Raw genomic sequence first — 56,707 nt, 5'->3', positions numbered from 1 at the left:
TTCGACTCAAGGATATCAATGAATGGGCATCAAAAAAACTATCGCCAAACCTAGTCTCCATGCGGAATCAAACACTAAAAAAAGTATGCTAAAATGAGAACACTTTACTGAACACCCTACCCTACAGGGTGCCTCAAAAAGAAAATGATTCAAGGGAACCCAGGGTTAGAACCCTGGGCTAGTTTGTTACAGGCCTACAGCCTGAAGGCACCGTCACTAATTGGTTCATCCTATAATTAGCGGATAACTCAATTTTTTCTATATTCAAATCTAATCCTTTTAACCTTCCCATACTACTCAGACAACACAGATTTATTAGATTCTGTTCGATAAAATTAAGCCACAAATACAGGAAAAAACTTGTATTGCTATGCAGCAAATAAAGAAATCGCTACCTTTGCTCCGTTAATAAAGAAATAACATATTTATAACAGATATGAGCGATATCAGAACGAACGAAGAAGAAGGCAAAAAAAGCCTGAATTTTATTGAAGCAAATGTTGAAAAAGACCTGGCAGAAGGTAAAAATGGCGGACGTATACAAACCCGTTTCCCACCCGAACCAAACGGCTATCTGCATATAGGACATGCCAAAGCAATCTGTCTGGATTTCGGTATTGCAGAACGTTACAACGGAGTTTGTAACCTTCGTTTCGACGACACGAACCCTGTAAAAGAAGATGTAGAGTATGTCGATGCAATCAAGGAAGATATAGAATGGCTCGGATTCCATTGGGGTAACATCTATTACGCATCCGACTATTTCCAGCAATTGTGGGATTTTGCCATCCGTCTGATCAAAGAAGGAAAAGCCTATATCGACGAACAAAGTTCGGAAGTTATCGCCCAGCAGAAAGGAACCCCTACCCAACCGGGTATCAATAGTCCCTATCGCGACCGTCCCATCGAAGAAAACCTGGCGTTGTTCCAAAAGATGAGCGACGGCGAAGTGGAAGAAGGTGCTATGGTATTGCGTGCCAAAATAGATATGGCAAACTCGAACATGCACTTCCGCGACCCGATCATCTACCGCGTAGTGACATCGGCACACCATCACCGCACCGGCAACACCTGGAAAGTGTATCCGATGTACGACTTTGCCCACGGCCAGAGCGACTTCTTTGAAGGCGTTACACACTCGCTTTGTACACTCGAGTTTGTGGTACACCGTCCGTTATACGACCTGTTCATCGACTGGCTGAAAGAGGGTAAAGACCTCGACGACAACCGTCCGCGCCAGACTGAGTTCAACAAACTGAACCTGAGTTATACACTGATGAGCAAACGTAACCTGCTTACACTGGTAAAAGAAAAGCTGGTCGACGGTTGGGACGATCCCCGTATGCCGACTATCTGTGCATTCCGCCGCCGTGGTTATTCTCCCGAGTCTATCCGCAAGTTCGTCGATAAGATCGGATATACCACTTACGATGCCCTGAACGAATTCGCATTGTTGGAAAGTGCCGTTCGTGAAGACCTGAATGCCCGTGCTACCCGTGTATCGGCCGTTCTCGATCCGGTCAAACTGATCATCACCAATTATCCGGAAGGACAGGTGGAAGAGATGGAAGCTATCAACAACCCGGAAGACCCGGAAGCAGGCAGCCACCTGATCGAATTCAGCCGCGAACTGTGGATGGAAAGAGACGATTTTATGGAAGACGCACCGAAGAAGTTCTTCCGTATGACTCCCGGACAGGAAGTACGTCTGAAGAATGCTTACATCGTGAAATGTACCGGTTGCAAGAAAAACGATGCAGGCGAAGTGGTGGAAGTATATTGCGAGTACGATCCGAATACCAAGAGCGGTATGCCGGACAGCAACCGCAAAGTAAAAGGAACGCTACATTGGCTGAGTTGTGCGCATAGTCTGCCGGCAGAAGTCCGCTTGTACGACCGCCTCTGGAAAGTAGAAAATCCACGTGATGAACTGGCCGCTATCCGCGAAGCCAAGAATTGCTCCGTGCTGGATGCAATGAAAGAGATCATCAATCCGGATTCTCTGAAAATATTGACGAACTGTTACGTTGAGAAATATCTGGCGAACGCCAAGCCGTTAGATTATTTACAATTCCAGCGTATCGGTTATTTCAACGTAGACAAAGACTCTACGCCCGAAAAGCTCGTCTTCAACCGTACCGTATCCCTGAAAGATACGTGGAGCAAGGTGAAGGACAAGGCTTAACAATGTGCCAATTAAATTATTCCCTATGAAAAAAGATGATATTTCACGTCTGCTACAACGTTATCTGTCTGCCCGCGAAATGGGAAAAGAGCCCTATTTCGATGCGGATGAAGTAGATGAATTGTTGGGCAGCTTTGAAGAATCGGATAATTATGACTACTTTGATGAAGTTTTAGCCTTAGGACTAAAACTTCATCCGGGTAATACAGACTTACAGATCAGACAATGCAAACTCTTCGTTTATAATGAAGATTATAACAGTGCACTGGCTCTGATCGATTCAATCGCTGAAACAGACAACCAGGACCTCGACTTATTACGGTTAGAATGCTATTGCATGCTCGACCGGTATGATAAACTGATCGAGTACACAGAAAAATTGATCGAAGAGGATTGCGATTATCTGGAAACCGTGTTCGAATATACCGCTCCCCTTTTAAGTGATATGGAAATGAACAATGAAGCACGCGATTTCATAAACCGCGGCATTGATTTATTCCCTCAGAATCTGGTATTGAAAGATGAGTTATGCTACAACCGGGAAATAGAAGGAGACATCGACGGGGCGATCAGCATCTGCAACGAACTGATCGACAAAAACCCTTACTCTCACGAATACTGGTTCACACTCGGACGGTTATATTCGATCAAACTGGAGTTCGAAAAGGCAATCGAAGCATTCGACTTTGCACTGACCTGCGATGATTCGGACCCGGAGTTGAAGATACTGAAAGCCTACTGCCTCTACATGAACGAAAATTATGAAAAGGCACTGGAAGTATATCAGGACATCAATGGCGACTTTGAGATGGCGGAGCGCATCAAACCGCTCATGGCTGAGTGCTATATCAAACTTGAAAATTTTGAAGGTGCCTATAATCTGCTGAAAGATATTATCGGCAAAAAGGTGACTGACAACGAACCGGCAGCATACATCAACTTCATCCGTTGCTGTGCGGAAACGGAACGTCATCGGGAGGCTTCCAAGACGTTGACAAAGGCGATCGAACTATTCCCCAACAATGTCAGGATACTCTCTCTGCTGGCCTTGACTTACGTGGAAAACGGAGAAGACAAGCAGGCAGTCGAGACCACCGAACGTCTGTTCGAAGTATTGGATAAAGGAGAATACTATCAACCGGAGGATTTTGAAAGCCTTTTCCATGCCGGACAATATCTCTACATGAAAGGCGATATCGACAAGGCGATCAAATATTATAATAAGGTATATGCCGTTAATCCGGATCTGCCTTTTATCCATCTCCATATGGCTATGGCTTATCTGGCTAAAGGAGATATGAAGCATTTCGGCGAACACTTCAGCAAGACTACCCCGAAAGAACTGATCGAGTACCTGGAAAACTCAGGTATCGACTTCAGCGATGTGGAGCAGCAGTTGCTGGGCAAACATATCCCGCCGGAAGATCTGACAAAGGAATTCCTCAATAATAAGGACAATAATAACTAAAAATGTGCCAATTCAAATACAATCAGTTGACATCAGCATTGGCATATTGGCACATTAGCACATTGACAAATTATTCACAATGGACAGAAATCTAAAAGACTACGGTCTCCTACTTTTGAAAGGCATGGGTATGGGCGCAGCCGATGTTGTTCCCGGCGTATCGGGCGGCACAATTGCCTTTATTGTTGGTATTTATGAAGAACTGATCGATTCGATCAAGAGTATTAACGGAGCAAGCCTGAAGCTACTCTTCACCGGTAAGATCGCCGCTTTCTGGAAAGCGATAAATGCCAACTTCCTGCTGGCTATCGTTGCCGGCATCGGGATCAGCATTTTCTCGCTGGCAAAGCTCATTACCTGGCTGTTGGTTACCCATCCGATCCTGGTGTGGGCCTTCTTTTTCGGGTTGGTACTGGCTTCCACCTGGTTCGTATCGAAAGATATCAAGCAATGGAACTGGAAATCGATACTGAGTTTTATCATCGGGGCTATCATTGCTTATTACATTACCGTTGCCACACCGGCGGAGACACCGACAAACCTGTTCTTTATCTTCCTTTGCGGAGCCATTGCGATCTGCGCGATGATCTTGCCGGGTATTTCGGGTAGTTTCATTCTGGTATTGCTCGGAAAATATTTCTATATCATGGAAGCGGTAAAGACACTCAATATCCCGGTCATGCTTGTATTTATCTGTGGCGCGGTACTGGGTATCACTTCGTTTTCACGAGTACTCTCTTATGCCCTGCGCCGGTTCCATGATACGACAATCGCAGTATTGGCCGGTTTTATGCTGGGTTCACTCAACAAAGTATGGCCCTGGAAAGAAACAATCGAGACATATACCGACAGCCACGGAGTGATCAAGCCGTTGGTTGAAGCAAATATTTTGCCGGACCAGTTGTTGTGGGAAGCCGTAGGATTAATGATATTCGGCTTCGCTATCGTATATTTCCTTGAAAAGTTATCCATGAAAGGAGCTAAAGCATAAAAAAAATCTCTTCCCTATGCTCACGCACAAGGAAGAGCTTGTTCTCTCGCCAAAGAGAACCTCATCAATTATGTTAACCTTTTTAGGTTATAAAAGGGAGCAGTTCGCCAGAGTTGCTCCCTTCATGTTGAAAACACACATCTTATTAGTATTGTTTATCTTTTTACCTAATTCATGGCAAATAGCATGCCATAAGTGTATCTATCTGATAACTACCAGTTTTATAAATAATAAACCTGTCCAATAACGGACAGTTGTCCGGTTTTACTTTACAGTATGTCCGGCAACGCCGTTTATAGTGCAAACAGCGTGCCAAAACACACAAACATCTATTTATCAAACATATATATTCACCACTAAATTCCCATTCTGTCCAATAATTAGACAGTGATGTACAAAATTTAGACAATTATTACCGTACATCGTATCTTGTAAAGAAATAAAAGCAAGCCATAAACAAAACAGCAATCATAACTATCATAGCAATCATATAACCGCCGATGAATTCGATGCGTTGCCCGAAAGAGGCGATCTGTTCCTGATATTGAGGAATCTGATCGACGGCTACAGGTTTCTTGCTGGTGGAATAATCTTCATAAGGATTATACCAGTGAGGGCTGCCGTCATCCTTGGCATCGACATCTTTGAACCACTGTAAGAACTGTTCCTGGAAAGCATGCAGGTCATTCCAGTTCTTCTGGAAACGCAGGTAACCACCTCCCAGAAACGCTTCATTCATATAATCGAACTGCGCGATCGGTGACAACAGCGTGAAATTCCGGGTTTGCTCAAACTGACGGAACTGTTGCAGGTAATAGGCATCATTATACTTCTTATCGCTATTCATCAAATTGCTCTGGTTTCGTGCACGCAACTCATGCCGGGGATAAAACGCATCCATACCATTGGACGACCAACTTCCTTCCGGTGCATTCCGGTTAATATCATTGGATGCCTCCTGACGCTTCTGAGCCACTTCGTCCGATGTCGGTATGCTGAACAGCGTCTTTGCCCAGAATACAGACGTATTAGGAATGACTACCGCAGCAAACAACCAGAAACAAAGCGAGATAAGCAAACTGATATTGGAGTAGCGCGTCACCACCGACGACAGCAAACCGAATACGGCAAACGTAGTGATAAACAAAAGGCTGATCAGTATAAACCCGGCAGTCTCTATCAGAAAGCTACTGTTCAACTGCACCTGACCGGAAACAGCCAGGATAATCAGACTGATTATGATACCGACCAACTCCATGACTCCTATCACTGTTATAATACTCAAAAGTTTACTGCACAAGAAGGTGCGCCGGGGTACGGCATTTGAAAAGACCAAAGCCAGCGTCCTCTCCTCTTTTTCCCCTGAAATGGCATCAAAAGCAAAAAGCAACGTAATAAAACTCAGGAACATGGAAACGATAAACGACCAACTCAAACTATCCGTACGGATCAGAAGAGGATTATTGCTATCATGACGTACCGAATAATCAAACACATTATAAGCACTGTAGGTAATACGGTTAGGCAAATAGCTTTCCTTGCAATCCGCAATCACGCTGTTTTCACGCGGAGAGATGATAAAGCTGTTCCTTGCTGTCGCTACTTTTGAGATATTTTCGGCTTGTTTGCCTATTGCTTCCTGCTGTGCTACGCTATATTTGGTATAGTTATCATGCATATCCTTAAAAGAAGAAGCAAATGAAACACTACCCAACGTAAACACCAGCACAACAATTACAAAAGAAACCTGAAAGCGCAGGCTATACAAATAGTTCTGCAATTCACGTATATATAAAGTTGTAAACATAACTGTAATTATTTATTATCTGACATCATATTTCATAAACGACACGATTGTCCCGACCAACAATACGATCACCAATCCCAGCAGGGCACATAAACGTCCCAGTGCAGCACCCAACGTAGCCGAAAGTGTGATCGGTTGAGGAACATAGCGGGGAACACCGCTGGTATCCAGATACGGAAATTCAGAATTACTTCTGTCATATTTCTTCCACACCTCTTCTCCTCCCAAGTCTATTTCTGCCTGTGTAGGGAATTCATCCAAAGATTGGGCAGTAAAGTAAGCAGTAGACTCAAACAGCTTATGATCCTTGAAATAGGTAATGACGTTCTCCCGGTATTTACGCAAACTTTCCATATATTTAAGGAAGCTGCCCGCATCGGTACGGCATAAAGCATCCGTCGTCTGATCGAACAATTCGGAGGGCGACAACCAGGCGATGGCTTGTTGCAACCGTTGCTGACGCACCAGTCCATCCAGATAGTTCCGCTGCAAGGCCCATTTCTTATCCGCATTATTCAGCATGACAGGAGTTGCCCAAATCTGCATCTGCTGATGGAACAAAGGTGTCTCTTTCGGGCCTCCGGCCAATTCCAGATATTCAGGTCCGTCACCGGTACAATTATTATAACTCAAATATTTCATATTGACCCTTTGGGACGCACGCGGCCATTCCTCCATATATTCTTTATGAAAAGCCTCGTCATAATTTCTCATGGTTGCCTGTACATTATCATATAAAGGCGCTTTCGAAATACTTTGTGCCAGATAAGTCGCAATATTAGGCATCAGGAAAAGAAACCATATCCAGCACAGCAGGCTGATAATAATGGACGAAGACGAATGCGTCACCCGGCTGGAAATAAACATTCCCAACAAAAGGAATACCATCATATAAATGACGGAAGTCAGGAAAAGCAGCGACAAGCCGCCCCAGTCGGATACTGAAAGGGAAATCGCCGGATTAACCACAATGATCAGGCAGGCCAGCAGATAACAGAACAGCAAAATAGGCAGTAACGTCAGCAACAATCCCAATAACTTACCCATCAGGAAGGAGATACGGCTCACCTGTCCGGTAAAGGTCAGTTTCATCGTCCCGTCTTCCCGTTCACGGGTAATGGCATCATACGAAAAGACGAGTGCCAGCAACGAAATAAGAATAGCGACCACTTTCGAAAAGTCTATCGAGAAGAAGGCATTCAGCGACGGATTGTCGCGGGTAAGAGTATGCCCTTCGGGAAACAGCGGATATTCCCAGAAAGAAACCTTCACCTTATTGCCGACATCACCGATAATACCCGTACTAAAGATACTCAGCGGCTCCGGCACCTGTATAACAGTAGGACGAACATGTGACCATACGCGGCTCTCTTTCATTTCCTTATCCGCCTTTGCCTGTTCGATCTTAAAGACACGCACCTGGTTCTGATAATTCTCCACACTGACGATTACTGTAAACGGTATCACCAGCAGGCACAGTACAAACCCTATAATAAACCTGACCGACAACAAGTTCAGCAGGAAATCTTTCTTTGCTATTAACCAAATCATATTACTTATTATTAATGGTTTATACTCTTATTCCAAAATAGCTTCCTGCATATAATCCAGATAGATACGCTCGAGGTCGTCCTGGAGGAACTCTTCACGGCTACGGAGCATCACCAGGCGGCCTTCTTTCATGATACCGACACGGTCGGCCACTGCCTTGGCACGGAACAGGTCGTGGGTACACATCAGGATACTCTTCCCGGCGTTACGGAGGTTAATCAGTATCTGCATCAGTTCGGCTGCGCTCTTGGGGTCGAGTCCGGTGGTCGGCTCGTCCATGACGATGTTGTCGGCATCTTTGATGATGGCGATGGCCAGTCCGACCTTCTGGCGCATACCTTTGGAAAAGGTTTTCAGCTTGCGTTCGAAGGCTTCTTCCTGTAGGCCGACACGGCGCATGACGTTGTAGTAATCGTCTTTCGTCAGGTTCGTCTTACCGCCCAGGCGGGCAAAGAAGTCGAGGTTCTGACGGGCGGTGAAGTTGCCGTAGAGCATAACATTCTCGGAAACGAAAGCAACATGCTTTTTGGTTTCCAACGGTTTTTCCATAACGTCGATACCGTCGATCAGGGCATGGCCCGAAGTGGGTTCGATGAAGTTGAGGAAGATATTGATAGAAGTGGTCTTCCCTGCCCCGTTTGCTCCCAGCAGGAAAAATATTTCGCCCGGCTTGATCTCTAGGTTCAAGGCATCAAGGGCCAGATTGCCATCTTCGTATCTCTTTGTCAAATCGATTGCTTGTAACATGGTGTTTATGTTTTAATTTCAATTGTTATTATTCTTATTTTCGTTATTACTTTTCTCTTGAAAGAAAAGTAATCAAAAGTTCAAGGCTACATCTGCCTCGCTACTCCGCATCCTGCGTTCGCTGTCGCCTCCGAACTCGCTTCGCTCAAACAGCGGATGCTCCGGACGCTCACTCCGGCTGCTGCGCTTTACGCTCGCCAGCTGATGCCTTTTTAGGAAGTTTCACTTCCTCCGGGGATGGCCGACACTGCCTGTTATATAGGTGCCGGTGTCGGCAATCCCCAAAGAACGCAACGCGTTCTATGAAAGGCATCAGCGGATGAACGTCCGCGAAGGAAGAAGACGAAGCGTCAGGAGCATCTGCTGTTTGAGCGAAGCGAGTTCAGATGCGACAGCGTAGTCTTCTTCCGTAGCAGTGAAGCCGGTGCAGCCTTGATCTTTTGGTTACTTTTCCATCAAGGGAAAAGTAACTATCTTTTGCTAAGCTTCATTCCGAACCAAACGATTCCTCCGATAAAGCCGACCAGCAACAGGATCAGGAAGATGGTGCCGAAGACAGAAGTCGAAGCATTTACCTGGATGCGGACTGTCTTGTCTTCCGTATCTACCTTGCGGTTGTCGGCCATTGCTTCCGTTTTGATCTTCACTTCCTGGGCACCTACTCCACCGTCCGACGGCGGGATGATGGTTACTTTTACCGTCAATTCCTTTTCCGGTTCAAGACTGCTGATTACATCCGGTTCGATACGGGTATCCCATCCGAGAGGCTTCTCTGTTGTCAGCTTGATGTTATCCAGGCGGCGGGTTCCACCGTTACGGACTGTTACGTCCATAACCACTTCTTTGCCGACGGTCGTTTCGTGGTAGAGGTTGTTTGCACGCACTTCGATCTTTCCTTTTCCGCGAGGGATAATCTCCAGGTTCTCACTTCCGGCCTTCTCGCCGTTCGACGCCGTTACGGTCTGCACCTGGAACTTTATCGGCTTATCGATCACTACCTGCTGGTCGTCGCGATCCGGCAAATAGACCTGCAAAGATAACTTCTTTATGTTTACACCCTGCGCAAATTTGATCTGCGTCACCTTACTTTCTCCGTCGGTAAAGTCGTAACTGATCTGGCGCGGCAGGTCGAGCACTTCCAGGCGGTAGACATCATCCGAAGTGGAGAAGCGCTCAAGTGTCAGATCGTAAGTTGCTTTGCTGCTCAGGTCGGCTTCCTGGCTGAACTGCATGGAGGATATGTCGATCACGTTCACACTGGCATCTTTTTTCAGATAGATATTCTTTTCATCCTTCCGGTTGTTGTAGTTCAGCGAGACGGTCAGGTTCTCCGCATCTTTCAGCAATTCGAAATCGGCCGTCGCCACCTTCCCCAACTCGATGGAAGGGACACGATACTCATACGGCGAACCGATGATCGTTTTCGACTCATTATCCACCAAAGATACATATATATTATATATCTTACCGGAACGCATCTCAGGCGTGAACACATCGAAGTGTTCCTTGAACTGGCTCAGATACTCTTCGTTCCCTTCGAGGGCACTTTTCAGGGTGATCTTCACCTTGCGTTCGCCCCGCTGGTCCTGATATTTCACCGCACGTTCCACCGTTATGTAACTCTGCTGGGAGATCAGCTTCAGGATCAGTTTCTGATAATCGACTTCCTTACTCAGCAACTCATTCTTCGAACGGTTGAAATCGTTGGCTGAGATGGCTTTTTCATTATACAGCTTCGTGTCGTTCTCATACTTCTGTTTGGCCACTTCGTAATCGGCACGGGTCTTTTTCAGGTCGAGCAACAAGGCTGCCTCGCTGTCTTCCTGTGCCCGGACGGTAAAGGGCATCAGAAGGATGGCCAGCAATACCGCAATAAAACTTTTCATGTGTTTGTTCATCTGTTCTTATTTATTATGTTATCATTCTAATTTGCTCCCGAATGCTTTCCGGTTTCCTCAGCAGGAAACTTGCGTTTCCTTAGGAAGAAACTGGAGTTTCCCAGGCAGGGAACTGGCGTTTCCTAAATACGAAACTACGAGGAAACTGTAATCGATTGCATATCATCATACTAAACATTTTTACATTTATCCCTTTTCCGGCAGAAAACTGCGGTTATGTTCGAAGTCATACATGGTCTTCCGGTTCAGGTCGGCCACCGAGAGACGATAGGTGATATAACTGTCGATATAGGCAAGCTGCACCTGCGAAAGGCGCTCCTGTTCGATAGAAAGTTCCTGGCTCGTCATATCGCCGTTCTCAAAACGCATCTGGCTGATACGGTAACTCTGTATCGCCACTTCCTGGTTCCGGCGATTGATGCGGTAACGCTTCTCCGCTTCATACACACTACGGACAATCTCGCGAATCTCCTGTTCGATAGTCCGCTTGGTATTGTCGAGATTCAATTCGCGCTGTTTCAGGCGGACTTGCTCGCGGCGTACCTGGTTTTTGGCACGTCCCCAGTCCAGAAGCGGATAAGAGACGGTCAGGGCGATACCCCGGTTAGCCGGACGGTCGCGCATGTTATCAAAGGATGAACCGACCAGTTGACCGACTGTTCCATCTCCGCGTGTACTCAATCCGGTGAAATCATAATAGGCGGAAATGTTTCCTTTAAATTCCCGTTCCCGTTTGGCACGCTTCACTTCGATGGCCTGAAGTTCGATATCGAGGTTGTCTTCCTTTATTTCCATGCGGTTACGCAAAGCTTCGTCGATGGCCAGTTGCATGTCGACGATGAAGGCTTCGAACTCCATATCCGCTTTCAGGTCGATCTCTTCTTTGAGGTCAAGGCCGATAAGTAGCTTGAACTGGTCTTTGGCGGCGGCGAGCTTGCCTTCGCTTTCCATCACACGGGCTTCGTCTTGTGCGACGGTAATCTCGGCGATCAGCATTTCACCTTCGGGAAGGTTGCCCGTCTCCTGTTTCAACTTGGTGATACGGTATGCTTCGCGGGAGTTGACAAGGCGGTCCTGATTGATTTTATGTTCGTAGGCCAGTTTATATACAGTATAGAAACTCTCCGTTACATTATAGACGATATCCATCTGGATACGGGTGAAATAGCAGGTACTCTTCTTATAATCGAGCTCGGCTACTTTCATGTTTTCCTTCAGTTTATTGGCGGTAAAGATGGGTTGGTTGAAAGAGAGGGCAAAACGGCTGTACACCTGGTCGCGTTCCAGTTCTTCATAATCCCGCTGCGAAAGTGTAGTCCGGTAATTCTCCCAGTACATCTTGGAGCTCAGGGCGAAATTACCGCCGGTAGGCAAGACATACGTAAAGTTCAGGTTGCCGCCCACCTGTAACGAACCGGTAGAGTTGTAGACCGGCAGACCGTCGGCCTGCGAAATCTCCGTCAGGCTTTCCGTCCATGAAGGAGTAAAGAAGTCAAAGTTCAGCAACGGCTTGAATTGTGCTTTTGTGTAAAGGTAAGAGTAACGGGTTGCATCCATATCTTCCTTGTAATATTTCACCGTATAGCTTTCCCCCAAAGCAATGTGAATCGCTTCATCATAGGTGATCTGCCGGAGATTCTCCGTCTCCGCATGCCCTGCCAAAGCGAATCCCATCAACAGTGATACCAGTAAATTTCTTTTCATACTATATCGAATTAAGTTCTTTCGGGTAACAGGTTACCCAATTGTCATTATTTATTGTTTTACCTGCCTATAGTAAGGCAAATGGCGTGCCAAAACTGCAACCGGTTGTATTTCCACCGGTTACCCGGATAGGTGATTATTTCCCTCTTGGGTAAAAGGGAAAGCCGTTACCCAAAGTGGGTAATATTTTACCCAATTGCACGCCATCATAAGATAATGCAACCGAATCAGCAGAAAGTTATATACCCGCACAGAAGAAAACACATATCTTTGCCTTACAATAATTAATAGATCAACACCATGAATAGCAGACAAATACGCAGTTACATCTTAATTCTCCTGTCTCTCCCTTTCACCCTCATTTCGGCAAAACCGAAAGAACCCGTCGATTATGTGGATATGTTTATCGGTACTTCCAACTCCCGGTGGATGTTGGGGCCTTACGCACAAGAACCGTTCGGCATGGTACAACTCGGACCGGATAACCAGGGGAATGTCTGGATGGGAGGATACGAATACGCCATCAACAGCGTTTCCGGTTTCAGCCATCTACATGCCTGGACGATGGGTGGCCTGATGATCATGCCGACCACAGCCGACCTGGCCCTGACAAACCCTTCAGCCGATTCTCCTTATAAAGGAGCAAACGCCGGCTATCATTCACGCATACTGAAAGAAACGGAAAAGGCCTCACCCGGTTACTATTCCGTCTATTTATACGACCATGAGGTAAAAGCGGAACTATCGGCCACCACCCGTTGCGGCATTCACCGATACACTTTTCCCGAAAGAAAAGAATCCAGGATACTGATAGACCTCCTATTCCCGACCGAATGGGACTATGGCTTCAATGTGAAAGATGCCTGCATCACCAAAGTCAGCAATACCGAACTCGAAGGATATGCCGACTGCCAGTCCGGTCCGTGGAGTAACTGGAACAACTACAAACTGCATTTCGTCATCCGCTTCAGCAAACCTTTCTCGCAACTGAACGGATGGAACGAAGGGGTAGAAAAAGACGACATACAATCCATTGCCGGCAAGAACGATATCGGAGCCTACGCAATCTATTCCACAACCGAAGGAGAAAGCATAACCGTCTCAACCGGTTTATCGCTGGTAAGTGTCGAACAGGCACGGCTGAATATGGACACGGAACTCGCCCCCTTGCAGTATGACTTCGACCAGGTAGTCGCCCAGACCCGCAACAAATGGAACGAACTGCTCGGCAGAATAGAAATAGAAGGAACGAACGAAGTGGACAAAACGAAATTCTACACCAACCTGTACCGTGCCTATGCCGGCAAACAAACATGGAACGATGTGAACGGCCAATATAGAGACGCTTGTGAAAACATACAACAACTGGATCACGGGAATATGTATGGCGGCGATGCCTTCTGGAACAGTTTCTGGAATCTAAACGGCCTCTGGTCGATCATCTCCCCCCGCATCGTGGACGATTGGGTAACCACCCAGCTGGAAATGTTCAAACATACCGGATGGACAAGCAAAGGGCCGGCCGGACTGGAATATTCCGGCATCATGGAAGGTTCGCACGAAACAGCCCTGATGGTTGCCGCCTATCAAAAAGGCATACGCAAAGACGGCGAAGCGATCTATGAAGCCGTGCTGAAAAACGTCACGGAAACAGGTATCGACCATCCCTGCGGAGGCAGCTGCGGCAACCCTCTGCTGGACGTTTATATCAAACAAGGGTATATGCCGATGGAAAAGGGAGTGGTTTCCAAAACGCTCGATTATGCGTACGACGACTGGTGCGTCTCCCAACTGGCCCTGGCACTTGGAAAGAAAAAAGAAGGAAAAGCGCTGCTGGCACGTTCCATGAATTATAAGAACGTATTCCACCCGGAGAAAAAGTTCGTCATGCGACGTGACAGCCTGGGTAACTGGGACCCGGATTTCGATGTGTTCTCCAATAAGGGATTTATAGAAGGCAACAGCTGGCAATACTCCTGGTACGTGCCGCACGATATTCCCGGACTGGTAGACTTCCTGGGGAAAGACCTCTTCAACAGCCGGCTGGAAGAGGGATTTATCAAGTCGGAAAAGCATAAGTTTGCCGCCCATGTATTCGACCGTACCACAGGACAGTCGGCTGAGTTTTACATCAATCAGGGAAACGAAGTAAATATGTGTACCCCGTTCCTGTTCAACTATTCCGGTAAACCCTGGCTGGCCCAGAAATGGTCGCGTGCCATCCTGGACAGTTTCTACGGCTCAACCCCTTATCATGGTTGGGAAGGCGACGAGGATGAAGGGCAGATGGGCGGTTGGTACGTGATGAGCGCACTGGGTCTGTTTGAAATGAACGGAGGAGTTTCCCTGAAGCCGGAACTGGAACTGAGCAGCCCGCTATTCAACAAAATAACGATCCGTCTGGACCCCGGTTATTATAAAGGGAAGACTTTCACGATCGAAGCCCGCAACAACTCAAAAGAAAACATCTATATCCAAAAGGCTTATCTGAACGGAAAAGAACTGAAACAGCCCCGAATACCATTCGCTGCCATCGTATCCGGAGGGACATTGTTGCTCGAGATGGGAGATAAACCGAAGTTCGATTGTTTCAATTAATACGATTTTGCGTACTTTTGCACAAAGATCAAGAAAAAGTATGCCACTATTCAAGAAGGACGAACAACCCAGGCAACCGAACCTGGAGCAGCTGCTCTCGGAGTTTAACCGGTCGCTCACTCTGATCGTCGACAAGTCACTGCTGATCGGCAATATCGTTGCCAAGGTAAAGCAAATATGCCCGGTAGAAAGTGTTTATATCTTCCTGCTGGATGAAAACACAGGCAAATTCAAACAGCAGAACGAAGCGAAGAACAAGCCTGTGACGCTGACCAACCGCAGCCGGCTGATCAGCTGGCTGTCTGTCAACGAAAAGCACCTGATCATCTCCAGGCATCCGGATATCGTCTCCTATTTCCCTCCCGAAGAACAGGAAATAATCAGGCAACTGGGTGCCGAACTGATCTTCCCCCTCAAGATCATGAACCAGATCAACGGTACGATCTTTTTAGGGATGAAAACCGATGGCGCCCCATTCACCGAACAGGAACTGAACCTGCTTTCCATCCTGATCAACCAGGCTACATTCGCCATCGAACATGCTTCGCTTTACGAGCAGCAGACCGAACGTCTGAAAAAGATGTACCGTACCGACCGCCTGGCAACACTCGGCGAACTGGCAGCCGGGGCGGCCCATGAGATACGTAACCCGCTGACAGCCATCCGGAGCACGATACAATATCTGAGCAAAGACTTCAGCGCCGACCCTGTAAAAAGCGAAATGGTGACGGAGCTGATCTCGGAAGTGGAACGTATCAACAAGATCGTACAAGGTCTGTTGTCTTTCGCCCGTCCGTCCGACCTGAACACGTCCGATATAAATATCGAACAGCTGATCAACCAGACGCTTCTGCTGGTGACCAATACATTACGCAAACAAAACGTAGAGGTGGAGTTTGAATATTTCACCGACAACACGACCATCCAGGGGGATGCGGAACAGCTGAAACAGGTTTTCCTGAATATCATCCTGAATGCCGTCGAAGCGATGGGAAAGAATCCACCGGAACGCTCGCGTACATTAATAATAAGTATAGAAAAGGGAACTCCCATCAATACCCATTCCCGTTACCTGATCATCTCGTTCGAGGATAGCGGCAAGGGGATCGAACAGAAGAACATCGAGAATGTATTCAACCCCTTCTTCACGACCAAGGAAGAAGGAACCGGACTCGGGCTCGCCATCTGCTACGGTATCATCAACCGCCATGAAGGCGAGATCGAAGTAAAAAGCGTGCCGGACAAGGGCACTTGTATGAATATAAAATTACCGCAACGCATATGAAAGCAAAAATAGTAGTAGCCGACGACGAGCCGCGCATCCGCAAGATGATCGCCCGTTTGCTGGCCGATGAAGGATATGATGTAATGCCCGTCGAAAACGGACGGGAGGCGGTAGAGGCTCTCCTCTCCTTCCAGCCCGACGTTATTCTGCTGGACCAGCAGATGCCGGTACTGACCGGTGTGGAAGCATTGGAGGAGATCAGGCATATCTCCCCGACCCAGGTTGTCCTTTTTGTAACCGCCTTCGGTTCCATCTCCCTCGCCGTCGACGCTGTGAAGAAAGGGGCTTACGACTTTATAGAAAAGCCTTTCGACAACGATAAATTATTACTCACCGTCAAACGTGCCGTCGAACACAGCCGCATGAAAGGTGAAATCTCCACCCTGAAAAAGACACTGGGGGAAAAACGAAGTAACGTGATCGGCGAGAACACAGGACTGAAACAAGTGATGGCACAGGTCCTGAGGGTAGCGGAAACCAATGCGACCGTCCTGATCCACGGCGAGAGCGGTACGGGAAAAGAACTGATCGCACGTGCCGTCCACCACAACAGCCTGCGGGCGAACGGCCCTTTCGTTGCGATCAACTGCGGTGCCATTCCCCTGACATTGATGGAAAGCGAACTATTCGGCCATGAACGCGGTGCCTTTACCGATGCCAAAGAAGCAAAGGCTGGCACCTTCGAACGGGCAAACGGCGGGACATTGTTTCTCGACGAAGTGGGAGAACTTCCCCTGGATGCACAGGTTAAATTGCTCCGTGTGCTGGAAGAGCGGAAGATCACCCGAATCGGCGGAAAGAAGGCAATACCGGTAGATGTGCGTATCGTAGCCGCCACCAACCGTAATCTGGACGATGAAGTAAAAGGCGGACATTTCCGTCTCGACCTGTTGTATCGTCTGAATGTATTTACCCTGATCCTTCCCCCGCTCAGGGAAAGGAAAGAAGATATTCCCTTGCTGGCTAATTTCTTTATACGGAAACACAACCAGGCGTTGAGCCTCGATGTGCAATCTATCACTCCCGAAGCGGTAAAGCTACTCTCCTCCTACGACTGGCCCGGCAATGTGCGTGACCTGGAGAATGCCCTGCAAAGCGCGATGATCTTATGCACGGACGGTACGATCCGCCCCGAACATTTGCCCGACCGGGTAAAAGGATATGATTCGACGGAAGAAGCAACCATCGCCGGAAGCGGAGGAAGCATCCGCGAAATCAATGCGCAAATGGAAAAGGAACTGATTCTGGAAGCCCTAAAGAAACACAACTTCAACCGGACACTGACAGCCGAGGCTCTTGCTATCAGCCGGAAAACGTTGTTTAACAAAATGAAGCGTTACGGACTGTCTACAGATGAAATTTGACAGACAGCCATTGCTTATCATTGGCTATCTGTCATCAATAGAGGCTAACGACTATTAAAAAACAAAACAATCCTTGTTTTTACAACATTAGTTCTTAACTTTGCCGACCTACACGACATAAAACATAATTAGTTATACTATGGCAAAAATAAAAGGAGCGGTCGTTGTAAACCAGGAACGCTGCAAAGGGTGCAACTTATGTGTGGTTGCCTGCCCCAGCGATGTTCTGGAATTACACCCGCGTGAAGTGAACAACAAAGGGTACCATTATGTGTACATGAAAAACCCGGATGCTTGCATCGGTTGCGCCAGTTGCGGATTGGTTTGTCCCGACGGCTGTTTAACCATCTACAAAGTAAAAATATAAAACAGATATGGCAGAAGAGATAAAATTAATGAAAGGGAACGAAGCCATCGCCCACGCAGCTATCCGCTACGGTGCCGACGGATACTTCGGATACCCTATCACTCCGCAATCGGAGATCCTGGAAACCCTGATGGCTGAAATGCCTTGGGAAACTACCGGTATGGTAGTACTGCAAGCTGAAAGCGAAGTAGCAGCGATCAATATGGTGTATGGCGGTGCCGGAACAGGTAAACGTGTATTGACTTCATCTTCCAGCCCTGGCGTCAGCCTGAAACAGGAAGGTGTTTCCTATATTGCAGGGGCGGAACTTCCTTGTCTGATTGTAAACGTCATGCGTGGCGGTCCCGGCCTGGGAACAATCCAGCCGAGCCAGGCAGACTATTTCCAGACTGTGAAAGGTGGCGGACACGGCGACTATCGCCTGATTACCCTGGCCCCTTCTTCCGTACAGGAGATGGCAGACTTTGTCGGACTGGGTTTCGACCTTGCCTTCAAATATTGCAATCCGGCTATTATCCTTGCCGACGGTATCATCGGCCAGATGATGGAAAAAGTAGTGATGCCTCCTTTCCGTCCGCGTAAGACAGAAGCTGAAATCATCGCCGAATGTCCGTGGGCCGCACAGGGCAAACTGAAAAGCCGCAAAGCGAACGTGATCACTTCACTGGAGCTCGACCCGGCCAAAATGGAAGAGAACAACCTCCGCTTCCAGGCTAAATACCGTAAGATTGAAGAAAACGAAGTACGCTACGAAGAGTTCCATTGCGACGATGCGGAATATCTGCTGGTTGCCTTCGGTTCTTCCGCACGTATCTGTCAGAAAGTAGTAGAGATCGCACGTGCTGAAGGTATCAAACTCGGCCTGTTGCGCCCGATCACGCTGTGGCCGTTCCCGAAAAAAGCCATTGCCGATTATGCCGAGAAGGTAAAAGGCATGCTTTCCGTCGAACTGAATGCCGGCCAGATGGTGGAAGATATCCGCCTGGCTGTAAACGGAAAAGTAAAAGTTGAACACTTCGGCCGCCTGGGTGGTATCGTGTTCACTCCGGATGAAGTACTGAACGCGCTGAAAGAGAAATTATTCTGATTCGTATGACACGCGGAAGTAAAATAGATAGCATATTGACAATCCTGTTCATGGTATTGGCGGCAGCAGCGATCATCTGCTACTTTGCCGTCGACGACCGTCACGTATTTCTCTATTGCGGCGGAGCAGCCATATGCTTCAGACTTGTTCAATATCTACTGAGATTTATTAGTTAATTTAGTAACAATTATGGAACTCAACGAAATAATTAAACCGGAGAATCTGGTCTATACAAAACCGGAATTGATGAACGACAATCCCATGCACTACTGTCCCGGTTGCAGCCACGGTGTGATACATAAGCTGATCGCCGAAGTGATCGCCGAAATGGGAATGGAAGAAAAAACAATCGGTGTCTCCCCGGTGGGTTGCGCCGTTTTCGCATATAACTATCTGGATATAGACTGGGAAGAAGCAGCTCACGGACGTGCTCCGGCGATTGCAACAGCCATCAAACGTCTGAATCCGGAAAAGATGGTCTTCACCTATCAGGGTGACGGCGACCTGGCCGCTATCGGTACAGCCGAAACCATCCATGCAGCCAACCGCGGTGAGAACATTGTGATCGTATTCGTGAACAATGCCATCTATGGTATGACCGGCGGCCAGATGGCTCCTACCACACTGGAAGGTATGCCGACAGCCACTTGCCCGTACGGACGTAACATCGCCTTGAACGGTTACCCATTGAAGATCGGTGATCTGCTGGCTCAGCTGGAAGGAACCTGCCTGGTTACCCGCCAGAGCGTACAGACAGCCGCCGCCGTTCGTAAAGCCAAGAAAATGCTTCGTAAAGCCTTCGAAAACTCTATGGCAGGCAAAGGCACGTCAGTTGTCGAATTCGTTTCCACCTGTTCATCCGGCTGGAAGATGACACCTGAAAAAGCAAACAAATGGATGGAGGAAAACATGTTCCCGTTCTATCCGCTGGGGGATCTAAAAAATAAAGAATAAGTAAATACAAAAACGACATGAAACAAGAAATAATTATAGCAGGCTTTGGTGGACAAGGTGTTCTGTCGATGGGTAAGATACTTGCTTATTCCGGACTGATGGAAGGCAAAGAGGTTAGCTGGATGCCTTCATACGGGCCTGAACAGCGTGGCGGTACGGCTAACGTGACCGTTATCCTGAGCGACGACCCGATCAGTTCTCCGATCCTGAACGAATACGATATCGCGATCATCCTGAACCAACCTTCCATGGACAAGTTCGAAAGCAAAGTAAAACCGGGTGGTATCCTGATCTATGACGGATATGGAATCCATACTCCGGTGAAACGTACGGATATCAGCGTTTATCGTGTGGATGCTATGGACGCAGCTACCGAAATGAAGAACGAAAAAGCATTCAATATGCTTATCCTGGGTGGTCTGCTGAAGATCGTTCCGATGGTGAAACTTGAAAACGTATTGCTGGGTCTGAAGAAGTCCCTGCCCGAACGTCACCACAAGTTAATCCCGATGAACGAAGCCGCCATTAAGAAGGGGATGGAAATTATACAGAAAATGTAATCTTGCAAAAAGAATATAAAGAAGGGCGTTTCTTTCGTAGAAATGCCCTTTTGTTTTATCTTTGCAACCCATGAAGCATTGCTTATACATATTATTATTGCTGATAGTATCTGCCACAACCGTTCAGGCCCAACGTGGAGCCAGCAGGGCAGATCAGAAAGGTGGAGGAAAACGTGGCGGCTTCTCCTTGTCAAACCTGACTTCTTCTCAGAAAGATATACCGGACAGTCTGCTGGTAGCGGATAGTGCCGCCTTAAATTCAAAGCGTATAACCGCCTATCGGCTTACCCCTTCCCTGGGTGAGGCATATGTGGCGCCACTGGACACGAACAAGCTGAATTTCAGCAACTCGACACTGGTGGAAAGTAAATCGCTCGCCATCGGTTATCTGGCTAACCTGGGAGCACCGGCACAGACGAAAATATTCTCCGAACGGCAGGAAGCACGCGATTTTATCTTCGCCGATGCCTACGATTACTATATCACAACGCCGGAAAACGCCTATTTTTACAACACAAAGATTCCTTATACCAACGTTCTGTACACCACCGCCGGCGGTAGTACGAACAAAGAAGAACAGTTGAAAGGAACCATGACCATGAATTTCGGTAAAAAGATCAATGTGGGTGCCGATATCGACTATATTTATGGCCGCGGACATTATAAAAACAACGGTAATAAACTGTTAAGCTACCGTTTCTTCGGCAGTTACCAGACCGATCGGTACGAAATGCATGCCTACCTGAGCAACTTCAACTTCGTAAACTACGAAAACGGAGGAATGGCAAACGACTCAACCATCAGTCATCCCGACGAATATTTCCCGGAAGGACGTCCCTCCGACACAAAGTCGTACGACATACGTTATCTGACCAATGCCTGGAACCGTGTTCGCGGAAAGCGGTATTTCCTGACCCAGCGTTATAACCTCGGTTTCACACGTGAGTTGGAGGAAGAGGATGAAGAAGGGAATCCGAAAGAAATGTTCGTCCCGGTATCCAGCATTATCCATACGATCGATTATGAAGATAACCGTCGCCGGTTCATCGCCGACAATACGGCGCTGATGGATTCGTCCTATATAGTCGACGACAACGGCCAGCGTTTCCCACGTATTTATGGGTTAGGAGCTACACTCAACGACCAGACATCTTCGTGGAATCTGAAAAATACGATCGGACTTTCCCTGCGTGAAGGTTTCCAGGACTGGGTTAAGTTTGGTTTGACAGCTTTCGTCAGACTCGAAAAACGCCGGTTCAAACTGGAACCTAGAATAGAAGGGCTCGATTATGGCGAATATGGCCGGGGTCCATACTTCTCTGTTGATAATATCGACCTGAAGAACCTGCCTACAGCAAAGCTTTACGACGAGTTTTCTACTTACGTTGGAGCCGAACTTTCCAAACGCCAGGGTAGCATCCTGACCTATAATGCACGCGGAGAACTTTGTATGGTTGGTAGCGATGTCGGTGAGTTCCGTGTTACCGGGGATTTACAAACCCGTTTCAAGTTGTTCAATAAAGATGCTGTGATCAAGGCAGACGCCTATATAAAAAATGTAACGCCAGCCTTTTACATGCGCCATAACCATTCCCGTTATTACTGGTGGGATAACCCCAACTTTAACATGACCCAGCAAATCTATGCGGGCGGTGAAGTGTATCTGGAATCTTCAAAAACAACTTTAAAAGCCGGAGTGGAGAGTATTCAGAATTATATCTATTTCAATAAACAGGGATTCCCGGTACAGCATAGCAGCAACTTACAGGTAGTCAGTGCACGCATCAAACAAGACTTCCGCTTCCGTGCTTTCGGTTGGGAAAATGAAGCATGCTGGCAGTTAAGCAGCGATGAAAGCGTACTCCCGCTTCCGTCATTAAGTGCCTATTCAAACATGTATCTGGCCGTCAAAGTGGCGAAAGTACTGACCGTACAGCTAGGTGCCAATGTATATTATAATACAGCTTATTATGCACCTTACTACGAACCGGCAACACAGCAGTTCCAGGTTCAGGATGAAGTAAAAGTCGGTAATTATCCACTGGTTAACGCCTACGTAAACTTCCACCTGAAACAGGCACGGTTCTTCGTTATGGCTTACAACCTAAGCAGTAAATTTGCCAATCCGGACTATTTCTCCCTGGCACACTATCCGCTGAATCCGATGGTGTTGAAAATGGGTATTGCCGTTACATTCAATAACTAAGCCGTATGAAATCCCGGAAGTTACTGGTAGTCTATATTGTCCTCCTGGCATGCGTACTGATAGCCATGTTCCGTTTATGGCCGTACAAGCAAGAACCTGTCCCACCCAGGGATTATCCGGAAATTAAGTCAGAAGGTATTCTGCGGATGGTTACCGAATATAACCAGTCCGGCTATTATGTAGCCGGCGATACGATCGAAGGTTTCCAATACGAACTGAGCCAGGCCATCGCCGCTTTATCCGGACTGGAAGTACAGACTCAGCTGGAGATGAGTCTGGCCGAAAGTTTCAAACAATTATCCGATAACCAATGCGACGTAATCGCCCGCAATATCCCTATCACCAGCGACATCAAAGAAGACTATCTGTTCACCGATCCGATCGTCTTCAATAAACAAATATTGGTGCAACGCACGGAAGAAGCCAATAACGGCATCAAACCGATCCGTAACCAGCTTGATCTGGCACAAAAGACCTTGTATATTCCGAAAAACTCCCCCGCCTTACTGCGCCTGCAAAATCTGGCACACGAAATAGGAGATACAATCTATGTGAAGGAAGATGAACTTTATTCCAGCGAACAGCTGGCTATCATGGTTGCCAAAGGCGACATCGACTATGCCGTATGCGACCAGCAAATAGCCCGCGTATCTAAAGAAAATTTGCCGGAAATAGATATCGACACGGATATCAGCTTTACCCAACTCCAGTCGTGGGCGGTACGCAAAGACTCCCCTATCCTGCTCGACAGCCTGAACAGCTGGCTGTCACAAATCAAAGAAAGCGGGTTATACGATCAGATTTACAAACGCTACTATAAATAATGTGCCAATTGGCACATTATTCTTCTCGTGAAGGCAGAATAAACGAAAAAGTAGAACCTTCCCCTAGTTGCGATTCTACACAGATCGAGCCTCCCATTTTAGTAACAAGCCCTTTGCATATAGCAAGTCCCAGGCCAATACCTTCCACATAGTCATTGACTTTAACAAAGCGGTTAAAGAGGTTTTGCAGCTGCTCCTCGGCTATCCCCTGTCCGGTATCCTTCACATAAAAATTCAGCCGGCCATCTTCCAGCGCCTTATACCCCATCGTAATACTTCCCTTTTTAGTATTCTTGATCGCATTATTGACCAGGTTATTTACTAATTGGAGTAAGCGGATATAATCGGTTCCAAAGGTGCAGCTATCCAATCCTTTTTCCAGAATCAACTTCACATCTTTCGGCATACGGGGCTTTACGGAAGCATAGGTCGTATCCATCATCTCGTTCAGGTCGATCGGAGCATAACTAATCTTTATCGCATCCGCCTCAATCTTCGACAAGTCCAGAATATCGTTGATAAGCTGCATAAGTAATTGATTATTCGCCTTGATTATCTCGTAATAAGACATACGCTCTTCGTCTGTATCCGCAAACGCCATCATTTCTGAAAAACCGGTTATTGCATTCAACGGCGTACGGATCTCATGACTCATGTCTGCCAGATATTTTGATTTCAGCTTATCAGCCATTTCCGCTTTATCACGCTCATCTTCGAGACGTTTTTCTATTGCACGCTTAACTGTGGCATCACGCCACAAAGCCAGCAACAGAGGTTTCCCGTTACTTAAAGAAATCGGGTATTTTTCTACTTCAAGATATTTCATCTCACCGGAAGCGGCCTTGAGCCATCCATGAAATTCGGCCTCTTTTCCTGAACTGATGACTCTCTTATCTATCCCCAACCGTTCCTCTACCGACATTAAGGCATTATAATGCACTTCAGAGTCATCGTGCCCCTCGATCTGGGAAGTATCGATCCCTGTTATCTCTTCCATAAATTTATTCCAGTAAAGATAATTGAAATGATCTTCCGGATCTTTCACAAACACACCCAAAGGCAAATGATCTAATATCGTATTCAGTAACTCATGAACAGTATCCGGCTCATTTAAGGTTACTTTCTTTTGAGAGCTGTTGCAGCTATCATTTGTTCCCATAATATAACTCGCTATTTTTCCAATGTGGGCAAAGATATTAATTTTTTACGGTACCCCCCTATATAGATATATCAATTTTCAATGCTTACAGAAATTTACAGGACAATTATTACAAGAGCCGGGGTTACTATTGTAGAATTTGACAAATATTATTTACCTTTACGGAGAATTTAATGATAGAAGATGAGATTTGACGAATTGGATTTAGAAGAGGCCGTATTGGACGGACTCGACGCTATGAATTTTCAGGATACAACTCCTGTACAGGAATTAACGATTCCTGTTATTTTAGAAGGGAAGGATATTATTGCCTGCGCACAAACCGGTACAGGGAAAACAGCAGCATACGTGCTGCCATTAATTAATCAATTAAGTAAAGGCAATCATCCTGACAATGCGGTCAATGCAGTTATCATGGCTCCAACCCGCGAGTTGGCCCAGCAGATAGACCAGCAGATCGAAGGTTTTACATATTTTGTTCCGGTATCGGCTGTGGCCGTATACGGTGGTACCGACGGAGTTGCCTGGGAGCAACAGAAGCGTGGTATGGAAATGGGGGCCGATATCGTTATCGCCACTCCGGGACGTTTGTTGTCTCACCTGAAACTGGGAACGGTGGATCTTTCACAGGTTTCCTATTTTGTATTGGATGAAGCAGACCGTATGCTGGATATGGGATTTTACGACGACATCATGCAGGTATATAAACAACTGCCTCCCACTTGTCAGACTATCATGTTCTCGGCTACCATGCCACCCAAAATCCGGACGTTAGCAAAAACAATCCTGAAGAATCCCGAAGAAGTCAAAATTGCCATCTCACGACCTCCCGAAACAATTATGCAGACAGCCTATATCTGCTATGATCCTCAGAAGCTAAAGATACTTGAAGACCTGTTCTTGCAAAGTCGCCCGCAACGTGTCATTATTTTCTCTTCCTCCAAAATGAAAGTGAAAGAGCTCGCCTCCACCCTGAAACGAATGAAGTTCAATGTAGCAGCCATGCACTCCGATCTGGAGCAGTCGCAGCGCGAAGAGGTAATGAAAGAGTTCAAGAACGGACATATCGATATCCTGGTGGCAACCGATGTTGTTTCGCGCGGTATCGACATCAACGACATCAAACTGGTAGTAAACTACGATATCCCCCACGACCCGGAAGATTATGTACACCGCATCGGCCGTACTGCCCGTGGTACCGGAGGCGAAGGATTGGCCATCACATTCATCAGCATTGAAGAGCAGGCACAATTCAAACGTATTGAAGACTTCCTGGAAAAAGAAGTTTATAAAATTCCCATTGACCCGAAGTTCGGCGAAACCCCGCTATACGAACCTGAAAAATACGGAAACATGCGTCGCGGACGTGGACGTCCCCGGAAAGACGGTAGCACCGGAGGAAGATCCTTCGAAAACAAACGTTCGGGAACTCCCTCCAGAAACGGCAACCGCCGCGGAAGACCACGGAAAGAATCTTAATATTTTAATCGAAATGCATACAAACTAATAGAACAGTCTATAGAGACTTTCGAAAGTAACCCCGAGTCAAGCTTGGGGTTTTTATTTATACCCCCTCTACATAAACATAAAAAAACCCGGAGTTAATAAACTCCGGGCCGATTAAAATCCCTACGGGACTTTCTGTATATTTTTTTGATTCCTGACGAATTATCCGTTCATGGAAGCCAGGAACTCCATATTGTCATAAGTCTGTTCCATCCGTTTCTTCACAAACTCCATCGCTTCGATCGAATTCATATCCGACAGATATTTACGAAGAACCCACATACGGTTCAATGTACTTTCATCCTGCAACAAATCGTCGCGGCGAGTACTTGAAGCAGTAATGTCAACAGCCGGATAGATACGCTTATTAGACAGCTTGCGATCCAACTGCAATTCCATATTACCCGTACCCTTGAATTCCTCAAAAATCACATCGTCCATCTTAGAACCAGTCTCAGTCAATGCTGTTGCCAGAATCGTCAGGCTACCACCGTTTTCGATATTACGGGCTGCACCAAAGAAGCGTTTCGGTTTCTGTAATGCGTTCGCATCCACACCGCCGGAAAGAACCTTACCGGAAGCCGGCTGAACTGTGTTATAAGCACGTGCCAGACGAGTAATTGAATCCAACAGGATCACTACATCGTGACCGCATTCAACCATACGTTTAGCCTTGTTCAAGACGATTTCGGCAATCTTCACATGGCGTTCTGCCGGTTCATCGAAAGTAGAAGCGATCACTTCCGCATCGACGCTACGAGCCATATCGGTTACTTCTTCAGGACGTTCATCGATCAACAGAATGATCATATAGACTTCCGGGTGATTTGCTGCAATCGCATTGGCGATATCTTTCAGCAACATAGTTTTACCGGTTTTAGGCTGTGCTACGATCAGACCACGCTGTCCTTTACCGATCGGCGAGAACAGGTCGACTACGCGAACAGCGATATTGTCGTATACTTTCGGAGCCTTGCGTGCTGTAAGCATGAATTTTTCATCCGGGAAAAGCGGTGTCAGATGATCGAAAGGAACGCGGTCGCGCACTTCTTCCGGCGAACGACCGTTGATCTTGTCCACTTTTACCAGCGGGAAATATTTTTCACCTTCCTTCGGCGGACGGATAGCACCTTCCACCACGTCACCAGTCTTCAGTCCGAACAGTTTGATCTGCGACTGCGATACATAAATATCGTCCGGTGAAGTCAGGTAGTTATAATCGGAAGAACGCAGAAAACCATAACCATCCTGCATCATTTCCAATACGCCTGTACCGATCAGGATACCGTCAAACTCATATTGCTTATCCTGCGATGCATTATTATTGTTATTGTTGCGCTGATTATTGTGGTTGTTATTCTGGTTGTTCTGTCTGTTGTTGTTATTCTGACGGGGCGTGTTCTGTTGCTGCGGTTGCGGAGCGGCCTGCGGTTCAGGCTGCTGCGGTGCAGCTTTTTCCTGTTTGGCAGGTGAAGGGGAGAACGGGAAGAGTTGGTCGAGAACCGACTTGGTGTCCGGATGTCTGAACACAACCCTTTTAGGTTCGTTAGCTGCCGGAGCCTCTGCTGCCGGTGCTTCAGGAGCCGTTTCAACGACAGGTTCTGCGGGAGTCGCCGGAGCTACGAGAGCCGCTTCGACTACCGGCAACTCTTCGGGAGCGCCTTCAACTACAACCGGAGGTAATAAGGGCTTTTCTACAGCTACTTCCGTAGTGACAGTCTGAGGAGTTTTCGAAACTTTCACTTCGTCCGTCTGATTAGCCGGAGCAACTGCACCAGCTACTTTTTCCTTCTTTTCAATACGTACTCTTTTCTTACGCTCAGGTTGTTCCTTTTTTTCTGCAACTACAGCTGCCTGCTTTTCTTCAACGGGTTGTGTGGCTTTAGGGGCTACAACCTCGGTTGTTTCTGCTTTTGCAACTTTCGGTTTGCTTTCAGCCTTCGGTGCTTTTGCAGCAGCCGTTTTAGAAGGTTTCTTTGCTTTTGTCTGCTTTTCAGCCTTCTTAGCTTCTTTTTCTTTCTCCTTTTCTGCCTGTAGACCTGCGTATGAGATAGCCTGTTCATCAAGAATGCGATAAACAAGTTCTTCTTTTTTCAAAGAACTTATTTTCTTAATTCCCAACTCTTCCGCTATACTCTGCAATTCAGGAAGGAGTTTTTCATTTAGTTCTAGAATGTTATATTTCTGCATATTGAGAAGTGAGTAATAAAAACGGCGCACGATAAAAGATTGTACAATACGTGCCTTCCGCTATCATTGTATCTTAATAGTTTTTGATAATAAAAATTTCAATGTAAAACCGGATTGTTTAGCTAATTTGAATCATTAGTAACACATCTGCGGAGCAAATCTTTGCAAATGTAAGAACATTTTTAATTATTCTATTATTTTTGTCGAAAAAAAATTCACAACCAGCACACTCTTAGTCGTTTTGTCGATACAATAACGATTGTCAGAGCGCTCTCCCACAATCCAGAGGATGTTTTCACCGCTACAAAGGAGCCATGTCTGCTCTTTGTCCATGCGGCTGAATTTATGATCTGAGAAATAATCGCTCAGTTTCTTACGGCCTTTCATTCCAAAGGGAATAAACCAATCACCTTCTTTCCATTTACGAAGTGTCAGAGGAAACGAGAGTTTGTCGTAATCAAAATAGGCGATATGTTTATCCTTCCGGAAACAGAAGTCAGTAGTAATAACAGATTTAAAGAAAGAAAGTTCAACCGGACCCCGCCAGATCTCTTCTACGATATCATCCGCAGTAAAAGTATATTCCTGCTCTTCTTCTTTCTTTACAGGCGAAAGCAGCAGATATTCACGGTCTTTCAGCAAACGATAGTCGGGTGAGTAAAACATTTTGCCCGATTCTCCCGTTAGCGAACGGAACACATCGTCGGCCACCTGCCGGGTAAAACCGTAAGGTTTCAGCAATTCATACAGGATCGTTGCCGGCGAAGGATACTCCATCAGGCGGGCAATCGGGATACGGAAATCTTCTTCCAACAATTCCCGGCGCGCCTTTTCCACCACATGCAGATAGATTGCCTCTGTTTCGGCCAGATGATCGGCTGTACGCGCAATAGCAGCTTTTACGGAAGGATTCAACTCTTCCAGCAAAGGAAGTACACGCAGACGGATAAAGTTACGTGTATAGGCATCCGACAAGTTCGTGCTGTCGGTTACATAAGATAGCCGCTGTTCAACAAGCCAATCCAGTATCTCGCTACGGCTGACAGCCAGCAAAGGACGCACCACATAACCATTTTTAGGCCGGATCCCTCCCAACCCACGGATTCCTGTGCCACGGACCAGGTTCATCAATACGGTTTCCACACTGTCGTCGCGATGATGGGCCACGGCAATCGCTTGTGCACCCAAACGCAGCCTCATCTCTTCAAACCAGTTATAACGCAGTTCTCGGGCCGCCATCTCGATAGAAAGATGATGTTCGGCTCCATAAGCCGTTGTATCAAAATCTATTTTATAGAAAGGAACATCCAGTGTACATGCCATCTCCCGGGCAAACTGTTCATCGCGGACAGACTCGTCGCCGCGCAGATGAAAATTACAATGCAGGGCGACACAAGGATAATCGAGCTGCACAAGCAAAGCAAGCAAGGCAACCGAATCGGCTCCCCCGCTCAAACCAACCAGCACAGGCCCGTCACCGGACAGCAACTGTTGTTTCTCTATGTATGCACGGACAATATTTCTCATTGGTACAAAAAAATCAGGCACGGATTACACAGATTCCACAGTCTAATCAAATAAGAACCGTGTTAATCCGTGTAATCCGTGCCTTAAAAATTATATATGCAATTTTAATCTTCTATACCTGCCAGTTCCGGGTCGATCATGATACGTCCGCAATATTCGCAAACGATCACTTTCTTACGCAACTTGATATCCATCTGTTTCTGAGGCGGAATCTTGTTGAAGCAACCACCGCAGGCATCACGCTGGATATAAACGACAGCCAAACCGTTGCGGGCACCTTTACGGATACGCTTGAATGCAGTCAGCAAACGGGGTTCGATTGTTGTTTCCAGTTTTTTAGCCTTTTCGCGCAGTCTTTCTTCTTCCTGCTTTGTTTCAGAAATGATTTCTTCCAGTTCGCTTTTTTTCTGAACCAGGTCAGCCTTACGGCCGTCCAATCTTTCGGAAAGCTGGGCAATCTCTTCTTTCTTATGGTTAATCGCTTCGCCGAATTCGCGGATCTTCTTTTCAGAAAATTCGATTTCAAGTCCCTGGAATTCGATTTCCTTTGACAGGTTATCAAATTCGCGGTTGTTGCGCACGTTATCCAGTTGCGATTTATATCTCTCGATCAGTCCGGTAGATTCTGTAATTCTGTGTTTCTGTTCAACAACAGCACTCTCATAATCCTGGATCTCCGACTGATAGTTCTGAAGACGGGTTTCCAATCCTGCAATCTCATCTTCCAGGTCCTGAACTTCCAGGGGAAGCTCTCCACGAAGCGTTTTGATCTTATCAATTTCAGTCATCATCGTCTGAAGTTGATAAAGCGTAGAAAGCTTTTCTTCAACTGTATACTCTTTTTCAGCTGATTGTTTATCTGTAGCCATTCTATAAATATTTTACCGGGTTTGAATTAACATTCGAAAAATGTACGGCAAAGGTAGGGAATTTTTTCGATATTATGTTATAAAAGATATCTTTTGTACATACTTCGGATTCATAATGACCTATTACAGCCAGCAGAATACGATCCTCTACATCATAAAAGTCATTGTATTTGGCCTCACCTGTAATGAACACATCCGCACCGTAGGCTATCGCATCTTTTATCAGGAATGCACCACTGCCGCCACACAAGGCAACTTCACGTATCGGCTTGCCTGTAAAGGCCGAATGCTTCACGCAACCGACCTGAAAGAGGTCTTTTATCCGTTGCAGAAAAACCAACTCGTCCTCTTCTTCGGGCAACTCTCCCACTACCCCCGAACCAACCTGATCCCAGGTATTATTCAAAGGATAGAAATCGAACACTGGTTCTTCGTACGGATGGACCGAAAGTAGGGCGCGGGTAATCGTCGATTTACGAAAAGCGGGTAATATCGTTTCGATGCGAATTTCGCGCTCCACATGCAACTCTCCCACTTCACCACAAAACGGATTTGTACCCTCTCCGGCACGGAAAGTTCCCTTACCTGCCAGATTGAAACTACATGAATCGTAAGCACCAACAGTACCGGCACCGGCATTGAACAAGGTAGTCCGTACCAACTCCGCATACACCTCGGGCACGAAAGTAACCAGTTTCAGCAAGGCTCCCTTCTGAGGACTCAGCACACGTACATTTTCCAGTCCGATCAGTTCCGCCAAACGGAAGTTAACGCCTCCGGCAGCATTATCGAGATTGGTATGGGCTGCATAGATCACCAGATCATATTTGCATGCCTTTATCATACACCGCTCGATATAAGTGGAACCGGTCAACGACTTGAATGCTTTAAAGGCTAAAGGATGATGTGAAATAATCAGGTTACACCCCGTTTCTATCGCCTCGTCGACCACCTCCTCGGTAACGTCCAGGCAAAGAAGCGCACCGGTGGCAAGCTGGTTCACATCACCTACCTGTACACCAGCATTATCAAAGCTTTCCTGCAATGGCAACGGAGCGTATTGCTCCAATTCTTTCAGAACATCCTTTATCCGTATCATAACAATAATTTATCAATTTGCCAAAATGCCAATGTGCCAATTATGAGGTTACCTTCTTCATTGGCACATTGGCACATTTTCATATTTGCTCATTATTTATCTTCAGACACAATTCATCCAGCTGCACGTCGTCGATTACAGACGGAGCATCGAGCATGACATCGCGGCCTGAATTGTTTTTCGGGAAAGCGATACAGTCGCGGATTGAATCGAGACCGGCAAATAAAGACACCCAACGGTCCAGACCATAAGCCAGACCTCCGTGAGGCGGCGCACCATACTTGAAAGCATTCATCAGGAAGCCGAACTGAGACTGTGCTCTTTCTTCGGTGAATCCCAACAACTGGAACATCTTATCCTGCAATTTGCTGTCATGGATACGGATAGAACCTCCACCCACTTCAACACCATTGATAACCATATCGTAAGCATTAGCACGTACGGCACCCGTATCGCTATCCAGCAACGGAATATCTTCCGGCTTCGGAGAGGTGAATGGATGGTGCATAGCATAGAAACGCTGATCTTCTTCGCTCCACTCGAACAGAGGGAAGTCAACCACCCACAGGCAAGCAAACTTGTTCTTATCGCGCAATCCCAACTGACTTGCCACTTCAAGACGCAATTCGCAAAGCTGTTTGCGGGTCTTCATCACATTATCGCCTGAAAGGATCAGGATCAGGTCGCCCGGTTTTGCACCGAAGGCTTCCTTCATCTGTTGCAATGTTTCCTGTGTATAGAATTTGTCTACGCTCGACTTCACGCTGCCATCGGCTTCTACGCGGGCATATACCATACCCTTCGCTCCTACCTGCGGACGTTTAACGAATTCAGTCAGCGCATCCAGTTGTTTACGTGTATAGGTTGCTGCCCCTTCTGCACAGATACCGCCAACATAAGCAGCATCATCGAATACAGAGAAACCATGACCTTTCATAATATCCATCAATTCGACAAACTTCATACCGAAACGCAGGTCGGGTTTGTCGCTACCATAATATTTCATTGCATCGTGCCAGGTCATGCGCTGGAACGGCTCTTTAATTTCGATGCCACGGATTACCTTGAACAGGTGCTTTGCCATACCTTCAAAGATATTCAGTACATCTTCCTGCTCAACGAAACTCATTTCGCAGTCGATCTGTGTAAATTCCGGTTGACGGTCGGCACGCAGGTCTTCGTCGCGGAAACATTTCACGATCTGGAAATAACGGTCGAAACCGGAAACCATCAGCAACTGCTTCAAGGTCTGCGGTGACTGCGGTAATGCATAGAACTGTCCCGGATTCATACGTGAAGGAACAACGAAGTCGCGGGCACCTTCGGGAGTTGAATTTACCAACACCGGAGTTTCCACTTCCAGGAATCCCTGTTTATCCAGATAGTTACGAACTTCGAAAGCCATGCGGTGGCGCAGTTCCAGATTCTTACGAACGGCATTACGGCGCAAATCCAGGTAACGGTATTTCATACGCAGGTCATCTCCGCCATCCGTTTCATCTTCGATCGTGAAAGGAGGAGTTGCTGCTGCATTCAGTACATTCAGTTCCGAAACAATCAGTTCGATATCCCCTGTCGGAATATTTTTGTTCTTGCTGGAACGTTCTCTGACAGTTCCTGTTACCTGAATCACATACTCACGACCCAGCTTGTTTGCTTTTTCACAAAGATCAGCATCTACTTCCTGGTTGAATACCAGCTGGGTTATACCATAACGGTCACGAAGATCGACAAACGTCATACCGCCCATCTTACGAGTTCTCTGCACCCATCCGGCTAAAGTAACCACCAGACCTTCGTCTGCCAGGCGCAAGTTTCCACATGTTCTTGTTCTATACATCTTTTTAAAGATTTATTTGTTTTAATTCCATGAATCAAAAGTATACATACAATGTACCTGTAAAATACTATTGTACTCTACGCGCAGCCGGTCTGCAAAGATAATACTATATTCATTAACTGTAATATTTTCATTGAAATTAAAAGAAAAACAGGATAACCTAACTAAAGATACTTGTAATTACTCAACACAAAACAACTGTCATACTATCATAACACAAACCTCATCAATTGATATTCAAAGCCATGCATCGTATGATAGTTTAGATGATACGGATCGACACAACCATCATACTATCATAAACACACCTATATTTTATCATGCAGTATATTGTTTATTTTCAACAACATAACGACCCATTTACGCTGAGACCCGGGTCTGTTTTCCCTTTACACCCGGGTCTCAGCACAGTTCAAACCCGGGTGTAAAAGGCACTCAAATAGGGGTCTCAGAGAAATAATCCGCTTATTCTTCGCAAAAAAAGCTATAACATCACTAAAAAAAGAAGCATATATAATGTAAAATAGCTCACCGACAATACATTCAGGCACCTTATATTTTCGATAAACAGGAAGATATGATAGTTAAATGAGGATTATGACAGTTGCCATGATAGTTATTTCAAACAACTATCATAGATATACACATTGAGATTCAATCAATATAAAAGAAAAATGAGAGTATGACAGTTTATTTGTAAAAAACTAACCAGGAAAGAAAAGTTTGGATAATATATCATATAGATTAAAAAATAAAAAGAGAACCAACCAATTCGTTGATTCTCTTTCTTGTCGGGGTACCAGGATTCGAACCTGGGACCCCCTGCTCCCAAAGCAGGTGCGCTAACCGGACTGCGCTACACCCCGTTTTGCAACCCCTTTATTGTCGATTGCGGTGCAAAGGTAAGTATTTATTTTTATCCACCAAATATTTCGTGTTCTTTTTTAATTGATTATTTTCGCATCTGTTTAATTACAAGATTTAAAGGAAAGGAGGTGAAACAGCAGAAAGAAGGACAAGCAGACATGAACATATTGCTAGCCAATATGTTATAATATAAACGTATCAACATTAAAAATAGTATGATAATTGCCTATACACGAACATATTCAAACAAGCAACAAAGTGACAATCAAAAAAATGCGATTGAACAGTTTGCCGCGAACAATAACATGACTATAGACAAATGGCATAAAGATACACGAACAACATCCTCACGACATAAGAACAGGCTTGAAGATATTATAAAAAATATGGAGGCCGGCGATACATTAATTGTAGCCGATGTCACACGCCTGAGCCGGAGGTTGATGGAAATTATGCATTTGATATTATTATGTATTGAAAAAAAGATCACTCTTTACTGTCTCAAAGAAGGGTATACTTTTGAAAACAATGTCGACAGCAAAACGTTAGCATTTACTTTTGGGCTCGTCTCGGAAATTGAAAGCAAACTAATTTCGACACGGACAAAAGAATCGCTGGAAATTACCAGAAGCCGGGGCACAACCCTCGGACGCCCGAAAGGTACTCCCAAAATGGACCACCTACTTGCGCAGAAAGAACAGATAGAAAAGGAACTCAACGAAGAAAATGCTACGTACGCCGAACTGGCCGAGTATTACCAGGTATCGCTCAGTAGCTTTAAAAAATTTGTCAGAGACAATATTCCGCCGTCACTTCCCGGACGAAAAAGAAGGGGAAGAAAACAGGCTGAGTAGTACAAATAAACGAAGGGGAATTGAAACAAATCGACAGGCTTACGTTTCAATTCCCCTTTTTATTAATATCTGTCAGAGATATTATTTTTCTATCCGGATACGGGCGTCTACCGCAAATAATCCCCGGTCGGTTGCAACCAGCGGGTTAATATCCATTTCTTTTATTTCAGAAGCAAAACGAAGCAAAGTTGAAAGACGGACTATAATGTCTGCATATTGTTGCTCGTCGATACCTTTCTGCCCGCGTGTTCCTTTAATAATCGGGTAACCACGCAAAGAACGAATCATTGAAAAGGTCTCATCATAGGATAACGGAGCCAGACCGTAAGAAACATCTTTCAGTACCTCAACAAAAATACCTCCCAGACCGCAAAGGATTACATGACCGAAGCCTTCCTCATACTTCGCCCCGAGGAACAACTCCTGCCCTTTCAGCATAGGCTGTACCATAATTGCCGTCACATCCGGCAGGCGCATCATACGTTCAAACTCAAACAACAAGTGCTCCTCACTGCGGATATTCAGGGCAACACCGCCAATATCACTTTTATGTACAGGACCGACTACCTTTGCCACAACAGGGAATTTTACACGTTTTGCAAAAGCAATCAACTCGTCTTTGTCGGTCGATGTAAACTCTTCCACCAATGGGATATTGGCAGCACCCAGCAGTGTACGAACCTGTTCGGGAGCCAGATAACCGTTGGATGGCAACTGGTCGATGATACGACGCACTTCGGGCACATTGACACCATATAATTGTATATCGGTACTCATCGGCTTCGGCGTATTGATCACACGGGAAAGAGCCGTACCCAAAGTCACCTCGTCCGAGAAATTCACATGTCCCTTTTTCACAAAGCTGCGCACTTCCGGGCCGGCAGTTACGATAGAAGGCAATACCGGGAAGATTGGTTTCTTACACTCTTCCATCTTTTTATGAAGCACTTCGTATGTATCATATAGTTTCACCAGACCGGGACTTCCGAAAATAACCATCATCAAATCGACTTCCTCAAACTTATTCTCACAGAAGTCTATTGCCGTAGCCAAATGCTCCGGTGTTCCCGTTCCGATAATATCAATCGGATTGCTAACGGCTGCTCCGGGATATAACTTGGATTTCAACTCGGTCGCTATCGGACCTTCCAGATTGGGAACGTTCAGACGGCCTTTGGAAAGAGCATCCGCCAACATGACAGCAGGGCCTCCGGCATGTGTAATGATTGCACAGTTTTTTCCTTTTACTTCTTTCAGGGTGAAAATACAGGCAACTGTCGTTAGCTCTTCACGGCTGAAACAGCGTACGATACCGGCTTTACGGAACAGAGCCTCCACAGCCGAATCCGAACTGGCAATCGCACCGGTATGCGAGGAAGCAGCACGCTTGCCCGATTCAGTGCTTCCAGCTTTGATGGCTGCGATATGACAGCCTTTGCGAATCAGCGAAGCGGCATGATACAATAATTTATCGGGATTTTTAATCTGTTCGATATAAAGCATCTTGATTTTGGAATCGAGTACAGGATCAAAGTTACGGTCCATATACTCAATCACCTCCTCTACCCCAATCTGCTTGGAGTTGCCAACCGACCATACAGAGGAGAAACGCAAGCCTTTTGTCAATGCCGATTCAATGATGAAAAGCGCCGTACCGCCGGAACTGGAGACGAAGTCGACTCCGTCGGGATGAAATTCGGGGATAGGCTGTGTAAACACTCCATGAAAATTCATATTCATCAGTCCGATACAGTTCGGGCCAATCATGGAAGCACCTGCTTCGTTCACACTATCCAGCATCTGATTTTCGAGTACAGCCCCCTCGTGGGTCTCTTCGCCAAAGCCGGCGGAAACCACGATAAATGCTTTTACATTCTTCTGTTTAGCCAGGATATCAACTGCTTCGGGACACGAAGAACCGGGAATCGATATGATAGCCATTTCCGTATCCGGAATATCCTGCACGGAATGATACGATTTCAGACCTTGCACGTCGTCTTCCCTGGCATTCACGACATACAGTTCTCCTTTATATTTGCCATCAAGGAGATTTCGTACCAAACGCCCGCCCGGCTTGTGTACATTATTTGAGCCGCCTACTACGACTATGCTCTTCGGGTCGATTAATTCTCGGTTAATCATAACATTTTGATTATTTTGATTCAATGAACAGGAACAAATATAGCTTTTTTATCCATTTATCCATCGAAACAGGGGTTATTTATTTACATTTTGCACATTCTGAGCACAACCAGTCGCACCAGGCATCCATGCCGTCCCCTTTCGTTGCCGACACTTCAAACACCTGCAAATGGTGGTTCACCTTTAAAGCATTACTCTTCAAGGTCTCTATATCGGTATTCAGATAGGGTGCCAGGTCTGTCTTATTGATTACGCAAACATCGGCTTCTGCAAAGATGTGCGGGTATTTCAACGGCTTATCGTCACCTTCGGTCGTGCTAACGATAACAACTTTCTTTGCTTCGCCCAGGTCGAACATGGCAGGACAAACAAGGTTGCCGACGTTCTCTATGAAAAGTATCGAATGATCGGCCGGCGCCAGATGTTTGACTGCGTGATTCACCATATCAGCTTCCAGATGGCAACCGGTCCCGGTGTTGACCTGGAAAACGGGGATATCCAGTGCGGCAATGCGGTCGGCATCATTAGAAGTCTGCTGGTCTCCCTCGATGACATACAAAGGGAGTTTGCCTTTCAGGCGGCGCACGGTTTCCTCCAGCAACGTAGTCTTTCCGGAACCGGGCGAACTCATCAGGTTCAGGCAGAAGATTTCCTTTGCCTCAAAATAACCGCGGTTGCGCTCCGCCAGCAGATTGTTCCGCCGGAGTATATCCTGTTCAAGAGTTATTACCTTATCCTCATCGTGATGGTGATGATGATGTTCATGGCCATGTTCATGATGATGGTCGTGTTCGTGATGATGATGGTGTTCTCCACACCCGCAAGTTCCACACATAAGCGTTTTGTATTTATTATTTAATAACAATAGATTTTACACGAAGTTCTTTTCCTTTAATGATTTTAACACAATAGGAACCGCATGCCGGGCAAGGCGTGAATAGAGTCTCCATCGGAAAAGTCAGCCCGCAACCGGTACACATGCCCTCGCCGTCAATGATATGGCGGACAATCGAAGCATGTTCGAGCAGGGAACCTTTCACAGCACTTTCCAGTGCGAAATCAAGCGTATACAATTCCACACCCGCCAAGCGGCCGATTTCCAGTTCCAGTTCCTCGACGGCTTCCGAATGACGGCTGCGTGCCTGCTCTTCGGCCAGTTCTACGATACTTTGTGCAATAGACATTTCGTGCATAATCAGTCTTTTTTATTCCGGGAAGCGGCAATAGCCAGCTGGCCGACGGCAACTCCCCCGTCATTACATGGTATACAGCCCGGAACATACAACGGGATGCCTTTTGCGGCAAATAAACATTGTAACTGTTCCGTCAACCTTTTATTTTGAAAACAGCCGCCGGAGATAACCACGCGGGTCGCTCCGGTCTGTTGCAGATGGCGTGCGGCCTCGTCGAGCAGCAGGAAAGCCATCGTATTATGGAACCGGGCAGCCAAGTCACCGACGGAGACTCCGGAAGCCCAATCGTTCAACAGTCCCTCAAACAAGGGACGGAAGGATATAACACCTTCCTTTATTATAACCGGATAACGCGCCGACTGTTCACTGCCGGCTGCCTGCTCCAGATTTACAGGAGCCTCGGCCTGATGGGTCGACACGTCGCACAACCCCAAGAGGGAGGCGACGGCATCAAACAGCCGGCCGGCACCCGACGTATAGGGCGTATTGACGCCTCTCTCCATCATCGTCATCAGCAGGCGGATTTTATCCGCACCCACCCGTTCAGGAAAGCTTTCCGGGAAACGGGCGGAATCTCCCCAATAATGCCACAGATAAGCGACGGCCATCCGCCAGGGTTCCACAGCCGCCTTATCGCCACCGGGCAGCGGGACATATTCAAAATGCGAGAGACGGCGGTACTCTTTGCGGTCGCAGAGGAAGAACTCACCTCCCCAGACCTTTCCGTCGTCACCCAGCCCCGTCCCGTCCAGGACGATGGCAACCACTTTCTCATGCAAGCCATATTCCAGCATGCAGGCTGCCGCGTGGGCGTGATGATGTTGTATTTTCAGCAAAGGCAATCCGGTACGTGCGGCAATGCGCTCCGCTTCCTGCGATGAGAGATAGTCAGGATGCATATCGCAGACCAGTAGAGAAGGGGTGAAACGGAAAAGATGCCGGAAGCGGTCCAGCGATTCCGTGTAGAAGCTGAATGTCTCCCAGTTCTTCAGGTCGCCGATATACTGGCTTTGCAGAATGGTATCCCCTTTTCCCAGGGCAAACGTATTTACTTTCTCCGCACCGAAAGCCAGGATACCTTCCACGGGAATGTCGGCAAAGAAAGGCTCCGGTACATAGCCGCGCGAACGGCGCACCAGGCAAGGTTGCCCGCCGCAAACCTGAAGGACTGAATCGTCCACCCGGTTATGAATATCCCTGTTATGATGAAGCAGGAGAGCGACCTTTCCGGACAACTGCTCCACGGCTTCGTCCGGAGTTATGGCAATAGGGTAATCGCTCAGGTTACCACTTGTCATCACCAAGGCCGGTGTGTCGAGGGCGGCAAACCAATCCTCATGCAACGGCATATAAGGCAACATACAGCCCAAGGTCCGCATGCCGCGGTTTATATCGTCCGCCAGTGCTTTCTTTTGTTTCAGCAAGACAATCGGGCGACGCCAGGAAGACAGACAGTCTTCTTCGACCGGGCCCGCCTCCGCATAATGCCGTAAATGTCCCATATCGCGGAACATGACGGCAAAAGGCTTGCTGTCGCGCTGCTTTATCGCCCGCAAACGTGCCACCGCTTCCCCGTTCAGGGCATCACATATCAGGTGATAGCCACCAATGCCTTTCGCCGCTATCACTTCTCCTTCACGAAGCAGGCGGACGGACAGGTCCAGCAACTTATCATACTCCTTTATCTTTACATTATTATATATGGCATAATAGAAAGGCCCGCAATGATTACAGGCCACAGGCTGCGCATGGAAACGGCGGTCGCTTACCGTCGTGTATTCCCTCCGGCAGTCGGGACACATGGCAAAGGCGGCCATCGTGGTCTGCTTCCGGTCGTAAGGCAAATCACGGATGATGGAGAAACGGGGGCCGCAATGCGTACAGTTGATAAAAGGATAACGCAGGCGATGCGGCTGCCTCATCCAGTCGGAAAGGCATTCGGGGCAAACAGCGATATCGGGCGCTACCTGCGTCACCTCCTCCGAATCGGAACGGCTGGGTGCAATCATAAAATCCGGATAATCCGTATCTGCAACGTCGGCTTCTTCCCATTGAACACTATGGATCGAAGCAACTGCCGGATGCTCATTTCTGATCCGGGAAATAAACAGTTCCCGCTGCTCCGGAGTCAGGATCGCACGGATCGACACTCCGTTATTTCGGTTACCGACCTCTCCTTTTATCTTCATCTCATTTGCTATACGATAGATAAAAGGACGAAAGCCAACGCCTTGCACTAACCCACGGATTGTCAATATCGATATTCTCACACTGTTTGTTTTACTATGCTCACAAATATAGAGGGTTTAAGTTTAACAAACAACCGAACCCGGCAACAATAGAGATAACTTTTATCTATAAATTAATAGATAATATGTATCATTTAACACACCTTTTCCCAAACATATTGCCTACTTTTGGAGTTGTTAATAAAAAACAAATCAGCTTATGTGTCTGGCAATACCTGGTAAAATTATAAGCATAGACCGTTCCGAGCCTGAGCTGGCCATGGCCAGAGTCGACTTTAGCGGCATCACCAAGAACATTTGCATCCAATGGGTCGATGTGACGGAAGGCGATTATATCCTTGCCCATGCCGGAATGGCGATCTCAGTAGTGAATGCACAAGAGGCAGAGGAAACACTGGAAGATTTAAAGAAACTCCAACGCTTATGAAGTACGTCGATGAATATAGAAATAACGAACAGGTACAGGCACTCCTGCGGGCTATCCGAAAGGTAACGACCCGGCCGTGGCACATCATGGAGATATGCGGCGGGCAAACACATGCCATTGCCCGTTACCGCCTGGAAGAGATGCTGCCACAGGAAATCCGGCTACTTCACGGGCCGGGATGCCCGGTTTGTGTGACTCCGGTTAGTCTGATTGACCAGGCACTTGAACTGGCGAGACAATCCGATATTATTCTGGCTTCGTTTGGTGATATGATGCGTGTGCCGGGCACAAAAGAAGATTTATTGCAGGCAAAGGCACACGGCGCAGATGTTCGAATGCTTTATTCCCCGCTCGATGCGGTCGAACTGGCGGAAACAAATCCGAAGAAAGAAGTTGTCTTTTTCGCCATTGGCTTTGAAACAACCGCCCCTATTCATATGATGGCGTTAAAAGAGGCACAACGGCGAAAGTTAAGCAATTTCTCGTTACTCACGTCACTGTTCACAGTTCCTCCGGCCATAGACGCGATTCTTTCGGACCCGGGAAGTAAGGTAGACGGATTTCTGACCGCCGGACACGTCTGTGCCATCACAGGAAACTCAGCTTACCACAAGCTAGCCGAACAATATAAAACACCGATGGTTGTGACAGGCTTCGAGCCGGTCGACCTGCTATACGGCATTTATCGTTGCCTGCTCCAGTTGGAAGGCGGAAGCCACGTTGTCGAGAATGCCTACCGGCGTGCCGTCCCCGAAACGGGCAACCCGCCCGCCCGCGCATTGATGGACGAAACGCTCGAGGCATGCGACCAGGAATGGCGGGGCATCGGCATCATTCCCCACAGCGGTTTACGATTAAAGAAAACATATGCAGCCTACTCCTCCCGGGAGAAATTCCCATTCCATCCGAATGGAACAGAAATCCCATCCGAATGTATTGCCGGAGACATCATGCGGGGCGTAAAGCACCCCGCCGACTGCCCTTTCTTCGGAAAGGGTTGCTCGCCGGAACGCCCGAAAGGTGCACCGATGGTTTCGTCGGAAGGAGTTTGTGCGGCTTATTATAAATATAATGTATGAAGAACGAAGATTTTAACTGCCCGATACCGTTGAACGATACCGACTGTGTGCTGATGGCGCATGGCGGTGGCGGGAGGATGACGCATCAACTGATAAGTAACATCTTCTATCCCGTCTTCCGCAACCCGTTACTGGAACAGGACCACGACGGCTGTGTATTTCCCGTTCAGGAAGGGCGCATGGCATGCTCGACCGACTCTTTCGTGGTCGACCCGATTTTCTTTCCCGGAGGGGATATCGGCGACCTGGCGGTGAACGGGACGGTGAACGACCTTGCCTGCTGCGGTGCCCGTCCGCTTTACCTCACAGCCGGGTTCATACTCGAAGAGGGCCTGCCGCTTGCCGACCTGCAACGCATCGTGCAGTCCATGAGGAAAGCGGCCGACAAAGCCGGCGTGCAGATTGTCGCCGGTGATACCAAGGTGGTGGAACGCGGCAAATGCGACAAACTCTTTATCAATACCAGCGGCATCGGAGTCGTCGCCGAAGGCATCCGCATCGCCCCCGACCGCGTACAACCCGGAGACGCAGTGATTTGCAGCGGTTCCATCGGAGCGCATGGCATCACCATCCTTTCCGCCCGCGAAAGCCTCGGATTCGAAACAAATCTGAAAAGTGATACCGTTTCGTTAAACAATATGCTCTCCCGATTGTTAAAAAATATAGAGGAAGTCCATGTGCTCCGTGACCCGACACGTGGCGGGGTGAGCGGAACACTGAACGAAATTGCGAAAGCGGCCAACGTTGAAATCATACTGGACGAAGCGGCCCTCCCCATCCCCGATGCCGTAAGAGGCGCTTCTGAGATACTGGGACTCGACCCGCTGTATGTCGCCAACGAAGGGTTGGTGCTGGTCATCCTCCCCGAAGCACTGGCGGAAGAAGCACTGGCCGTCATGCACAGTTTCCCGGAGGGAGAAAAGGCTACCGTCATCGGACGGGTGGAAAAGAAAGGCAACGCAGTGGTGAAGATGAGGACACTTTACGGCAACTACCGGATAGTCGATATGCTGAGCGGCGAACAACTGCCGCGTATCTGCTGAAATTTCCGATCATCGGAAGAGCGTTATTCCGACTATCGGAAAAGCACTGTTCCTACCATCGGAAGAGTGTTGTTCCGACTATCGGAAGAGTACTGTTCCAGTCATCGGAAGAAAACAAAGAAACCAATAAATTACGAAAATATGGATAACAAAAGACCAACCGTCTACGAGGAATGCCGGCAGAAAGGCATCTCCCGAAGGGATTTCCTGAAATTCTGTACCACCATGGCCGCCTTTATGGGATTGGAAGCCTCCGGTGTCGCCCAGGTTGTCAACGCGCTCGAAACCAAGCCGCGCCTGCCGGTCATCTGGCTTCACCTGCAAGAATGCACCTGCTGTACGGAATCGTTCATCCGTGCCGCCCACCCTATCGTGGCGACCCTGCTTCTCGACAAAATCTCACTCGATTATACGGAAACCCTGATGGCTGCCGCCGGCGAACAGGCCGAAGCTGCCAAGGAAGAGACCATGAAGAAATATAAAGGTGAATACCTGCTTATGATTGAAGGTTCGATTCCGACGAAAGACGAAGGTTATTGCTGTGTCGGCGGCAAAAGCGCCCTGCAAATCACCCGCGAGGCTGCCGAAGGCGCCAAAGCCATCATCGCCTGGGGAAACTGCGCATGCGCCGGTTGCGTGCAGGCGGCCAACCCGAACCCGACCGGGGCAAAAGCTATTCATAAAGTTATCAAAGGGAAACCTATCATCAATGTACAAGGCTGTCCGCCAATCGCCGACGTCATGGCAGGTGTAATCATCTATATGTTGACATTCGAGCGTATGCCGCAACTCGACGGGCTGGGACGTCCGCAGATGTTCTATTCACGCCGCGTGCACGACACCTGCTACCGCCGTGCCAACTTCGATGCCGGCCTCTTCGTGGAGAGCTTCGACGACGAGAACGCCAAGCATGGGTATTGCCTCTACAAAGTGGGATGCAAAGGGCCGAGTACCTACAACTCCTGCGGTATCATCAAATGGAACGAAGGGACGAGCTACCCCATCCAGAGCGGTCACCCCTGCCTCGGTTGCAGCGAAGAAAACTTCTGGGACAACAGCCCGTTCTATAAACGGATGCCCGACGTACACGGATTCGGCATCGAAGCGACAGCCGACCAGATTGGCCTTGCCTTGGGAGCCGCGACAGCAGCCGGCATCGCCGTCCATGCCGTAGCCACCAACATCCGGAAGAAGAAACTTATCGACAACGAAGAACCGGAAAGCAAATCTACCATCTAATTAAATTAACAACACCATGTCTGAAAGAATCGTTATAGACCCTATTACCCGTATCGAAGGTCATCTCCGGGTAGAGGCCGCCATCGAAAATGGCAAAATCAAAGATGCATACAGTTCCGGTACGATGGTACGCGGAATCGAAAACATAGTACGCGACCGCGACCCGCGCGATGCCTGGGTGTTCGTAGGCCGTGTTTGCGGCGTGTGTACCTCCATCCACTCGCTTTGTTCGGTCCGCGCCGTTGAGAATGCACTCGGCATCAGTGTTCCGCCCAATGCCGAAATGGTGCGCAACATCATGGAAGCGGTGCTCTACATGCACGACCATACGGTGCATTTCTACCAGTTACATGCCCTCGACTGGGTCGACATTGTCTCCGGCCTCAAGGCAGACCCGAAAGCGGCTGCCCTCCTCGCCCAGCAGCTGTCGCCGTGGCCCAAAAACACGGAAGGCTATTTCACCGAAATGCAAAACAAGCTCAAGAAGTTCGTCGCCAGCGGTCAACTGGGCATCTTCGCCAACGGGTATTGGGGGCACCCGGCCTACAAACTGACGCCGGAGCAGAACCTGATTGCCACCATCCATTACCTCGAAGCATTGGAATGGCAGAAAGAGATTGTAAAAGTACATGCCGTCTTCGGCGGAAAGAACCCGCATCCCAACTTCCTGGTCGGCGGTATGCCGTGCAGCATCGACCTGAACGAGGCGAACGCCATCAATGCCGAACGTCTCGCACTGGTGAAACAGAAGTTGCAGGAAGGCAAGGATTTCATCGACCAGGTGTATATCCCCGATCTCCTGATGATTGCCGGTGTATATAAAAACGAATGGAGCAAGATAGGCGGTGGCGTAAGCAATTACCTTTCTTACGGCGATTTTCCCCTGCATGGATACGCCGGTGTAGAAGATTACATGAGTCCGCGCGGCATCGTCCTCGACCGCGACCTAAGCAAGGTTCATCCGGTAGACGCCAACTCGCCTGAAGAAATCAAAGAATATATCTATCACTCCTGGTACAAATACACCGAAGGCGATAAAGCCGGCCTCCATCCGTACGAAGGAGAAACAAACCTCGAATATACCGGCCCGAAACCACCTTACAAGCATCTGAACGTAGACGATAAATATAGCTGGATTAAAACGCCCCGTTGGAAAGGACATGCTATGGAAGTCGGCCCGCTGGCCCGCCTCGTCGTAGCCTATGCCGCCGGAAAGGAACCGCAGAAAACGGCTGTCGACAATGTGCTGAAAGCCCTCGACCTCCCCGCCTCCGCCCTCTTCTCCACCCTGGGCCGCACCGCCGCCCGCGGCATCGAAACCCAGTTGGTCGCTCAATGGTCGCTCGAATTTTTCGACCAGTTGATGAAGAACCTGGAAAATGGCGACTCGCGCATGGCCAACCCGGTCATGTGGGAAAACGAGAACTGGCCGAAACAGGCACAAGGGGTCGGCCTCTGCGAAGCTCCGCGCGGCGCCCTGGCTCATTTCGCCGTCATCGAGAACAACCGGATGAAGAACTATCAGATGGTAGTCCCGACCACCTGGAACGCTTCGCCGAGAGACGAGAACGGCAACCTGTCACCCTATGAATCAGCCTTGATAGGCACACCGATACACGATGCCAATCAACCGCTTGAAATCCTCCGGACCATCCATTCCTTCGACCCGTGCCTGGCTTGTGCCGTACACCTGTATGACGAGGAAGGGAAGTATGTGCACCAAATGGATACGTTTTAAAAAGTATTACTATGAAAAGTCGTAAGAAACGTCTGAGAGAAGTATACGTATGGGAGTTGCCCGTACGTATTTACCACTGGGTGAATGCATTGTGCATCGTCATACTTTGCATTACCGGGTTTATCATTGCCGACCCTCCGGCCATACTGAATGCTTCGGAAGCCTATTTCAGTTATTGGTTCGGCGTGGTCCGTTTCATCCACTTTGTAACAGCTTTCGTGTTTTTCTTCAACTTCGTGTTCCGCCTGTATTGGGGATTCGTGGGAAACCGCTTTGCCCGCTGGAACAACTTCATCCCGTTGAAAAAATCGCAATGGCAGGAAGTATTGGAGGTAATCAAAGTCGATATACTGATGATAAAGAACAAGCCGGTCGACAGTATCGGGCATAATGCACTGGCGAGCTTAATCTATTTCGGTACGTTCTGGGCCTTCCTGCTACAAAGCATTACGGGTTTCGGGCTGTATGCCAAAATGAGCCAGTCTGCCTTCCCCCAGCTGTTTGCCTGGACCGTCCCGTTGATGGGCGGCGACCTGATGGCACGGCAGATACATCATTTCCTGATGTGGTTCTTCATTCTGTTCGCCATCGTCCATGTATATCTGGTATTCTATCACGACTACATCGAACAGCGCGGTGAAACCTCCTCCATCATCGGTGGCTGGAAGTTCATCGAAGAAGAGATAGCCGACAAGGAAGAAATAACAGAGACAGCCGAAACAATCACGAAGGCGGCAAAGAAAAACAAATGATGGAAAAGAGAACTCTTATATTAGGGGTCGGCAACTTGTTGCTGAAAGATGAAGGGGTCGGTATACACGTCATCCGTGCCCTGGAGAAAGAAACGCTTCCCGCCCACGTCACCCTGATGGATGGCGGGACGGGAGGCTTGCATCTTATCAGCTGGCTCACTGGTTACGACCATATCATCATGGTAGACGCCACCCTCGACAGCAATCCTCCGGGCACCGTCCGCCTCATCTGTCCGAAATACGCCAGCGATTATCCTCCGTTGATGAGTGCACACGAAATAGGTCTCCGCGACATGATTGAAACAATGATTCTGACCGGCGACCTGCCGGAAGTCCACCTGATTGTCGTCTCCGCCGCCAACCTGAACGAGGTCAATATGGAACTGACCCCGGAAGTAGAGGCTTCTATTCCGGAGGTGATAAAGGTTATATGGGGATTGATTTGATTAATCTATTTTCCTACAAATTGCTTAAAGTTAGACGGATTTCGTCTGCAATCCCAAATAGCAACGATTCTTATTGCATCATTCTTACTATAATAGATAAGCTTAAAATGTTTTTCTATAACTAAAGAACGGTAACATATCTGCATATCTTCCCCCAAAGGTTCTATTTTTCCAGCCTCGGGGAAGATCAGTAATGTTTCTGCTTCATCTAAAATCTTATTGAATAAGCGCACTGCTGCCTGACCACTTTTCTTTTTATAATATACAAATATCTGATTCAGATTTCGTCGGGCTTTGGCTGACCAGTCTAAATGTGTTACCATATACGCATTTCTTTACGTAACTCATCAGTTGAATACACCCGCCCGTTGGCAAAATCATCTTCTGCTTCTGCCAACTCCTGTCTTAATTCATTGGAGGAAGATGGGTAATAAGGATATTCTCCAACCTCTTCCCTTCCCAGCGACCGCAAATAATCAACCGCCTGCGAAAGGCGCTCCGGATCGAAGATATTCATCAATTCATTGATTGCTGCCAGCTTCAGGCTGGCGGTATCCTGTGGCAGACCATAAGAAACAGCAGGTTCGGAGACAGGCTGAGACTGTGGAGTTTCGTCTGTGCTATAAGGCTTTGTCGTCATATCGATTATCTTTTTATTGGTGATGGGCAAATATAAGGATTTATAGAGAAACCCTGTTACTCAAGCGCAGAATTAACAGAAAGAATCTGCTAATCCTGCGCCCGAACCGGAAACCCAAGCAACTCAATAAGGAGAGTTGCTATCCTGATATTCCCGGACATTATCCTTATTTACGACAGTGGCCGGCATTACAATCTGTTTTTCCTCAATCGTTTTGCCTTTCAGCACATCATCAGCCAAGTCTATGCATTTGGTAATCATGGATGGCGAATAAAGCGTAGTCGCAACATCCGTGACCGTTGTCGAAAGTATCAATGAGAAGAAAGCCTGCGACCCGCCACAACCGACAACGACCTTGATATCATTGCGGCCGGATTCATTGATGGCCTCGATTACCCCCGATGCCACCTCGTCATCCTGGGCATAAAAAGCATCCACCGACGGGTCATCGGCCAGGATACGGGCTGCGGCTTCCTTGCCGTCAGCGCTTGTATATAATGAAAGGGTCTGTGTAGTCACCTGTGTTGAAGGTGATTTGGATTTCAATTCCTCTGTAAAAGCATCTACACGGGCATCGCTCGACGCTGGGTCTTGTGTAATCTTAAAAGCCACTGCATGACCGGCTCCTTTCGAGGCGACATACTCTGCGGCATTTTTACCGGCAGCCGCATTGTCCCCCTGTACCAACACGGTATAGCCATCAGTCACTCCGTCTTCAAACATAATGACCGGAATCCCTGCCGAGAAAGCGATATCAAGTGCATCCTTGGCAATACCTTCGGGAGCGACCACCAGTATCTGACAGCCTGATTCCACTGCCATACGAATCTGGTTCGCCTGCTGTGTCTTGTCTTTGGCTACATAAGTCGTATAGGTCAGTCCTTTCGATTCCAACTGATTTGTGGCATAATAACTCAGGGCTGTACGCCAACTGTTTGTCTGGCTTTTCAAACAAACTGCCACCTGCGGATGCTGTGCCGGACACGGCTCGTCGTCATCACTGCAAGCCGCAAACAGAATTAGTACAGAAAGGAAAGTACAGGTAATAGTTAATAATCGCCTTAATAAAAATGGTCTGTTCAATCTTGAAAATGTAATCGTTTTCATGTTAGCTAATTTTAATTCATATTATAGATAACTTCAATCAGAAGCCTTACAACAAAAGCGAAACTATACAAAACCGATGCTATTTCCTAAAAACGGCAATAGACAATTCAATAGACAATTGAGACAACAGATAACGGTGGATTGATTTACAGACCTTTCAGAATCGACTCATATAATCCTCCAACGATACGTCTTTGTCCAGCTCTAGCTTTTTCCGCAAACGGAAGCGGGAAGTATTCACACTTGCCCGGTTATTTCCGAGAGCAAAAGCTATTTCTTCCGACGAAAGATTCAGACGAATCAGCATAGCCAGCAACTCATCATTACGGGTCACAGCCGAACAAGCCTTCCGCAACCCCGACAGGAACGACGGATAAAGAAGGCAGAACTGGCGACGGAACTCCTGCTCCTCTTCCGCAGTCAGCAAACGGGGAGAAAGACTGTTAATCACCTCCTGCATCGTATGTTGAGCATCTGCCGTTTCAATCTGCATACGAAGTTCTTCGTTCTTACGGTTCAGATTCTGCCGCTCGGTCAGCATCTGCCGGAGCTGCCCTTCCTTTTCCTCAATCAGCCTTAGAGATTTCTTATGACGCATACTCAGCCAAAGCAGAAAAGCAATGCCCAATAAAAAGGATAAGATGCCAATCAGGATATAATATTGCAGGGTACGTTTCTGCAACTGCAACTCGGAACGCAACAACCGGTTATCCTGCTCCTTTTCCCTTGTTTCATATTTAACCCGGAATTGCGAAATTAATCCGGCATTCCGGCGTTCGGTAAACTGTTGGTTAGCCTGATGAACCATCAGCAGATAGCGGGACGATTCGGCTGGGCGCATTGTTTCTGCATACAGTTTTCCCAGCGCATAATAAACCAGACGCTGCTGATTCACCAATTGGTTCTTCTCTATATAGTCGCAACAGGCCTGATACGCTTCTATGGATAAGGCCGTCTCCCCTACCTCTGCCAACACATCCCCTAACAGGCGGTATGTCAGGACCGACAGGTTGTTCAACGGCTTATCCTTCAACTCTCCGATCAATCGGCGAGCCGAAGCGATTGTCCTTCCGTCCTGCCCTTTCGTCTTACTGACAGCCAGGATACAAGTGTAATTATCATAAAACTCATGATAGAACGAATTTTGAGAATGGTCCGGCATACGAACCTGCATACTGTCCAGCAAAACGGCAGCCTTTTCATATTCCTTGCATTGAAGGGCATAATAAACAGATAAATTATCCACCCGGAGAAAGGCTTCGGGAACACCGCTCCGGTCGGCAGCTTCACGGGCTTTATCAAGATGAAGCATCACTTCCTCTTCCAAACCCCATTCATCGTAAAGCTGGACAACATTTGTCTCGGCAGTACACAATGCGTATGGGTTCTTTTCCCCTTCACCGGAAGCCAACAGAGCTTCATAAGCAGCAAGGGCCTGTTCAAACTCTCCGACCTGCTGATACTGATAAATCAAGTTACCCAGTACAAATATAATCTTCGACTGGTCTTCCAGTGTTTTTATAATCTCAAGGCTCCGTTCGCCACAGGCAATCGCCTTGCGTATTTCGCCAGCCTGGTTATAAATGACGGATGCAATGCCATTATCCACGTAAAGTTGATCATTCTCCCTGCCTTCCTCCTGTCGCGACAAGGCACGGTCTATCAGAGCAACGGCTTCTTCCAGGCGCGTAGCTTCATAGAGGGAATAAGCTATACCGATTTCCACACTACGGGGATAATTCCGTACAAACCAAAGTTTGTTTTCTTTATATATATGACTGAAATAGTCTGCCCCGTCTTTCCGTTGTCCGCCAAAGATATAACAATAGACCAATTGCAGGAATCCTTCGTCCATCAAGGTGGCGACAGATTTTATGTCATCATCCGTTGGTTCCAGGGATATTAATTGCTGATAAACCGATATGGCAGCAGGATAATCCTCCCCTTTTTGCAGTTCACGGGCTTTGTCAAACAACTCTTGCGCATGGCTGTGAGGTCCGGATAATGAATCCGGTTCCAATGTAACCTGATTATTTCGAGATTTATGGTTTCCGCATCCGGACAATATCAAACAAAATACTAAAAGTAAAGTGGTTATTCTACTCATTTCAATAGGCTTAAATTGATTCTGGCTATTCTTCTTTTCCAGAATAATACCACGAATATACCACTTTTTAGATTAGATAAAAAACGTTTAAATGCTCTATTTCAGAATATAATAAAGCATAGCTGCCAGCGCAGAGCCTGCAAGCGGTGCAATTCCGGGTATCCAGGCATATCCCCAGTGACTGCTTCCTTTTCCTTTAATTGGAAGAATCATGTGCATAAAACGGGGAGCCAGATCACGTGCCGGATTGATGGCATATCCGGTCGGACCGCCTAAAGAAAGGCCGATCACCCAGACAGTAAAAGCAACCGGAATGGCGCCGACCGACCCCAATCCTATCGGCAATGTACTATTACTGTCATAGGTTAACTCTCCATCCGTTATATAAAAGACAACGAACATCAGGACAAATGTCCCGACCATCTCTGTCAGGAAATTAATAAGCGGATTACTGATTGCCGGACTCGTACAAAATACCCCCAATTTTATATCCTGGCTATCCGTTACATCAAAATGATCTTTATAAACCAGCCAGACTACCAAAGCTCCGGCTGCCGCACCCAGAAACTGAGCAAGAACATATACCGGAACTTCGCTCCAGGGGAAAGTTCCCCCAATAGCCAGACCTATCGAAACAGCCGGATTGAGATGAGCGCCACTGTACGGACCGGCCACCACAACCCCGATAAAGACACCCAGTGCCCAGGCCGTGGTAATAGCCATCCACCCGGCACCATATCCTTTTGTCTTAGCCAGACAAACATTGGCAACCACACCGCCCCCCATCAGAAGTAGCAACATAGTCCCTATAAATTCTGCCAGAAAAGGTGTCATACTTTTTATATTTCGCTATCCATCGCCCAGTTCATTGTCCGTCCGACCGCCTTATGCCAATCGGAAAGTAAAGCCAAAGCTGTTTCCGGTTTCATCTTGGCTGTGAAGATGGTATCCAGCGACCACTGCTCTTTCAGTTCATCCATATCTTTCCAGTAATTCACTGCCAACCCGGCCAAATAAGCAGCCCCTAAAGCAGTTGTCTCAATTATACTGGGACGGACTACCGGACAGCGGCTGATATCCGCCTGAAACTGCATCAGGAAATTATTCGCAATCGCACCGCCATCCACCCGAATCTCCTTCGGCTTGGCGTGAATATCATTCTCCATCGCGATCAGTACATCATATACCTGATAACAAATACCTTCCAACGCAGCACGTGTCAGATGCGCAGCTGTCGTACCGCGGGTAATGCCAATAATTGCTCCCCGTGCATACTGGTCCCAATAAGGAGCTCCCAAACCGGTCAGTGCAGGTACAAAATAGACACCGCCATTGTCCGGGACCGACTTCGCCATCTGTTCCGTGACCGGAGCATTCGGTATCAACCCGATACCATCACGGAGCCACTGGATAGCTGCACCACCGACAAACACACTGCCTTCCAGTGCATAAGTTACTTTATCCCCCAGCTTCCAGGCAATAGTCGTCAGCAGGTTGTTTTGCGAAAGCACCGGTTTGTCCCCGGTATTTACGATCATAAAACAGCCCGTACCATAGGTCGTCTTCATCATACCTTCTTCCAGACACAGCTGCCCGAACAGAGCCGCCTGCTGGTCGCCCGCCATTCCCGAAACAGGAATACCGGCTTTAAATATCGGGGTAGAAGTCTCACAATAAACCTCGCTGCTGCTCTTCACCTCCGGCAACATGGAAGCCGGGATTGTAAACAGATCAAGCAACTCCTGATCCCATTGCATAGTATTTATATTGAATAACATGGTCCGGGAGGCATTTGTAATATCCGTAATAAACTGTGTTCCCCGTGTCAGCTTCCAGATCAGCCAGGAATCGACTGTTCCAAAGCAAAGTTCACCCCGTTCCGCCCGTTCACGAATACCTTTTACATGATCCAGTATCCATTTCACTTTAGTTGCCGAGAAGTAGGCATCGATGACCAGTCCTGTTTTTTGCTGGATAATATCGGAATAGCCTTCCGCTTTCAGTTCCTCGCAATAATCAGCTGTGCGGCGGTCCTGCCACACAATCGCATTGTAGACAGGAAAGCCCGTCTCACGGTCCCACACAATCGTTGTCTCACGCTGATTGGCAATGCCGATACAGGCAATATGGTCATCCGTCACATCGGCTTTCGCCATCGCTTCCTTGATCGCAAGCGACTGCGTGTACCATATCTCGTTCGGGTCATGCTCTACCCAACCCGGCTTAGGAAAATATTGCTGGAACGTTTTCTGAGAGAGTGTGATGACCTGTCCCTGACGATTAAACAGGATGGCCCGGGAAGTAGTTGTTCCCTGATCAATAGCCAATACATATTTATGTCTGAAATTCATGTTATATCACTTTATAATCTGTAAACCACTTTCCTTTGGAATAAGTTCAGATCTTCTTAAAAAATGAACTCCCGCAAATCTAATAAATTATTCAGATTTGCGGGAGTCTCATATAATCAATCTTGTTTACTATTCAAACATTTTATCAATGCCTCCGGGATCTGCCGGGATATGCTTGCGTTCTTCCTCCGTGATGGTTTTACAGGGATTTGCATATTGCTCCGGAATATCGAAATCTTCCTCTTCCGAATAGCCGAGCGTCTTATCAGCATATACTTTCTGCATGAATAAACCATAGATCGGCAACGCCATACTTGCCCCCTGACCTTCAGACAAACGGTCGAAATGGATGGAACGTTCTTCACCTCCAACCCAGCAACCCGACACCAGACTAGGTGTAAAGGCCATGAACCAACCGTCGGAGTTATTTTGCGTCGTACCGGTCTTACCGCCCATCGGAGCCTTGATGCCATAACGGAAACGGACACGGCTGCCTGTTCCGCCATCGATCACATTCTTCAACATATGAAGCATCTTATAAGAAGCATCTTCCGTCAGCACTTCACTCATCTGTGAATTAAAGGAGGCAATCGTATTTCCATACGGATCCTCGATATGGGTCACATAGATCGGTTCAGCACGGATACCTTTATTGGCAAAAACAGTATAACCGCTTACCATCTCGCCTACCGAAACGTCAGGAGTACCAAGACATATCGAAATTACAGGATCCATCTGATTCTTCAAACCAAAAGAATGAAGCAGACGCACGAAAGTATACGGAGACATCTGGCTCATCAGCCATGCCGTCACCCAGTTATCCGAATTTTGCAATCCCCATTGGATAGAAACACGTTCACCAACCCGCTTGGCGCTGGCATTACGCGGAGTCCAGGGGATACCGTTCTCGTCAAAATATGTATTTTGTACATGCATCATTTCGTCGCATGGACTAAAACCTTCAATCATCGCCAGAGAATAGAGGAACGGCTTGATAGTAGAACCGATCTGACGGCGTCCGCCATTCACCATATCATACTGGAAGTCATTATAGTCGATACCACCCACATAAGCCTTCACATAACCATTACGCGGATCCATCGACATAAAGCCGGTACGCAGGAAACTTTTATGGTAACGGATAGAATCCATCGGCGACATGATCGTATCGACCGGCCCGTTCCAGGAGAATACACGCATATCGACAGGTGTATTGAATACCTTGCGTATCTCATCTTCCTTCTCCCCTGCCTTTTTCATAGCCCGGTAGCGGTCGGTCTGATGCATGGCACGCATCATAATCGTATCCACTTCACCCGGACGAAGATCAATTGAGAAAGGAGCCTGTTTCTTCTTTCTGTTAGCCTGGAAGAAAGAAGGTTGCAAATCTTTACTGAAATGCTCACGAACAGCTTCTTCCGCATACTGCTGCATACGGGAGTCGATCGTCGTATATATTTTCAGACCATCAGTATAAAGATTATAATACTCGCCATCAGCTTTCTTGTTCTTGTTGCACCAGCCATAAAGAGGATTGGTTTCCCAAGCCAGGGAATCTTCATAAAACTGCTGTTTCTGCCAACCTCTGTACGTGCTGCGATCCGGTTTAGGACGAGTCATCAGGATACGCAGATATTCACGGAAGTAAGGAGCCGGACCGTCTTTGTGATCCATACGGGTGAAATGAAGAACCAGCGGCAAGGCCTTCAACGAATCGCATTCGGCACGGGTAATGTAACCAGCTTTCTGCATTTGTTCCAGTACCGTATTACGGCGTCCGCGTGTACGTTCATTCTGACGCTTTGGATTAAAATAAGAAGGGTTCTTACACATACCGACCAAAGTCGCAGCCTCCTCTATCTTCAGATTCTTCGGAGTAGTCCCGAAATAAACCCGGGCAGCCGACTGGATTCCTACCGCATTATACAGGAAGTCAAACTTATTCAGATACATATTAATAATCTCTTCCTTTGTATAATAACGTTCCAACTGAACAGCAATCACCCATTCGATCGGCTTCTGGAAAAGACGTTCCATCAAATTATCTGCATTCGGTGAGAAAAGCTGTTTTGCCAGCTGTTGTGTGATAGTACTACCGCCACCGCCACTTTTCTGCATCAGGATACCGCGTTTTACAACAGCACGGAAAAGTCCCTGAGCATCAATTCCACTATGTTCGGTGAAACGAACATCTTCAGTCGCAATCAAAGCCTTCACCAAATCAGGCGAAAGGTCTCGATAGTTCACATAAATACGGTTATCTTTACTATGCGCATAACTACCCAGCGTCTTTCCATCTGCCGAAATAACCTGGGATGCATATTTATCGATCGGATTTTCTAGCTGTTCTACGGGGGGCACATACCCGATTGAACCATTTACAATAGCTGTAAATACCAGGAACACAGTTCCCACTGCTGCAACGAACAGTACCCAAAATGAAATTATAATGCCTTTTGTAATCTTAGATGCCATCTTTATTATTCACTTAGAAGACGCAAAGATAGGAAATTAATTCAATAAGAGGAAAGTAAGAGATATGGGTTTCATATTTTTCAGGATTGTGTCTTACCCTAGAAAAAGTTGACTTAATGAAAGTTAATTGATTATGGGTACTCGCACCTTTAAAGGTCGTAAAGTTTACGACACCGCTTTTAAATTCGCTGTTATTGAGGAGTATTTCTCTG

44 protein-coding genes and 1 tRNA gene are annotated in these 56,707 nt (G+C 47.3%); 22 read left to right on the top strand and 23 right to left on the bottom strand.

The annotated features are described in order from the left end of the window. Positions 1 to 436 precede the first annotated feature (436 nt). From NBH14_RS24950 to NBH14_RS24940, 3 genes are all read left to right on the top strand, one after another. Positions 437 to 2,185 carry a glutamine--tRNA ligase/YqeY domain fusion protein gene (locus NBH14_RS24950; protein WP_186961525.1) on the top strand — a complete coding sequence of 583 codons (1,749 nt, stop codon included), beginning with the start codon at positions 437 to 439 and terminating at the stop codon, positions 2,183 to 2,185. A 25-nt stretch (positions 2,186 to 2,210) separates the two neighbouring features. After that, a complete protein-coding gene (locus NBH14_RS24945; RefSeq protein WP_186961524.1) occupies positions 2,211 to 3,653 on the top strand; it encodes a tetratricopeptide repeat protein in 1,443 nt (480 codons plus the stop codon). A gap of 79 nt (positions 3,654 to 3,732) precedes the next feature. Continuing rightward, entirely contained in the window at positions 3,733 to 4,644 is a 912-nt protein-coding gene (locus NBH14_RS24940) for a DUF368 domain-containing protein (RefSeq protein ID WP_186961523.1), read from the top strand. Positions 4,645 to 5,056: 412 nt separating this feature from the next. Here the strand turns inward: NBH14_RS24940 and NBH14_RS24935 are convergent, their stop codons facing one another. The 5 genes from NBH14_RS24935 to NBH14_RS24915 form a co-directional block, all read right to left on the bottom strand. Beyond that, positions 5,057 to 6,451: an ABC transporter permease gene (locus NBH14_RS24935; protein WP_122327940.1), complete on the bottom strand. Its 1,395-nt coding sequence runs from the start codon at positions 6,449 to 6,451 to the stop codon at positions 5,057 to 5,059. Positions 6,452 to 6,466: 15 nt separating this feature from the next. Beyond that, positions 6,467 to 8,002, bottom strand: a complete 1,536-nt coding sequence (locus tag NBH14_RS24930; protein WP_186961522.1) for a DUF2705 family protein — start codon at positions 8,000 to 8,002, stop codon at positions 6,467 to 6,469. Between the two features lie 27 nt (positions 8,003 to 8,029). After that, complete coding sequence (locus NBH14_RS24925) at positions 8,030 to 8,749, bottom strand: ABC transporter ATP-binding protein (RefSeq protein WP_007653298.1); 720 nt, start codon at positions 8,747 to 8,749, stop codon at positions 8,030 to 8,032. A 470-nt stretch (positions 8,750 to 9,219) separates the two neighbouring features. Further along, positions 9,220 to 10,635 carry an NEW3 domain-containing protein gene (locus NBH14_RS24920; protein WP_250817829.1) on the bottom strand — a complete coding sequence of 472 codons (1,416 nt, stop codon included), beginning with the start codon at positions 10,633 to 10,635 and terminating at the stop codon, positions 9,220 to 9,222. A gap of 198 nt (positions 10,636 to 10,833) precedes the next feature. Further along, complete coding sequence (locus tag NBH14_RS24915; protein ID WP_007653296.1) at positions 10,834 to 12,351, bottom strand: TolC family protein; 1,518 nt, start codon at positions 12,349 to 12,351, stop codon at positions 10,834 to 10,836. A 300-nt stretch (positions 12,352 to 12,651) separates the two neighbouring features. Here NBH14_RS24915 and NBH14_RS24910 point away from each other — a divergent pair, with 300 nt between their 5' ends. The 10 genes from NBH14_RS24910 (at position 12,652) to NBH14_RS24865 (ending at position 23,596) form a co-directional block, all read left to right on the top strand. Then, positions 12,652 to 14,949 carry a GH92 family glycosyl hydrolase gene (locus NBH14_RS24910; RefSeq protein ID WP_186961520.1) on the top strand — a complete coding sequence of 766 codons (2,298 nt, stop codon included), beginning with the start codon at positions 12,652 to 12,654 and terminating at the stop codon, positions 14,947 to 14,949. A gap of 40 nt (positions 14,950 to 14,989) precedes the next feature. Continuing rightward, complete coding sequence (locus tag NBH14_RS24905; RefSeq protein ID WP_186961519.1) at positions 14,990 to 16,234, top strand: GAF domain-containing sensor histidine kinase; 1,245 nt, start codon at positions 14,990 to 14,992, stop codon at positions 16,232 to 16,234. Then, complete coding sequence (locus NBH14_RS24900; RefSeq protein WP_186961518.1) at positions 16,231 to 17,598, top strand: sigma-54-dependent transcriptional regulator; 1,368 nt, start codon at positions 16,231 to 16,233, stop codon at positions 17,596 to 17,598. The genes NBH14_RS24905 and NBH14_RS24900 overlap by 4 nt, the downstream gene beginning before the upstream one ends. Positions 17,599 to 17,737: 139 nt before the next feature. Then, entirely contained in the window at positions 17,738 to 17,965 is a 228-nt protein-coding gene (locus NBH14_RS24895) for a 4Fe-4S dicluster domain-containing protein (protein WP_007653280.1), read from the top strand. Between the two features lie 7 nt (positions 17,966 to 17,972). Then, entirely contained in the window at positions 17,973 to 19,052 is a 1,080-nt protein-coding gene (locus NBH14_RS24890; RefSeq protein ID WP_186961517.1) for a 3-methyl-2-oxobutanoate dehydrogenase subunit VorB, read from the top strand. Positions 19,053 to 19,057: 5 nt separating this feature from the next. Next, positions 19,058 to 19,228: a hypothetical protein gene (locus NBH14_RS24885; RefSeq protein ID WP_186961516.1), complete on the top strand. Its 171-nt coding sequence runs from the start codon at positions 19,058 to 19,060 to the stop codon at positions 19,226 to 19,228. A gap of 13 nt (positions 19,229 to 19,241) precedes the next feature. After that, positions 19,242 to 20,006, top strand: a complete 765-nt coding sequence (locus NBH14_RS24880) for a thiamine pyrophosphate-dependent enzyme (RefSeq protein ID WP_007653276.1) — start codon at positions 19,242 to 19,244, stop codon at positions 20,004 to 20,006. Between the two features lie 17 nt (positions 20,007 to 20,023). Then, a complete protein-coding gene (locus NBH14_RS24875) occupies positions 20,024 to 20,566 on the top strand; it encodes a 2-oxoacid:ferredoxin oxidoreductase subunit gamma family protein (RefSeq protein ID WP_007653275.1) in 543 nt (180 codons plus the stop codon). A gap of 70 nt (positions 20,567 to 20,636) precedes the next feature. Further along, complete coding sequence (locus tag NBH14_RS24870; RefSeq protein WP_128134756.1) at positions 20,637 to 22,772, top strand: putative porin; 2,136 nt, start codon at positions 20,637 to 20,639, stop codon at positions 22,770 to 22,772. Between the two features lie 5 nt (positions 22,773 to 22,777). Then, positions 22,778 to 23,596 (top strand): transporter substrate-binding domain-containing protein, encoded by an 819-nt coding sequence (locus NBH14_RS24865; RefSeq protein ID WP_128134755.1) that lies wholly within the window; start codon positions 22,778 to 22,780, stop codon positions 23,594 to 23,596. A 16-nt stretch (positions 23,597 to 23,612) separates the two neighbouring features. Here the strand turns inward: NBH14_RS24865 and NBH14_RS24860 are convergent, their stop codons facing one another. Beyond that, positions 23,613 to 24,755: a PAS domain-containing sensor histidine kinase gene (locus tag NBH14_RS24860; protein ID WP_128134754.1), complete on the bottom strand. Its 1,143-nt coding sequence runs from the start codon at positions 24,753 to 24,755 to the stop codon at positions 23,613 to 23,615. A gap of 183 nt (positions 24,756 to 24,938) precedes the next feature. Between NBH14_RS24860 and NBH14_RS24855 the strand changes: the two genes are divergently transcribed. Continuing rightward, positions 24,939 to 26,234: a DEAD/DEAH box helicase gene (locus tag NBH14_RS24855; protein WP_186961515.1), complete on the top strand. Its 1,296-nt coding sequence runs from the start codon at positions 24,939 to 24,941 to the stop codon at positions 26,232 to 26,234. Positions 26,235 to 26,423: 189 nt separating this feature from the next. Here the strand turns inward: NBH14_RS24855 and rho are convergent, their stop codons facing one another. The 6 genes from rho to NBH14_RS24825 form a co-directional block, all read right to left on the bottom strand. Beyond that, positions 26,424 to 28,451, bottom strand: a complete 2,028-nt coding sequence (gene rho / locus NBH14_RS24850; protein ID WP_186961514.1) for a transcription termination factor Rho — start codon at positions 28,449 to 28,451, stop codon at positions 26,424 to 26,426. Positions 28,452 to 28,637: 186 nt separating this feature from the next. Beyond that, on the bottom strand, positions 28,638 to 29,978 hold the full coding sequence (tilS, locus tag NBH14_RS24845; RefSeq protein ID WP_186961513.1) for a tRNA lysidine(34) synthetase TilS: 1,341 nt from the start codon (positions 29,976 to 29,978) through the stop codon (positions 28,638 to 28,640). A 104-nt stretch (positions 29,979 to 30,082) separates the two neighbouring features. After that, positions 30,083 to 30,847: a zinc ribbon domain-containing protein gene (locus NBH14_RS24840; protein ID WP_128134750.1), complete on the bottom strand. Its 765-nt coding sequence runs from the start codon at positions 30,845 to 30,847 to the stop codon at positions 30,083 to 30,085. A 1-nt stretch (position 30,848) separates the two neighbouring features. Then, positions 30,849 to 31,946, bottom strand: coding sequence for a Nif3-like dinuclear metal center hexameric protein (locus tag NBH14_RS24835; protein ID WP_186961512.1), 1,098 nt, complete (start codon positions 31,944 to 31,946; stop codon positions 30,849 to 30,851). 79 nt (positions 31,947 to 32,025) lie between these two features. Then, positions 32,026 to 33,786 (bottom strand): aspartate--tRNA ligase, encoded by a 1,761-nt coding sequence (gene aspS, locus NBH14_RS24830; RefSeq protein ID WP_186961511.1) that lies wholly within the window; start codon positions 33,784 to 33,786, stop codon positions 32,026 to 32,028. Between the two features lie 791 nt (positions 33,787 to 34,577). After that, positions 34,578 to 34,652, bottom strand: a tRNA-Pro gene (locus tag NBH14_RS24825). 216 nt (positions 34,653 to 34,868) lie between these two features. Here NBH14_RS24825 and NBH14_RS24820 point away from each other — a divergent pair. Continuing rightward, positions 34,869 to 35,507 (top strand): recombinase family protein, encoded by a 639-nt coding sequence (locus tag NBH14_RS24820; RefSeq protein WP_007653257.1) that lies wholly within the window; start codon positions 34,869 to 34,871, stop codon positions 35,505 to 35,507. An 81-nt stretch (positions 35,508 to 35,588) separates the two neighbouring features. On the opposite strand, the gene NBH14_RS24815 is transcribed toward NBH14_RS24820, so the two are convergent. The 4 genes from NBH14_RS24815 to hypF form a co-directional block, all read right to left on the bottom strand. After that, positions 35,589 to 37,649 carry an acetate--CoA ligase family protein gene (locus NBH14_RS24815; protein ID WP_186961510.1) on the bottom strand — a complete coding sequence of 687 codons (2,061 nt, stop codon included), beginning with the start codon at positions 37,647 to 37,649 and terminating at the stop codon, positions 35,589 to 35,591. 79 nt (positions 37,650 to 37,728) lie between these two features. Beyond that, positions 37,729 to 38,484, bottom strand: a complete 756-nt coding sequence (hypB, locus tag NBH14_RS24810; protein WP_048314694.1) for a hydrogenase nickel incorporation protein HypB — start codon at positions 38,482 to 38,484, stop codon at positions 37,729 to 37,731. A gap of 16 nt (positions 38,485 to 38,500) precedes the next feature. Next, positions 38,501 to 38,842: a hydrogenase maturation nickel metallochaperone HypA/HybF gene (locus NBH14_RS24805; protein WP_186961509.1), complete on the bottom strand. Its 342-nt coding sequence runs from the start codon at positions 38,840 to 38,842 to the stop codon at positions 38,501 to 38,503. Positions 38,843 to 38,844: 2 nt separating this feature from the next. After that, positions 38,845 to 41,112, bottom strand: a complete 2,268-nt coding sequence (gene hypF, locus NBH14_RS24800) for a carbamoyltransferase HypF (RefSeq protein WP_186961508.1) — start codon at positions 41,110 to 41,112, stop codon at positions 38,845 to 38,847. A gap of 178 nt (positions 41,113 to 41,290) precedes the next feature. Here hypF and NBH14_RS24795 point away from each other — a divergent pair, with 178 nt between their 5' ends. The 7 genes from NBH14_RS24795 (at position 41,291) to NBH14_RS24765 (ending at position 47,815) form a co-directional block, all read left to right on the top strand. Beyond that, a complete protein-coding gene (locus tag NBH14_RS24795; RefSeq protein WP_122327928.1) occupies positions 41,291 to 41,518 on the top strand; it encodes a HypC/HybG/HupF family hydrogenase formation chaperone in 228 nt (75 codons plus the stop codon). Beyond that, positions 41,515 to 42,597 (top strand): hydrogenase formation protein HypD, encoded by a 1,083-nt coding sequence (gene hypD, locus NBH14_RS24790; protein ID WP_186961507.1) that lies wholly within the window; start codon positions 41,515 to 41,517, stop codon positions 42,595 to 42,597. The genes NBH14_RS24795 and hypD overlap by 4 nt, the downstream gene beginning before the upstream one ends. Further along, entirely contained in the window at positions 42,594 to 43,640 is a 1,047-nt protein-coding gene (gene hypE, locus NBH14_RS24785) for a hydrogenase expression/formation protein HypE (protein ID WP_186961506.1), read from the top strand. Before hypD ends, hypE begins: the two co-directional genes overlap by 4 nt. Positions 43,641 to 43,781: 141 nt before the next feature. Next, complete coding sequence (locus NBH14_RS24780) at positions 43,782 to 44,879, top strand: hydrogenase small subunit (RefSeq protein WP_046146805.1); 1,098 nt, start codon at positions 43,782 to 43,784, stop codon at positions 44,877 to 44,879. A 16-nt stretch (positions 44,880 to 44,895) separates the two neighbouring features. Then, positions 44,896 to 46,617, top strand: coding sequence for a nickel-dependent hydrogenase large subunit (locus tag NBH14_RS24775; protein WP_186961505.1), 1,722 nt, complete (start codon positions 44,896 to 44,898; stop codon positions 46,615 to 46,617). 11 nt (positions 46,618 to 46,628) lie between these two features. After that, complete coding sequence (cybH, locus tag NBH14_RS24770) at positions 46,629 to 47,369, top strand: Ni/Fe-hydrogenase, b-type cytochrome subunit (RefSeq protein WP_186961504.1); 741 nt, start codon at positions 46,629 to 46,631, stop codon at positions 47,367 to 47,369. Further along, positions 47,369 to 47,815: a HyaD/HybD family hydrogenase maturation endopeptidase gene (locus NBH14_RS24765; protein WP_186961503.1), complete on the top strand. Its 447-nt coding sequence runs from the start codon at positions 47,369 to 47,371 to the stop codon at positions 47,813 to 47,815. The genes cybH and NBH14_RS24765 overlap by 1 nt, the downstream gene beginning before the upstream one ends. Positions 47,816 to 47,820: 5 nt before the next feature. Here the strand turns inward: NBH14_RS24765 and NBH14_RS24760 are convergent, their stop codons facing one another. The 7 genes from NBH14_RS24760 to NBH14_RS24730 all read right to left on the bottom strand — a co-directional run bounded on the left by NBH14_RS24760 (position 47,821) and on the right by NBH14_RS24730 (position 56,495). Next, positions 47,821 to 48,138 carry a type II toxin-antitoxin system RelE/ParE family toxin gene (locus NBH14_RS24760; protein ID WP_186961502.1) on the bottom strand — a complete coding sequence of 106 codons (318 nt, stop codon included), beginning with the start codon at positions 48,136 to 48,138 and terminating at the stop codon, positions 47,821 to 47,823. After that, the gene (locus tag NBH14_RS24755; RefSeq protein ID WP_229061329.1) at positions 48,132 to 48,455 is read right to left on the bottom strand and encodes a hypothetical protein; all 324 of its coding nucleotides are present in this window, start codon (positions 48,453 to 48,455) and stop codon (positions 48,132 to 48,134) included. The genes NBH14_RS24760 and NBH14_RS24755 overlap by 7 nt, the downstream gene beginning before the upstream one ends. 123 nt (positions 48,456 to 48,578) lie before the next feature. After that, positions 48,579 to 49,562, bottom strand: a complete 984-nt coding sequence (locus NBH14_RS24750; RefSeq protein WP_186961501.1) for a substrate-binding domain-containing protein — start codon at positions 49,560 to 49,562, stop codon at positions 48,579 to 48,581. Positions 49,563 to 49,719: 157 nt separating this feature from the next. Beyond that, a complete protein-coding gene (locus tag NBH14_RS24745) occupies positions 49,720 to 51,669 on the bottom strand; it encodes a tetratricopeptide repeat protein (RefSeq protein WP_186961500.1) in 1,950 nt (649 codons plus the stop codon). Positions 51,670 to 51,765: 96 nt separating this feature from the next. Then, the gene (locus NBH14_RS24740; protein WP_186961499.1) at positions 51,766 to 52,503 is read right to left on the bottom strand and encodes an MIP/aquaporin family protein; all 738 of its coding nucleotides are present in this window, start codon (positions 52,501 to 52,503) and stop codon (positions 51,766 to 51,768) included. Between the two features lie 5 nt (positions 52,504 to 52,508). Beyond that, complete coding sequence (gene glpK, locus NBH14_RS24735) at positions 52,509 to 54,020, bottom strand: glycerol kinase GlpK (RefSeq protein ID WP_186961498.1); 1,512 nt, start codon at positions 54,018 to 54,020, stop codon at positions 52,509 to 52,511. 129 nt (positions 54,021 to 54,149) lie between these two features. Continuing rightward, positions 54,150 to 56,495: a transglycosylase domain-containing protein gene (locus tag NBH14_RS24730; protein ID WP_186961497.1), complete on the bottom strand. Its 2,346-nt coding sequence runs from the start codon at positions 56,493 to 56,495 to the stop codon at positions 54,150 to 54,152. Positions 56,496 to 56,707 lie beyond the last annotated feature (212 nt).

This window comes from Parabacteroides caecihominis (assembly GCF_023656785.1).
Taxonomy (GTDB): domain Bacteria; phylum Bacteroidota; class Bacteroidia; order Bacteroidales; family Tannerellaceae; genus Parabacteroides; species Parabacteroides segnis.
Note: the sequence above shows the minus strand (reverse complement) of the source record. Positions and strands in the feature narration are given on the sequence as shown.

Bases quoted from the DNA above. Each gene is read 5' to 3' on its own strand.
- NBH14_RS24730 (WP_186961497.1), bottom strand. From the start codon at position 56,495: ATGGCATCTAAGATTACAAAAGGCATTATAATTTCATTTTGGGTACTG.
- NBH14_RS24765 (WP_186961503.1), top strand. From the start codon at position 47,369: ATGGAAAAGAGAACTCTTATATTAGGGGTCGGCAACTTGTTGCTGAAA.
- NBH14_RS24805 (WP_186961509.1), bottom strand. From the start codon at position 38,842: ATGCACGAAATGTCTATTGCACAAAGTATCGTAGAACTGGCCGAAGAG.
- NBH14_RS24815 (WP_186961510.1), bottom strand. From the start codon at position 37,649: ATGATTAACCGAGAATTAATCGACCCGAAGAGCATAGTCGTAGTAGGC.
- NBH14_RS24915 (WP_007653296.1), bottom strand. From the start codon at position 12,351: ATGAAAAGAAATTTACTGGTATCACTGTTGATGGGATTCGCTTTGGCA.
- NBH14_RS24775 (WP_186961505.1), top strand. From the start codon at position 44,896: ATGTCTGAAAGAATCGTTATAGACCCTATTACCCGTATCGAAGGTCAT.
- hypD (WP_186961507.1), top strand. From the start codon at position 41,515: ATGAAGTACGTCGATGAATATAGAAATAACGAACAGGTACAGGCACTC.
- NBH14_RS24895 (WP_007653280.1), top strand. From the start codon at position 17,738: ATGGCAAAAATAAAAGGAGCGGTCGTTGTAAACCAGGAACGCTGCAAA.
- NBH14_RS24940 (WP_186961523.1), top strand. From the start codon at position 3,733: ATGGACAGAAATCTAAAAGACTACGGTCTCCTACTTTTGAAAGGCATG.
- NBH14_RS24780 (WP_046146805.1), top strand. From the start codon at position 43,782: ATGGATAACAAAAGACCAACCGTCTACGAGGAATGCCGGCAGAAAGGC.
- NBH14_RS24840 (WP_128134750.1), bottom strand. From the start codon at position 30,847: ATGGCTACAGATAAACAATCAGCTGAAAAAGAGTATACAGTTGAAGAA.
- NBH14_RS24835 (WP_186961512.1), bottom strand. From the start codon at position 31,946: ATGATACGGATAAAGGATGTTCTGAAAGAATTGGAGCAATACGCTCCG.
- NBH14_RS24860 (WP_128134754.1), bottom strand. From the start codon at position 24,755: ATGGGAACAAATGATAGCTGCAACAGCTCTCAAAAGAAAGTAACCTTA.
- glpK (WP_186961498.1), bottom strand. From the start codon at position 54,020: ATGAATTTCAGACATAAATATGTATTGGCTATTGATCAGGGAACAACT.
- rho (WP_186961514.1), bottom strand. From the start codon at position 28,451: ATGCAGAAATATAACATTCTAGAACTAAATGAAAAACTCCTTCCTGAA.
- NBH14_RS24950 (WP_186961525.1), top strand. From the start codon at position 437: ATGAGCGATATCAGAACGAACGAAGAAGAAGGCAAAAAAAGCCTGAAT.
- NBH14_RS24795 (WP_122327928.1), top strand. From the start codon at position 41,291: ATGTGTCTGGCAATACCTGGTAAAATTATAAGCATAGACCGTTCCGAG.
- tilS (WP_186961513.1), bottom strand. From the start codon at position 29,978: ATGAGAAATATTGTCCGTGCATACATAGAGAAACAACAGTTGCTGTCC.
- NBH14_RS24750 (WP_186961501.1), bottom strand. From the start codon at position 49,562: ATGAAAACGATTACATTTTCAAGATTGAACAGACCATTTTTATTAAGG.
- NBH14_RS24925 (WP_007653298.1), bottom strand. From the start codon at position 8,749: ATGTTACAAGCAATCGATTTGACAAAGAGATACGAAGATGGCAATCTG.
- NBH14_RS24900 (WP_186961518.1), top strand. From the start codon at position 16,231: ATGAAAGCAAAAATAGTAGTAGCCGACGACGAGCCGCGCATCCGCAAG.
- NBH14_RS24760 (WP_186961502.1), bottom strand. From the start codon at position 48,138: ATGGTAACACATTTAGACTGGTCAGCCAAAGCCCGACGAAATCTGAAT.
- NBH14_RS24935 (WP_122327940.1), bottom strand. From the start codon at position 6,451: ATGTTTACAACTTTATATATACGTGAATTGCAGAACTATTTGTATAGC.
- aspS (WP_186961511.1), bottom strand. From the start codon at position 33,786: ATGTATAGAACAAGAACATGTGGAAACTTGCGCCTGGCAGACGAAGGT.
- NBH14_RS24885 (WP_186961516.1), top strand. From the start codon at position 19,058: ATGACACGCGGAAGTAAAATAGATAGCATATTGACAATCCTGTTCATG.
- NBH14_RS24740 (WP_186961499.1), bottom strand. From the start codon at position 52,503: ATGACACCTTTTCTGGCAGAATTTATAGGGACTATGTTGCTACTTCTG.
- cybH (WP_186961504.1), top strand. From the start codon at position 46,629: ATGAAAAGTCGTAAGAAACGTCTGAGAGAAGTATACGTATGGGAGTTG.
- NBH14_RS24910 (WP_186961520.1), top strand. From the start codon at position 12,652: ATGAATAGCAGACAAATACGCAGTTACATCTTAATTCTCCTGTCTCTC.
- NBH14_RS24890 (WP_186961517.1), top strand. From the start codon at position 17,973: ATGGCAGAAGAGATAAAATTAATGAAAGGGAACGAAGCCATCGCCCAC.
- NBH14_RS24855 (WP_186961515.1), top strand. From the start codon at position 24,939: ATGAGATTTGACGAATTGGATTTAGAAGAGGCCGTATTGGACGGACTC.
- NBH14_RS24755 (WP_229061329.1), bottom strand. From the start codon at position 48,455: ATGACGACAAAGCCTTATAGCACAGACGAAACTCCACAGTCTCAGCCT.
- hypE (WP_186961506.1), top strand. From the start codon at position 42,594: ATGAAGAACGAAGATTTTAACTGCCCGATACCGTTGAACGATACCGAC.
- NBH14_RS24820 (WP_007653257.1), top strand. From the start codon at position 34,869: ATGATAATTGCCTATACACGAACATATTCAAACAAGCAACAAAGTGAC.
- NBH14_RS24945 (WP_186961524.1), top strand. From the start codon at position 2,211: ATGAAAAAAGATGATATTTCACGTCTGCTACAACGTTATCTGTCTGCC.
- NBH14_RS24865 (WP_128134755.1), top strand. From the start codon at position 22,778: ATGAAATCCCGGAAGTTACTGGTAGTCTATATTGTCCTCCTGGCATGC.
- NBH14_RS24930 (WP_186961522.1), bottom strand. From the start codon at position 8,002: ATGATTTGGTTAATAGCAAAGAAAGATTTCCTGCTGAACTTGTTGTCG.
- NBH14_RS24870 (WP_128134756.1), top strand. From the start codon at position 20,637: ATGAAGCATTGCTTATACATATTATTATTGCTGATAGTATCTGCCACA.
- NBH14_RS24905 (WP_186961519.1), top strand. From the start codon at position 14,990: ATGCCACTATTCAAGAAGGACGAACAACCCAGGCAACCGAACCTGGAG.
- NBH14_RS24875 (WP_007653275.1), top strand. From the start codon at position 20,024: ATGAAACAAGAAATAATTATAGCAGGCTTTGGTGGACAAGGTGTTCTG.
- NBH14_RS24880 (WP_007653276.1), top strand. From the start codon at position 19,242: ATGGAACTCAACGAAATAATTAAACCGGAGAATCTGGTCTATACAAAA.
- NBH14_RS24745 (WP_186961500.1), bottom strand. From the start codon at position 51,669: ATGAGTAGAATAACCACTTTACTTTTAGTATTTTGTTTGATATTGTCC.
- hypB (WP_048314694.1), bottom strand. From the start codon at position 38,484: ATGTGTGGAACTTGCGGGTGTGGAGAACACCATCATCATCACGAACAC.
- NBH14_RS24920 (WP_250817829.1), bottom strand. From the start codon at position 10,635: ATGAAAAGTTTTATTGCGGTATTGCTGGCCATCCTTCTGATGCCCTTT.